The following is a 56,040-nucleotide window of genomic DNA, read 5'->3' on the forward strand; positions in this document are numbered from 1 at the left end:
GCCGGCCGCTTCCAGCGCGCGCATGGCGGCGTGATAGGCCAGATCGCTCGTGGTCTCGCCTTCCGCGGCGATGTGGCGCTCGCGGATGCCGGTACGGGCCGCGATCCACTCGTCGCTGGTGTCGACGATCTTCGCCAGGTCGTCGTTGGTCAGCACCTTCTCGGGAAGGTAGCTGCCGGTTCCCGCGATGCGGGAATAAATCTGTTGCGTCATCGCCACTCCGCTGCACAGCCGTGATGGCCCTGTCGGGCACTTGCCGGGGACCGTCGGCGGAGCCGACGGAAGCGTACCGCCGCTACCCTAATGCATCGGGGTCGCTGCCACGGGCCACCGCTGCCTCGCGGGGCCTTGCGGCGGCGGACAGCCGGCCCGGCGGCATCCGCGCACGTGGATCACGGGCGCGGAGCGGCGGTGGGCGAAGAGATTACTCTTCGTCGACGACCTTGGACTTGGTGTCGATCACCTTCTTGCCGCGGTAGTAGCCGTCCGCGGTGACGTGGTGACGCAGGTGGGTCTCGCCCGTGGTCGGGTCGGTGGCCAGCTGCTTGGCGGACAGCGCATCGTGCGAACGACGCATGCCACGCTTGGACGGGGAAACGCGGGACTTCTGGACAGCCATGGTCTTGCTCCAAAAAAAACTAGTTCGAATGTTTCTTCAATGCCGACAACGCAGCGAATGGGTTCGCGCGTTCCGGCTCCGGACCTTCTTCGGGTGCGGGCCAGTCGCCTTCCACCGCCTCCGTGCCGGGCATGATCGGCACGACCGGAACGGCGAGGATGAGTTCGTCCTCGACCAGTTCGACGGTCCGCAGCTGGCCGTTTTCGGGCACCAGCAGCGGCTCGTATCCGGGCGGCAGCGCGGCTTCGTCCGCTTCGTCGCGGATGAGGCCGAGCCGCTGCACGATGTTCACCGGCAACAGGAACCGCTGCAGGCTGCGCTGACAGGTCAGCGGCAGCTCGGCATCGATACGCAGTTCGACATAAGGCACCTTCAGCGAATCGCGATCGAAATCGAGCGCGAACCGCACCTCGCCCTGGGTGTCGACCAGGCTGTCCCGCAGCCGCGTCAGCGCCGACAACGGCAGGCGGCCTTCTACGCCGCGCCGTGCCGCCACCATGCGCCAAGCATCAAGAATCTCGGGCAGGTCCGCTGACATAAGCTGCGGAATGTTAGGGATCGCGCGCCATTCTGTCAAACCTGAACATGCCTTTCCGGAGCGGTGCAGTTCACGGTTTCGCCGCGCCGGATTTGCCGGTCGCCGGGCGGGGCTTCAGACTGGAAGCCTTCCATTCACGCCTCCCGCGCCGACGATCGTGACCATCGCCCTGCTCCTGCTGCTGTCCGCCCTGGCGGTCGCGGCGCTGGCCTACTCCCGCTCCCGCCCGAGCCGGCGCGAGCGCGCCATGCGCGACGTCCTGGACGCCGCCGACGCGCTGGAGGCCCAGCTCCGCGTGGCCCGCGCCGAAATCGAGGCGGTCACCGGCGGCGACGGCGACGATCCGGTCGGCGAGGCCATGCGCGAGATGCTGCGCCAGCGACTGTGGCTGCGCGACCATGGCCCGGACGCCAGCCTGGCCCAGCTGGACGAGGTGCGAAGCTCGATCGATGCCGCACGTGGCCGCATCGACCAGCAATTGTCGCGGATCGCCCAGGCCCGCGCCCCCCTCGCATGAACGCGCCGACGCGGCTGATCCTGGCCTCCACTTCGATGTACCGGCGCGAACTCCTCGGCCGGCTGCGCCTGCCGTTCGACACCGAACGTCCGGGCACCGACGAAACCCCGCTGCCCGGCGAAGCGCCGGAAGCGCTGGCCCGTCGGCTCGCGCGGTCAAAGGCCGCCGACGTGGCGGCCCGGCACCCGGGCGCGTGGGTGATCGGCTCCGACCAGGTCGCCGAATGCGGCGGCCGGGCGCTCGGCAAGCCCGGCGGGCACGAGGCCGCCGCGGTGCAGCTGGCCTCGATGTCCGGCCAGGCCGTGCGCTTCCACACGGGCTTGTGCCTGGCGCGCGACGGCGAGCCGCCGCTGGAAGCGATGGACTGCACCGTCGTGCGGTTCCGCGCACTCGGGCCGGACGAGATCGAACGCTACCTGCGCGCCGAGCAGCCCTACGATTGCGCCGGCAGCTTCAAATCCGAAGGGCTCGGGATCGGCCTGTTCGAGGCCATCGAGAACCGCGATCCGACCGCGCTCATCGGTTTGCCGCTGATCGCCACCGCCCGCCTGCTGCGCCAGGCCGGCTTCCGCCTGCCCTGACGCGTCTCAGCGCGTCACTTCAACCGGCTGCTCCGCCCAGGTCTCGACGCTGCCGTCGTGGCCGTGCAGGCGCAGGCCGAGCCAGTGCGTGCCGGGCGCGATGTCGCGATCGCTCAGGTCGACCGTCGCATCGAAACCCACCTTCGGATGCTGCGGATCGTTCGACACCTTCCACACGCGCTGCAGGCCGGGGAACGCTCGCCCGTATCGCGCCCGCGCGACGACCTCGCCGTCGAGGGTGACGTCCATCGCGGACAGCCCCACGCCGTCCTTGAACGCCCAGCCCTGCACGTCGAAGCGCCGGCCCACGCGCGCGTCGGCGGCGGGCGCGTCGATCCATGCCATCGACGGCGTGACGCACGGGCCCGCGGCGGGTTTGCCGGTCAGCGCGAACAGCATGAAACGCTGGCGCCCGTGATCGATGTTGAGCACCTCCGGCGGCGGCAGCGGGCCGACCATCCGGCACAGCGCGTGGTAGCGATCGGGGAGATCGCGGTACTTCACTTCGGTGGCGCCGACCACCAGCAGCACGGGCGCGGCGCCCCATTCGGCACGTCCCGGCGTATGCAGGCCCCACAGGCGCAACTGCGGCGCGCGGCCATGCTTGAGGTTGATCGGATGATCGAGCACCGGGATGCGCGGATCGCCCATCGCGAAGCCGAGCTCGGCGCCGATCTTGAAGTTGTCGGCGACCACGCGCGTGCCCTCGGGCATGGCGCGCAACTTCCCGCGCACGGCGTCGGCCAGCGTTTCCCAGCCGGCGAAGTTCGAGGGATACCACTTCTCCGCCGCGCTCGCCTCGCGCGAGTGCGCGCTCGATACGGCGACGTAGTAGCCCAGGTTCGCCATCAGACCGATGCCCGCCAGCGCCATCGTCGCCAGGCGCCACGCGCGCGGCCAGGAGGCCAGCACCGCCGGCACCAGCGGCAGCAGCGCGAGGTAGCCCGGCAGGGGCCAGTGGAAGCTGACGCGCTCGGTGTCGGCGAAGAATCCCAGCGCGAAGAAACCGGCCACCACGCCCGTGCCCAGCAGCGCGAAGTAGCGCGACACCGTGGACCCGCAGACCAGCCCGCGCCGCGCCGCCACCGCCATCGCCGCGAACAGCAGTGGCGTGACCAGCAGCGCCTGGATGCCGATGAACGCGATGCCGTCCGCGTGGAACGCCCACGGGTGGCGATCGACGAGCTGGAAGCGCAGGCCGGCATCGGCGTTGTCGAGATTCCAGGCCACCAGCGGCGCCCACGCCGATGCGCCGAAGGCGATGGCGACCATCACGCGCACGTCGCGCAGCGCGCGGCGGCCATCGGCCAGCATCAGCAACGCGACGAAGCCGACCACGATCACCGCGATGAACCGGTAATGGCACAGCGCGCCGAGCGCGAGTCCGGCCGCCAGTTCGAGCGCCGCCTGCGGCGTGACCTGGCGCAGCAGGCGCGCGCCGGCGTCCATGCACAACAGCGTCGCCAGCGCCATCGCGGCATCGGGCAGCGCCATCAGGCCGAGCGCGCCCGCCAGCGGCAGCAACAGCGTCAGCGTGCCCGCCTCCCAGCCGGCCTTCGCGCCGAACTCGCGCGATGTCACGTGCACCATCAGCAGCGGCACGCACGCGCCAATCAGCACAAACGGCAAACGCAGCGCGAAGGTGCCCTCGCCGAAGGCCATGCCCAGGCGGGTCAACCACGCCGTCAGGCCCGGCAGGTCCGAGTACGCGGCGGCCAGGTGCTGGCCTTCCTGCCAGTAGAAGGCTTCGTCGACGAACAGCGGCAGACGCGCGGCGATGAGCAGCTTCACCGCCAGAACCGAGACCCACAGCACCCAAAAGGCACGTCGCGCCTGCACTGCATCCCGCATCCGTTCGTGACCTCGCTACACTCGGGGGAGATCGGTGGGCCGGCAGGATTCGATGGCCGGCCGCCACGCGGAGGGGAGTCCGCCGGCGATCCGCCGGCCCGCGCGGCGCACCACTGAAACATTCCAGGAGACACGCACGATGGCGGTATCCCTTTCGACGGCGGCCATGCTAACCGATGGCCTCCGCGCATCCCTCGACCGCGCGCAGACACAGGTCAACGAGCTCGTGCTGGGCAAACCGCACGAAGTACGCCTGGCGTTCGTCGCGCTGCTCGCCGGCGGGCACGTGCTGATCGAGGACCTGCCCGGCCTGGGCAAGACCACGCTGGCGCACGCGCTCGCCGCGACGCTGGGGCTGGAATTCCAGCGCGTGCAGTTCACCTCCGACCTGCTGCCGGCGGATGTGGTCGGCGTGTCGGTGTTCGATCCGCAATCGCGCCAGTTCCAGTTCCACCCCGGCCCGGTGTTCGCCCAGGTGCTGCTGGCGGATGAGATCAACCGCGCGCCGCCGCGCACGCAGAGCGCGCTGCTGGAAGCGATGGCCGAGTACCAGGTCACCGTCGACGGCACGACGCACGCGCTGCCCGAGCCGTTCTTCGTGATCGCCACGCAGAATCCGGTGGATCTGTCGGGCACGTATCCGCTGCCGGACTCGCAGCTCGACCGCTTCCTGCTGCGCCTGAGCCTGGGTTACCCGGGCGAAGCCGCCGAACGCGACCTGCTCGCCGGCACCGACCGTCGCGACCTCATCGCGCGTGCGGCGCCGCAACTGCGCGCGGAAGACGTGCTCGCCGCGCGTCGCGCCGTGCAGGACGTGCACGCCAGCGATGCGCTCATCCATTACGTGCAGGCGCTGCTCGCGCGCAGCCGGCGCCATCCGGGCGTGCGCGTGGGGCTTTCGCCGCGCGCGGGACTCGCGCTGCTGCGTGCGGCGCGCGCGTATGCGTTGCTGCTCGGCCGCGCGCACGTGCTGCCGGAAGACGTGCAGGCGCTGTTCCCGGCGGTGGCGGCGCATCGCCTGGTGGCCGAGGTCGATGCCGGCAAGGACGCGGCGCTGGCGAAGGCGATCCTGCACGCGGTGCCGGTGGACTGATCCGTGCCCATCGCCGCTGCACGGCGCCTGTACCTGCGCGCCCACGCGATCGCGATGGTGTTCACGCGACCGCGCGATCCCGAAGCCCTGCCCGCGCGCCTGCACCGGCGTCGCATCTACGTGCTGCCCACGTCGTTCGGCCTGTTCTACGGGGTCGCGCTGATGACGATGCTGCTGGGCGCGCTCAACTACAACAACAACCCGGCGCTGCTGCTCGGCCTGCTGCTGGGCGGCGCGGGCCTGGCGAGCCTGGTCGGCGCGCAGATGCAACTGTCGGACCTGCAACTCGTCGCCGCCGATGCCGAACCGGTCGCCGCCGGCTCGCCGCTGGAATTGCGCCTGCATGCGCGTGCCGATCCCGGCCGCACGCGACGCGGCCTGCGCGTGGACGACGACGGCCTGTTCGACGCGGAGCCGGCCGTGCTCAACCTCGACAAGGGCGCGGGCGAAGCGCAACTGCTGCTGCCGACCGAGCGCCGCGGCTGGTTCGACGTGCCCAAGCTGCGGTTGTCCACCACGCGTCCGCTGGGTCTTGCGCGCGCATGGGCCTATGTGTGGCCGGAAACGCCGCTGCTGGTCTATCCCACGCCAGAACCGCACGGCCCGCCGCTGCCCGGCGGTCGCGGCGAAAGCGCGCAGGCGCGGCTGCATCCCGCCGGCGACGACGTGCATCACCTGCGCGCCTATCGCGCGGGCGACGCGCCGCGCGCGATCGCATGGAAGTCCTCCGCACGCCGCGATGCGCTGATGGTGCGCGAGTTCGAACAACCGCTCGGCGCCGAAATCGTGCTCGACTGGCAGGCGACGACCGGCATCGCGTACGAGGCGCGCATCTCGCGGCTGGCACGCTGGATCGACGAGGCCGAACGCGAAGGTCGTCGTTACCGGCTGCGCCTGCCGGGCCAGTCGCCACTCGGCCCGGATCGCGGGCCGCTCCACCGCCACGCCTGCCTGCGCGCGCTCGCGCTGATGCCGCATGCCTAGACACGCACCGCTCCCGCTGGACGACCGCACGCGGCGCTGGGCGCTGTGGACCACCGGTGTCTGCCTGCTGCCGCTGTTGCTGCAACTGCCGCCGCAGCTGGCCGGCGGCATCGCCGCAAGCGCGGTGGGCGTGGCCGCGCTGTCCTGGCGTCGACCACTCCCGGGATTGCTGCGGTTGCTGATAGCGCTCGCGCTGATCGCGCTGGTCATCACGCTCAGCCGTTTCTCGATCGGTCGCGACACCGGCTGCGCGCTGCTCGCGGCGATGCTCGCGATCAAGCCGGCGGAAACCTTCACCCTGCGCGATGGCCGCAGCCTCATGGGCTTCGCGCTGTTCGCGCCGTTCGCGACCTTCCTGCTCGACCAGGGGCCGTTGTCGCTGACATTCGGTCTCGTCGCCGCGCTGCTGGTGCTGGCGACGCTGCAACGCATGGCGGAACTGGAATCCGGCGATCTCGCGCCCGTGGGTCCCCGCCGGCGTCTCGCGGGCATCGGGCGACTGGTCGGCCTCGGCCTGCCGATCGCGCTGGCGGCGTTCTGGCTGTTCCCGCGCGTGTCGTCTCCGATGTGGGGCATCCCCGAGCGCGCCATGGCGCGCACCGGTTTGTCGGACCGGATGAGCCCGGGCGAGTGGATCGATCTGATGACCGACGACACGCCCGCGCTGCGCGTGCGTTTCTTCGGCTCGACGCCGCCGACCTCGCAGATGTACTGGCGCGGGCCGGTGCTGTGGGAATTCGACGGACGCACCTGGACGCAGCCGCGTTGGCGCCCCGGCCAGCCGCAAACGCTCGCCGAGCCGGGCCGCGAGCGCTGGGACTACGAGATGGAAGTCGAGCCCACCGACAACCGGCAGCTCGTCGCGCTCGACCTGCCGCTGGATGCGCCGTCGGGCTCCTACCTCAATCCCGACCACGCGCTGCAGACCTTCCGGCCACTCGGCGCGATCAGCCGCTGGCGCGTGCAGTCGGCGCCGCCCGCGCGGTACGAGGCCGACCTCTCGCCCGCCGTGCGCCAGTTCGCGCTGGGCCTGCCGGCGGGCTTCAACCCGCGCACGCTCGCCCTCGCCCGCCAATGGCGCACCGAGGCGGGCGGCGGCAATGACGCGGCGATCGTCGAACGCGCGCTGTTGTGGATCCGTCGCGACTTCGCCTACACGCTGGAAACGCCGCTGCTCGGCCGGCATTCGGTGGACGAATTCCTGTTCGACCAGAAGGCCGGTTTCTGCGAGCACTTCAGTTCGTCCTTCGTCGTGCTGATGCGCGCGGCGGGAATTCCGGCGCGCGTGGTCACCGGCTATACCGGCGGATATCGGAATCCGCTCGGCGACTACTGGCTCGTGCGTCGCTCCGACGCGCACGCCTGGGCCGAGGTGTGGCTGCGCGGTCGCGGCTGGGTGCGGGTGGATCCGACCGCGGCGGTCGCGCCGGAACGCATCTACGACACCCTGGATTCGCGCGCGCTCGGCGGCACCGGATTGCAGGGCGTGCGTTCGCTGTTCGACGTGAGCGACTGGGTGCGGCGCGGCTGGAACGACTTCGTCGTCTCCTTCGACGCACAGCGCCAGCAACGCCTGCTCAGCCCGCTCGGCGTGGATCGGCTGGACTGGGGAACGCTCACCGCCCTGCTGGTCGGCACGATGGTGCTGGGCGTGTTGTGGATGGTGTGGTTCAGCCGGCGCAGCGAGCGCGAACGCGACCCGGTGTTGCGCGCGTGGCATCGACTGGGCCGCCGCTATCGCCGCTTCGGGCTGGAGCGCGAGCCGAGCGAGCCGGCGTCGGCGTGGGTGTCCCGCGTGGCCGGCGCGCGTCCGGACCTTGCCGCGGAACTGGGCATGCTCAGCCAACGTTTCAGCGATTGGCGGTACGCTGATGCCGAACCGGGGGGACGTTCGGCCCGCGCCTTGGCCAAGGCGTTGCGCGCGCATCGACCGCCCGCGAATTCTCCAGGAGAACGCCGATGAACGTCCGTCTCGCCCTACTCGCCCTTGGCGCCACGCTGCTGACCGCGTGCGTGTCGGCGCCGCAGCCGCTGCAAGGCGCCTATAACCCGATCACCCCGCGCGAAGCGGCGGCGACCGACAGCACCGGCGCGACGGTGCGCTGGGGCGGGCGCATCGTCAGCGTCGAGCCGCAGCCGAACCGCACCTGCTTCGAGATGATCTCCACGCTCCTCAACGACTCGGCGCGTCCGTACTGGGGCAGCGACGACACCGGCGGCCGCTTCCTCGCCTGCCGCACCGGGTTCTACGATCCGGCGGTGTTCGAGAAGAACCGCGAAGTGACCTTCGTCGGCCGCATCGCCGGCTACGAGAACCGCCGCATCGGCGAATACGACTACCGCTTCCCGCGCGTGGAAGCCGACGTGGTCTACCTGTGGCCTGTGCGCGAGACCGTGGACGTGGTGCAGTACCCGGCGCCGTGGCCGTGGTGGGGTTGGTGGTGAGTTGATTCGGGAGTCGAGAAAAAGCGTGATCCCGGTGAGGCCGCCATCCGCGGCGCATCGAACTACACCGCCGTCATTCCAGCGAAAGCTGGAACCCGGTTGCATACACAGGAAGGCCCGCCAAAGCGGGCCTTCTCTGTGCTCGTTACAACCCGGATTTGCGGCGAGTTGGGTTGAGGTCGGAACGTGCGGCCACGTCGACGCTTGCAATGCGTGATTTCGCCACACGAACCCCGCAGTTCTTGTAGCCCGGGTAAGCGAAGCGCACCCGGGAGCTGTCACGCTCGAATCAGGCGAGAGCAACGCGCCACTTCACCCTCCCCCGCGGCCATCGGGGCTAGCCCGATAGCGTTCGTCGGGATGCGCGCCGGTGTCTCGCAAACATCCCTCCCCACCCCTGCATTCGCAGCGTAGGGAGTCTCGGGCGCGACCCCGACCGCTTACCGCGACGTCCCGAACCGCCCCAAAGGCGCGCCTGCCAGCAGATGCAGGTGGATCTGGAACACCGTCTGCCCGCCATGCCCATTGCAGTTCATGACGATGCGGTACCCGTCTTCGGCAAAGCCTTCGCGCTTCGCGTATTCCGCCGCAGCGTGCGCGAGGCGGCCAACGACCGCGGCCTGGTCTTCCTTCAGGTCGTTGAGCGTGGCGATGTCGGTCTTCGGCACGAACAGCACGTGCACCGGCGCCTGCGGCGCGATGTCGCGGAACGCGATGAGGTGGTCGTCTTCGAAGACGACGTCGGCCGGAATCTCGCGGCGGATGATCTTGTGGAAGATGGTCTCGGACATGGGCGTTCGCAATGAATGTTCGGGGTTCGATGCGCAGCATACGCCCGACGCACCGCCTGCTCGAACCCCGGCCCCGAACGCCCTACTCCATCTCGCTGCGGCTGCCGAACGCATGCGACAACGTGCCGCGATCGACATACTCCAGCTCCCCGCCCAGCGGCACGCCGTGCGCGAGGCGACTCGGCCGCACGTCGTGCTTGCGCGCGAGCTGCGCGAGGTAATGCGCGGTCGCCTCGCCTTCGACCGTCGGATTGGTGGCGATGATCAGTTCCTGCACCTCGCCTTCGGCCAGTCGCGCGGCGAGCGTGTCCAGGCCGAGTTCGCGCGGGCCGATGCCATCCAGCGGCGACAACCGCCCCTGCAGCACGAAATACAGGCCGCGATAGCCCGTGGCCTGCTCGATCGCCAGCCGGTCCGCCGGCGATTCCACCGCGCACAGCTGGTGCGCGTCGCGCGCGGCGCTGGCGCAGGTGGCGCACACCGGCGTTTCGCTGAAGTCGCGGCAGCGCGCGCAATGGCCGATCTTCTCCACCGCGTCGGCGAGCGCGGCGGCCAAGCGCTGGCCGCCGGCGCGTTCGCGTTCGAGCAGGTGGTAGGCCATGCGCTGCGCGGATTTCTGGCCGACGCCGGGCAGCACGCGCAGCGCGTCGATCAGTTGTTCGAGCAGGGAGGACGTCATGCGGTGCGCACGCGGCCGTTCGCGCCGGCGCGGGCCGGCGCGGCGGCGGTCGCGATCATCAGAACGGCATCTTCATGCCGGGCGGGATCGGCATGCCGGCGGTGGCGGCCGACATCTTCGCCTGCGATTCCTGGTTGACCTTGTTGACCGCGTCGTTGAACGCGGCGGCGATGAGGTCCTCGACCATTTCCTGGTCGCCCAGCACGCTGGGATCGATGCGCACCTTGCGGCACTCCATGCGCCCGGAGATGGTCACGCTGACCATGCCGCCGCCGGCGTTGCCGGTGACTTCCAGCTTGGCGAGTTCTTCCTGCGCGCGCTGCACGTTTTCCTGCATCCGCTGCGCCTGCTGCATCAGTTGGGCGATGTTTCCACGCATGTTCGTTCTCGTGTTCCTGTGGGGGCGTTATGGCCGCGGCCCGCGCGAGCGGGCGCGGCGGGTCAGTTCTCGTCGTAGGGACGGATCGAGTCCGGCACGACCTTCGCGCCGTGCTGTGAAATCAACCGCTGCACGTCGGGATCGTTCATGAAGGCGGTTTCGGCATTGGCCTGGCGCTCATCGCGCGCGCGCTCGTTGCGCTCGCGCAGCGACTCGGCCGGGCGCGCGGCCTCGACGAAACGGATCTGCGGCGTGACGCCCAGCGCCGGCGCGAGCGCCTCGGCGACCAGATTCACGGTCATCTGGTTGCTGCGCAGCAGGTCGTCGTCGGCCGACAGCGACAGGCTCAGCACACCGTCCGCGTAACCGACGAAGCCGGCGTGTTCGGCGAGCACGCGCGCCGGGCCGCGCAAGGTGGAGTTGGCCACCAGCGAATGCCACGCATCCGCGTCGGCGATGCCCGCGTCGTGGACGAAGCCGGGGCGCGACGGTGGTGGCGCGCTGACCGCGGTGGGCGCGGCCGGCGCCAGTGCGGCGACGGGAGCGGGAGTGCGGACGGGTTCGCGGACCGGCTCGCGCGGGATGTCGCGCGGTGCGGATTCGCGCGGGACCTCCCACGGCGGTGAGTCGTCCGCCGGCTGCGGCTGCAGCGCGGGACGCGGCGCTTCGCGCTGCGGCGGCGCGGTGCGCGCAGGCGGAGCCGCATCGGCGAAGGGATTCGGCGGCGGCATGCGCGGCGTGGGCGACGAGGCCGGCGGCGCGGCCGACGCCGCACTGCGCACCGGCTCGCGGGCGGCGCCCGAGGACGGCGCGGCCGCACGGGCACCCTCGCCGTCGGTCGGACGGAACGCCAGCATGCGCAGCAGGCTCATCTCGAAGCCGGCACGCGGGCTCGGCGCCAGCGGCAGGTCGCGCCGGCCGTTGAGGGCCATCTGGTACCACAGTTGCACGACCTCCGGGCGCAGTCGGCCCGCCAGCGCATCGAGATCGACACCGTCGGCCTCGACCTGCGCTTCCGGCACCAGCTGGCGCACCTGCACGCGGTGCAGCGCGTCGCTGAACGCATCCAGCACGCTGCCCCAGTCGGGCGAGAATTCGGCGAGCGTCGCGACTTCGGCCAGCAGGCGCTCGCCGTCGCCTTCGGCCAGCGCCGAGAGCAGCGCGCCGACACGGGTGCGGTCGACCGTGCCCAGCATCGCCGCCACGCCGGCGTCGGCGAGCACGCCGCCGTCGGCGCCCGCGCTCGCGCCCGTGTAGGCGATGGCTTGATCCAGCAGCGACAGGCCGTCACGCAGGCTGCCGTCGGCGGCCTTGGCGAGCTGGCGGATCGCGCCCGGCTCGGCGGGAATGCCCTCGGCTTCGAGGATCCGCGTCATCTGGCCGTTGATCTGCTGCTCATCGAGCCGTTTCAGGTTGAACTGCAGGCAGCGCGACAGCACGGTAACCGGCAGCTTCTGCGGGTCGGTCGTGGCCAGCAGGAACTTCACGTGCCCCGGCGGCTCCTCCAGCGTCTTCAGCAGCGCGTTGAACGCCGACTTGGACAGCATGTGGACTTCGTCGATCAGGTAGACCTTCACCCGGCCGCGGCTGGGCATGTACTGCGCGTTGTCGATGACCTCGCGCACGTCGTCCACGCCGGTGTTGCTGGCCGCGTCGATTTCGAGCAGGTCGATGAACCGGCCGGCGTCGATGTCGCGGCAGGCCGCGCATTCGCCGCAGGGTTCGGCCGAGGTGCCGCGTTCGCAGTTGAGCGACTTGGCGAAGATGCGGGCGATGGTGGTCTTGCCGACGCCGCGCGTTCCGGTGAACAGGAACGCGTGGTGGACGCGGCCCGTGTCGAGCGCGTTGCTGAGCGCGCGGACCACGTGCTCCTGCCCGACCAGCTCGGCGAAGCGCTTCGGACGCCACTTACGGGCGAGGACAAGATAGGACATGCCCTCATTCTGCCACGCCGCATCGCATCGACTGCGACCGTGAAGGCGTCGCTTGTCCATGCCGGGCCTGGCAGCTAGAATTCACGGCCCTGGAGTGCACCCCTGACCTGGCCCCGCGCCGCGTTCAGGCCTCTCCCGGAAAAACGGAGAGGTGTCCGAGTGGTTGAAGGAGCACGCCTGGAAAGTGTGTAAGCGTCTAAACCGCGCTTCGGGGGTTCGAATCCCCCTCTCTCCGCCAGATTCCCGAAAGCCCCGCCGATCGCGGGGCTTTTGAATGAAACGTCTCTATGGTGGCCCCGTCGGCCCCTCGCGACGCTAGGTCGAAAACCCCGCCAGGGCCGGAAGGCAGCAACGGTATCGACTGACGCGGGCGCCGAGGTCAGCCGGCGGGGTCATCGCCCGTCTGGATGCTGCGCATCTGCGACCCCAGGATTTTGCCTTCGCAAAATCCTGGGCCCCGGCTATGTGCTTCCGATCCCCGCGCTGCCGCGCGCCCCCTTACCAAGGGGGCTGGTGCTCCAGTGGGCTGCACGGCGACTCCATGGAGCCGTCATCCCGGCGAAGGCCGGGATCCAGGCTGACCACGCCTCGGTAAAACGCCGTCCGGAAAGCAGCCGTCATTCCAGCGAAAGCTGGAACCCATTTTGATGTTCGCGACGGTGGACGTAATTGCGAGCGCGCGAACGCCCTTATTCGACGATCCCCAACGCGTCCGGCTCACGCCCGGTCTTCCAGTGGTCGACCACCTTCCACTGCTTCGTATCGATCACCGCGATCTCGTCGCCGCCACTGATCGCCGCATAGACACGCGGTTGCTTCGGGTCGGCGATGACGCCGATCGGCAACGCGGCGCTACCCAGCATGGTTTCGCGATACTCGACGCCAGGGCGCGACAGGGCGACGGTGTGCACGACTTCGTACTTGTCCGTATCGATCACCGACAGCGTCGCCGCGCGTGCATTCGTCACCAGCGCGTGACGGCCATCGGCCGTGAAGACGACGCGGATCGGGAAACCCTCGCTCTTGATCGTGCGCTGGATCGCAAGCGTCTTCGGATCATGCACGGTCACCGTGCCGGCTTCGCGATTGCTCACCCACACCTCGCCGGTCGACGGATGCACGGCCACGCCTTCCGCGCCCGCGCCGGCGGGGACTTCGTGCGTCTTCGCGCGCGTGGACAGATCGACGCGGCTCACGGTGCCAGTGTCGATCTTGGTGACGAATGCAGTCGCGCCATCGCGCGACAGCGCGACCATGTGGCCGCGGCCGTCGCCCAGGTCGATCGCGTGTTCGACACGCCCGTTCGCCACGTCGACCAGCAGCAACTTGCGCGAGCCTTCGGTCGTCACGACCGCGCGCTTGCCGTCGGGCAGCAGGCGCATGCCGTGCGGCTTGGCGTTTCCGCCCAGATCGATCGTGCGCGTGCCGCCGGGGGTTCCGAGCTCGAGCACGGTGATGCTGTGGCCCGGCGTCGCGCCGCCGTAATTGCTGACGAGCGCGAAGCGGTTGTCGCCGCTGACGACGATCTCGTGCGGGCCCTGGCCCGTCGCGAACTCGGCCACGCGCTCGCCGTTCTTCGTCGACAGGCGCCAGACGTTGTCAGCGGATTTGTTGCCCACCAGCAGATCGGTGGCGGATGCGGGCGCCATGACGAACGTGGCGGCAATGGCAAGCGGGAGCACGAGATCGCGGATCACGGTGGTCTCCAGAATGGGATCAGGGTTTCGTGTCGGGATGCAGCCAGCCGGCGTCGCCTTCGGCGTAGCGCTCGTGTTTCCAGATCGGCACGCGCGCCTTCACTTCATCGATGACGTAGCGGCAGGCGGCGAAGGCGGCATCGCGATGGGCGGCGCTCACGCCCACCCAGACGGCCATCTCGCCGATGACGAGGTCGCCGACGCGATGCACGCAGCGCACGTCGAGGATGTCGAACTTCGCGCAGGCCTCGTCGAGCACCTTCTCGCCTTCCGCCTGCGCGAGCGATGCATAGGCTTCGTAGCGAAGGCCGAGCACGTCGCGCCCTTCGTTGTGGTTGCGCACCCAGCCTTCGAAGCTGGCGTAACCGCCGACGCGATCGTCGAGCAGTTCGGCACGCAGCGTCGCGGTGTCGATGGGGGTTTGCGCGAGTAAAAAACGGGTCATGTCGGGAGTGTGGCACTTGGAGTGTGCAGGCGCTGCACGTTGCAGCGGGACGGATGCGAACGTGCGCTCACCCGCCGCTTACCGGGGGAATGAAGGCGACTTCGCTGCCGTCGCGCGCCTCATCGCTCCAGCGCGCGAACGCGCCGTCCACCGCGACGCGCAGGCGTTCGACCGGCAGCGCGAAGCCGTGGCGTTCGCGCAGTTCGCCATAGAGCGCGCGCAGGTCGCCCTCGCAATCGACGACTTCCGACGACATGCCCGCCGCATCGCGCAGGCTGGCGAAATACAGCACGGTCACCTTCGCCATCACATCGCTCCGAAATCGTGTTTGCCGCCGCGCTTTCCGAGCAGTTTCGCCGGGCCCAGCACGATGCGGTGCGACAGCGCCTTGCACATGTCGTAGACGGTGAGCGCGGCGACGGTGGCGCCGGTCAGCGCTTCCATTTCCACGCCGGTGCGATGCGTCGTCTTCACCGCGCATTCGATGCGCAGTGATGCGTCGCCGTCCCAGTCGATGGCGATGCGACAGCCGTCGATGGGCAGCGGATGGCAGAACGGAATCAGTTCATGCGTGCGCTTCACCGCCATCGTGCCGGCGACGATCGCGGTCTCGACGATGCCGCCCTTCGCGCTCTTCAGGCCGCTCGCGCGCAGCTGCCGCGCGACGTCGGCCGGAAAGCGGACGCGGCATTCGGCCCGCGCCTCGCGTTCGGTGACCGCTTTGGCCGAGACGTCGACCATCGCGGGGCGCCCCCTGGGGTCGATGTGCGTAAGGGTTTTCGCCGACTTCTTCATGCGGGCATTGTGGCGGCCGGAGCGGCGGGATGCACGCCGGTGCCGTCACTGACGACCTCGCATGGCGGGCAGAGGCCATCCAGGGCGACACCTCCCCGCTCCGGATCGCCCTGCCCGACCCTCCGTGGCCGCGCGTTCGCGACCGCGCGGACCGATGGTCCGCAAGCGCGTTCGATCACCCGCCGATGAGGAACATCTCGACATGCCTGCGCGACGCCCCCGCACCGCCCCGCATCTCGCTGTACCGGTCGCCGCGGCGCGTCCATACGTTCGCGACACGGTCGCGCAACGCATCCACGCCCTGCGACAGCGCGGGCCGCAGATCCTGCCCGTCGCCCGCGAACAGGCACGTGTACAGGCGCCCGTCGGCGGACACGCGCGCGCGGTGGCAGTCGCCGCAGAACGGCTCGCTTACCGAGCTGACGAAGCCCACCTCGCCCTGCCCGTCCTCGAACGCGTAACGCGACGCGACTTCGCCCCGGTAATTCGCCTCCAGCGCGCGCAGCGGCCAGCGTGCGGCGATGCGATCGCGCAGTTCGGCCGACGGTACGACGCGCTCGCGCGACCAGTCGTTGCAGGTGCCCACGTCCATGAATTCGATGAAGCGCACGACGTGGCCCGTGCCGCGGAAATGCGAAACCAGCGGCAGCACCTGGTCGTCGTTGATGCCCCGCTCGACGACGCAGTTGATCTTGATCGATTCGAAGCCGGCCGCGCGAGCCGCTTCCAGCCCAGCCAGGACGTCGGCGAGTTCGCCGCGGCCGCCGGTCATGTCGCGGAACCGCGCCGGGTCCATCGCGTCCAGGCTCACCGTGATGCGTCCAAGCCCCGCCTCGCGAAGCGCGCGCGCCTGCGAGGCGAGCAGCGATCCATTCGTCGTCAATGCGATGTCGTCCAGCCCGGGAATGCGCGCCAGCCGTTCGATCAGCTGCGGCAATCCCTTGCGCAGCAGCGGTTCGCCGCCGGTGAGGCGCAACTTGTGCACGCCGAGTTGTGCAAACCCGCGCACCAGTGTCTCGATTTCATCGAACGACAGGCGCGTGGCGGAATCAAAGCCGTAATCGTCCGCCACGCGATCGGCCGGCATGCAGTACGGACAGCGGAAATTGCAGGCTTCGATCACCGACAGCCGCAGGTCGCGCAGGGGCCTGCCGCGTACGTCCAGCGGGTGCGCGGCGGGCTCGATGCGGCTTGGCGCGGCAGCGTTCATGCCGTTTCCGGGCGTACCGCCGAAGGTTCGCGCAGCGTGACCAGCTGGCCCGGATGGGCCACGCGATAACCGCGCGCGGCGAGGATCTCGCCTTCCTCGCGGTTGCCGTAGTGGTACAGCAGGCAGCGGTCGAGCAGCGCGGCGGCGTATTCGCGCTCCAGGTCGTCGATGCCGCTGTGCGACGGATTGCCGTGCAGCGCGCAGTCGTGCGCGATGAGCTCGCCGGCGTCGGCATAGCGCGCGAGCATTTCGGGGATCGGCCGCGTGTCGCCGGTCCATACCATGCTGCCGTGCAGGCGCAGGCCGAACGCGGTTTCGGGCCAGTGGTGCCGCGTGGGGAATACTTCCAGCCGCACGCCGTCGTGCCAGAACGAGCCGCCGACCGGGATCACCTGGAAGGCGTCCCAGAAATTCACCCCGCCTTCGGCCAGCGCGTTCGGGTAATCGCCCACGCGCTGGTGCAGCAGCGGCACCACGGGCGCCGGCACGTACAGACGCACGCGGCCACGGCGAGCATCGTCGAAATAGCTGGACACGAACAGACGCTCGAACCCCGCCACATGGTCCAGGTGCGTATGCGTGACGAACAGCGCGTGCGGCATGTCGCCGTAATACGCCTGGTACGCGGTGAGGCCTTCGCCGCCGCAGTCGATGGTCAGCCACGGCGCGCCGTCGCGCTCGATGGTCGCCATCGCCGAACCGAGCTCGACCGCCGACGCATTGCCGACGCCATGCAGACGCAGTTGCCACGTCATCTCAGTAGCCTCGTTCCCAGGCCCGATCGTACGCCGCGCGCAGGCGGGAGTAATCGCGCTCGACGTCCGCGGTGGCGCGCTTCCCGCGCAGCTTCAGCAGCGAGCGCTTGAGTCGCGCGAGATTGCGCTCGCGCCAGCCGGTGGCGGGGATGCGGACGCGACCGCGGTCGAGGTCGATGATCCAGCCTCGCCCGGTCGTGGTGAACAACAGGTTGTGGGCGTTGAGGTCGGCGTGATCCAGCCCCGCGCGATGGGCGCGGGCGATCAGCCGGCCGGCCTCTTCCCAGGGCGCGCCGTCGCCGGCCACGGCGGCGCGATCGGCGAGCGAGCGCACGTCGTCGAGGCGTTCGAGCAGGATCGCGCAGCGATAGAACAGGCCGTCGCGGCGGTAGCAGGCCGCGATGGGCCGGGGCACGGGCACGCCCTTGTCGGCCATGGCGCGGGTCAGGCGGAACTCGGCGAAGCTACGCGTGCTGGCCGCGCCGCGCCACCAGTAGCGGTCGCGGCTCACCTTCGCCACCAGCCCGCCGCGCAGGTAGCGGCGCAACAGGGCCGGGCCGAACGGGGCGTCGACGAACCATGCGCCGCCCCGGCCGCCGCTTTCCACCGGACGTGCGCGTTGCTGCCAGAACGACGGCATGAACCATTCCGGGCTCGCTTGCCGCACCCGGTTTCGGTCGAACAGAATGGCTCCGTACCCGCTGTCGTCGCGGAACGGCGTCAACTCTTCGGCAGCATCGAACCCCGTCATTCGCGCGAGTCTAGCAATTCACGTGTCCGCTGCCTCCTCCAATGCACCCCCGGCGCCCGCTTCGATCTGCCTGTTGCGCCTGTCCGCCCTGGGCGACGTGACCCACGTCGTGCCCCTCGTGCGCACGCTGCAGGCCGCGTGGCCGCAGGTGTCCCTGACCTGGGTGATCGGCAAGGGCGAGCACCGCCTGCTCGCCGGCCTGCCCGGCGTGGAGTTCGTCGAGTACGACAAGAAGACCGGCCTGGCCGGCATGCGCGCGCTGCGCGGCGAATTGCGCGAACGCCTGGGCGCGGCACGCCGCTTCGACGTGCTGCTGCAGATGCAGGTCGCCGCGCGCGCGAACCTGCTGTCGGCCTTCATCCCGGCGCGCCGGCGCGTGGGCTACGACCGCTCACGTTCGAAGGATCTGCACGGGGTGTTCGTCAACGAGCGCATTCCCGATCGTCCGGGCATCCACGTGCTCGATGCCATCGGCAGCTTCTGCGAGCCGCTGGGCCTGCGTCAGGACAATGTGCGATGGGATCTTCCGGTGCCCGACGACGCCCGCGAATGGGCACGTGCCCAGTGGCCGCAGGCCGCTGTGCCGACTTTGCTCATTTCCCCGTGTTCGAGCCATGAGCTGCGCAACTGGCCGGCCGAGCGGCTCGCGGTGCTTGCCGATCACGCCGCCGGGCGCGGCTGGCGCGTCGTGTTGTGCGGCGGTCGCAGCGAACTCGAACGCGCCACCGGCGATGCGATCCTCGCTTCGATGACGCATCCGGCGCTGGACCTCATCGGCAAGGACACGCTCAAGCAACTGCCCGCGCTGCTCGAACGCGGACAACTGCTGATGACGCCCGACTCCGGCCCGATGCACATCGCCAATGCGATGGGCACCAAGGTGCTGGGGCTGCACGCGGCGAGCAATCCCGCGCGCAGCGGTCCGTACAGCGATCGCCGCTACTGCGTGGACCGCTACGACGATGCCGCGCGCAAATACCTGGGGAAACCCGCATCCGAATTGCGCTGGGGCACGAAGATCGAGCATGCCGGCGTGATGGACCTGATCACCGTCGACGACGCCATCGCCGCGTTCGAGCGTTACTGCGCCGATCACCCGACACCGTCATCGCAGGAGAACGTTTGATGGCCGCCTGGTTCACCGTCGTCGCGCCGCTGCTGCCGGAACTCATCCGCGCCGCGCGCCCCATGTTCACCCGCAGTCGCGAGCCGTCGCAGATCCCGCAGCAGATCCGCGAACTGCAGGACGCGGTCGATCACAACGACCAGGCGATCAAGACGCTCGCCGGCGAGATGGAGCAGACGCTGTCGGCGCTGAAGCAGGCGTCCGCGCAGCTGGAGTCCACGCTGGTCGAGCTGCGACGGCAGCAGGCCGAACACGAGCGACACCTGCACGTGATGCAGTGGGTGGCGGGCGTGGCGGCGACGGCGGCGGTGCTGGGATTCGGGGTGGCGGTTTACGCGTTGACGAGATAAGCGAGACGCAGGTTCGAACCGCGTCCGCGCGACCCACTTCGGCAAGTTTGAGCGGCGCTGCCGCCTCGTGTCCGTCATCCCGGCGAACGCCGGGAGACCGATCGGAAATGCGACGACGCCGTCTTACGGCGTATTGCCCGTCCTGTAATCCTGGTACGACTTCTCCTCGACATACGCCGAGCCCAGCGCCAGGTTGATTTCCTTCTTGATGCGCGCGCGCTCGTCGTTCTCGAAGTACACGCTGCGCGCCAGTCGGACGAATTCCTCGTCGAAGGCCTGCGCCTTCTCCTTGATGCGGATGTCGTCCTCGATCACCCACAGACGCTCGTTGACGGCCTTCAGGTCGGCGCGCAGGCGGGCGATGTCGTTGCCGGCGGCCGGATGCGCCATCCACGTCTTCTCCAGCGCGGACAACTCGTTGCGGACGTTCTCCAGCTTGGCCGGATCGGTCATCCGCTCGGACTTGATCTGCAGGATCGCGATCTTGTCGAGCAGTTCGCCAAAGGAGACCGGGACGAGGATTTCGGACATGACGAGGCCGTTCATTCAGGGGCCTACAGTGTAGCCGGCCTGTCCATGCGACTCGCCGCCTTCGCGACGCACAAAAGAAAACGCCCCCTTGCGGGGGCGTCGTCTTCGTATCTGGCGGAGAGGGAGGGATTCGAACCCTCGGTACGCTATAAACGTACGCCTGATTTCGAGTCAGGTACATTCAACCACTCTGCCACCTCTCCGGGTGCAGTGAGCCGGTCATTCTACGGGGGCGAGGTGCGGCCGGCAAGCGGTCCCACCGCACGAAGAAAATCCGCCGGCGCTTCCGGCTTTGCCTGTTCCCGCCACAACGAGAACCTTAACCTCGCGCCTTGCCACCCGGCCGCCGCGCCCCGATCATTCCGTTACCGCCTGAAAGACCCCCGACGACCGAATCCACGGACGCATGATCGAATTCGGACACCTCACGCACGTCGGCCTGCGCCGCGAGCTGAACGAAGACACCTACTACGGTGACGGCGAGCTCGGCCTATGGCTGGTGGCCGATGGCATGGGGGGGCACGAATACGGCGAGGTCGCCAGTGCGCTGGCCCGCGAAACCATCGTCCGCGAGATCCGCGACGGCACGCCGCTCGCGCAGGCGATCCGCATCGCCGACGAGGAAATCATCCGCACGTCCAAGCGCCGCAACGACGCGCTGCCGATGGGCACGACCGTGGTCGCCGCGCGAATCACCGGCAACCGGTTCGAAGTGGCCTGGGTGGGCGACAGCCGCGTCTATCTGTGGCGCGACGGCCATCTGGCGCAACTGTCGCAGGATCACAGCTACGTGCAGGAGCTGATCGCCAACGGCGCGATCACGCAGGAACAGGCGCGCAGCCATCCCCATCGCAATGTCGTCACCCAGGCGCTGGGCGTGACCGATCCGCGCAACCTCAACGTCGAAACCATGACCGGCGAACTCAAGCCGGGCATGCAGCTGCTGCTGTGCAGCGATGGGCTGACCGAGGAAGTCGACGATCGCGGCATCGCGCGCGTGCTCGGCCAGTCCGACTGCAGCGCGCAGGAATGCGTCGACACGCTGGTCGCCGCCGCGCTGGATGGTGGCGGGTCGGACAACGTCACGGTGATCCTGGTTCGGAATCACTGAGGCCGTTGAGCCCTGCTTCGACCCGCCCTCCCTACGGAAGAGGGTTGGGGTGAGGGTCGGGGCGTGCGATGCGGCCGGCGTTCGCGATGCACTCGCGCGCTGCGGATCGATGGCGATACCAGAGTCAAAACGGGTTCCAGCTTTCGCTGGAATGACGGGGCTTGCTACGCCGTCGCCAGCTCCTGCTCCGCCACCGCTTCGACCACGTTGAACTGATCCCACACCGCCTTGCCGGCCTTCTTGCGCAGCTTCTCCAGCCGCGCCTCGTGGGCGGCAAGTTCCTCCGCGCCGACCTGCACGCGCGGGCGCGCGGCGGCCGGATCGGTGCGGAAATGCACGGTCTGCACCGCGCTCGCCGACGCCTCGACCGCGAAGCCGATTTCCTCCTGACCCGAGGTCAGCGCCAGGTACACGTCGCCCAGGATCTGCGCGTCGAGCAGTGCGCCGTGCAGCTGGCGGTGCGAGTTGTCCACGCCCAGGCGCTTGCACAGCGCGTCGAGCGAATTGCGCTGGCCGGGGAACCGCTGGCGCGCGAGCAGCAGCGTGTCCTCGACGCGACAGCGGTCGGTGATGCGGCCGTACTGCTCGCCCAGCAGGCGCAGTTCGTTGTCGAGGAAGCCCAGGTCGAACGCCGCGTTGTGGATGATCAGCTCGGCGCCGCCGATGAAGGCGAGGAATTCCTCGGCGACCTGCGCGAACTCCGGCTTGTCGGCGAGGAATTCCAGCGTCAGCCCCGTCACTTCCTGCGCGCCCTGCTCGAAATCGCAGTCGGGCTTGAGGTAGACGTGGAAGGTGCGACCGCTGGGACGGCGTTCGATGTATTCGACGCAGCCGATTTCGACCACGCGGTTGCCGCGTTCCCAACTCAGGCCGGTGGTTTCGGTGTCGAGGATGATCTGCCGCATCGGCTGCATTCTCACATGTTCGTCCGTGGAGGTCAGCGTACGGCCGCCGCCGCGCGCAGCAGTTGCGCCTGGGCGCGAGCGAGGACGTCGACGCGTTCGTTGTCGGGATCGCCGGAATGGCCCTTCACCCACTTCCACTCGATGCTATGGCGGAGCGTCGCCTTGTGCAGGCGCTCCCACAGGTCGCGGTTCTTCACCGGGTCGCCGCCGGCGGTCTTCCAGCCGCGGCGCACCCAGTTGTTGATCCACTCGGTGATGCCCTGGCGCACGTACTGCGAGTCGGTGTGCAGCACGACGGTGCACGGCTCGCTCAGCGCTTCCAGCGCCATGATCGCGGCCATCAGCTCCATGCGGTTGTTGGTGGTGTCGGCCTCGCCGCCGGCGAGTTCGCGCTCGTGGCCGCGATAGCGCAGCAGCGCGGCCCAGCCGCCCGGACCGGGATTGCCCAGGCAGGCGCCGTCGGTGTGGGCTTCGATCTGTTTGCGGGAAGGTTCGGAAGACGTCGGATCGGCGCGATTCATACATCCATTATCGCCGGCTGCCGTCGCACGAGGTGGGATCGCGTGCTGCCCGCCTGCCAACGCAACCCGCGCAGCGGCTTGGGCGGGATCAACGCATGCACGCGCTTGTTGACCGTGAGCGCCACGCCGGCGCGCAACCGATCGGACGCACCGACGCCGACTTCGCCATGCGCCACGCGCCAGTGCGGGCCGAGCCATTGCAGGCTCACCGTGTCGGCCGCGAATCCCACGCGCCGCAGCGCCGACTGCCACACGCCCGGATCGCGCGCGCGCAGGCCGGTGCGCGCCCAGCGCAGGCGGTACGGACTCCACGGGTTGAGCACCGCCAGCCACAACGTTCCGCCCGGCGCGAGGACGCGCGCGCATTCGTCGAGCAGCGGGTCGATCGGCACCTCGTCGTCCAGCGCATGCTGGAGCAGCACCGCGCCCAGCGCCTCGCTCGCCACCGGCAGCGGCAGGCGGCAACGCACCGCACCGTGGAACCCGAGGCCGAACCGCCGCAACAAAAGGCCGCGTCCGCCGACTTCCGGCGCGGGCGCGCCGTCCACGCCGAGCCAGGCCCAGGGCGCCGCCGGGCAGCCGGCGAGGACGCGCAGCATCGCCGCTTCCTCCACGGCGAGCAGTCCCTGCCCTGCCTCGCTGCTGAACCAGCCGAGCGCAGATCCGGACATCTCTGATTGACGCGGGGGGTGGGCGGCGGGCATGGTCGGGCCGGTTTCCTGGGCGCCCCCGAGGGCGCCGACACCCCGATTGTGCGACAGCGCTTCGCCATTCGGGTGCATCCCCGGACAGACCATGCAACTCACCCCACTGCCCGCGCTGAGCGACAACTACATCTGGACCCTCGCCGCGGACGACGGCTCGCGAGCGCTGATCGTCGATCCGAGCGAGGCCGGCCCGGTCCTGGCGGCGGCCGACGCCGGCCTGCAGCCGGCCGGCATCCTGCTCACCCATCACCACGGCGACCACATCGGCGGCGTGCCCGACCTGTTGGCGCGCTGGCCGGGGCTGCCGGTGTTCGCGCCGGACGACGAGCGCATTCCTTCCGGCTATCGGCGCGTGGCCGATGGCGAAGTGGTCGAACTGGCCGGCTGGCGCTTCGACGTCCTCGCCGTGCCGGGCCACACCCGCAGCCACGTCGCCTACCACGGGCACGACCTGCTGTTCTGCGGCGACACCCTGTTCAGCCTGGGCTGCGGACGGATGTTCGAAGGCACGCCGGAGCAGATGCACGCCTCCTTGTCCCGATTGGCCGGCCTGCCCCCCGGGACCCGGGTATGTTGCGGACATGAGTACACGCTCGCAAACGCCGCCTTCGCCCGCGTGGTAGAACCCGGCAACCCGGCGCTGCGGCGCCGCTTTGAGGAGGCCCAGGCCATGCGCGCGACCGGACGCCCGACCTTGCCCAGTACCCTGGCCGAGGAAACCGCCGCCAATCCGTTCCTGCGGGTCGCCAGCCCGGAGGTGCGCGCCTCGCTGGCGCGCGAGACCGGCCGCGACCCGGCCGACGACGTGGACGCATTCGCCGCATTGCGGCGCTGGAAGGACGGATTCGTCGCGTGACGGCCGCCCATCGATGGCGCCGCCGGCTGGGCCTGTGCTGCCTGGCCCTGATGACCGCCCTGCCCGCTTCCGGGCAGGAAACCTCCGCTGGCCCGAAGGCGCCCGAACCGCAGGACGCCCCGGCCGATCCGACGGTCCGCAACGGCCTGGAGATCTACCGCAGCTTCCGCGATGGCCTGGCCGAACCCGAATGCGACGCCGATGCGACCTCGCCGCGCTGGCGCCAGCACTTCGCCCACGTGCCGCGGAGGCTCGCCTCCCGCGACGATGACGTGCTCCCGCTGTTCGGCTACGTGGTCGATGCGCTGCGCGAGAGCCACATCCCGACCGAGTTCGCGCTGATCCCGTTCGTGGAAAGCGGCTATCGCCCGGACGCGCGCAGCCCCGCCGGTCCGGCCGGCCTGTGGCAGATGATCGCGATCACCGCGCGCAACCACGGCGTGCCCATCCGCAAGGGCTACGACGGGCGCTTGTCGCCCGTCGATTCCACGCAAGCCGCCGTTCGCTACCTGAAAACGCTGCACGGCATGTTCGCCGGCGACTGGCGACTGGCGGTGATGGCCTACAACGCGGGCGAATACCGCGTGCTGGGCGCGCTCAAGCGCAGCGGGCAGACCGCCCGCAACGCCCGGCCGGAGAAACTCGTCGGCCTGTCCGACATCACCACCGCCTACGTGCGCAAGCTGCATGCGCTGTCGTGCCTGATCGAGCAGGCCGACGATCGCGAGGAATGGATGCGCGCGATCGACCGCCCCGTGCCGCGCCTGCAGGCGGTGACGTTGCCGAAGGACGTGCAGCGTCTGGATCAGTGGGCGGCGCGCACCGGCGTGAGCGCCGAGCAGATCCGCCGCTGGAATCCGGTGTACGCGGACGGCCGCATCGGCGCGGCTGCCGGACGTCCGGCGCGCCTGCTCGCGGTGGCCGACGTGGGCGACGCGCGCGTGGCCGAGGTCGATTCGCCCGCTTCGCAGTCATCCGCGATGGAGCGCGACGACGCCGAGTCCGTCGCTGCAGCCGAATCCACGCAGACCGAATCCGCGCCCGCAGCCAAGCCATCGCCGCGCCGCCACACCGTGGCCAAGGGCGAGAGCGCGTGGACGATCGCGCGTCGTTACCGCATCACCGTCGCCGACCTGATGCAGCGCAACGGCCTGGGGCTCAAGTCGGTACTGCGCCCGGGCCAGTCGCTGATCGTCGACGCGCTGGACGGCACGTCCGCCGCGCTTCCAGCCGCGGCCGGCTCGCCCTGACATACGCCGCCGCATCGCGGCAACGCGGCGCCGGCTGCGGCTAAACTGCGTCTTTGCGCGACCGCACACCGGTCGTCCCCACCGTATCGGCATCACAGAAGGAATCGGCTCATGGGTTTTCTGCAAGGCAAGCGTGCACTGATCACCGGCATCGCCAGCGAGCGCTCGATCGCCAGCGGCATCGCCGAGGCCATGCACCGCGAGGGCGCGGAACTGGCGTTCACCTACCAGAACGAGAAGCTGAAATCGCGCGTGCAGTCGGCGGCGGCCGAGTACGGCAGCGACATCGTGATCCCGCTGGACGTGAGCGACGACGCGCAGATCGCCGCCTGCTTCGAACAGCTCGGCCAGCGCTGGAACGACGGTTTCGACATCCTCGTGCACGCCATCGCCTTCGCGCCGCGGGAAGCGATCGCCGGTGAATTCCTCGACGGCATGACGCGCGAGAACTTCGCCATCGCGCACGACGTGTCGGCGTATTCGCTGTCGGCGCTCGCCAAGGCCGCGCGCCCGATGATGAAGGGCCGCAACGGTTCGATCGTCACGCTGAGCTACCTCGGCGCCGAGCGCGCGCTCGCCAACTACAACCTCATGGGCGTGGCGAAGGCGAGCCTGGAAGCGTCGGTGCGCTACCTCGCGCTGAACCTCGGCCCGGAAGGCACGCGCGTCAACGCGATCTCCGCCGGCCCGATCAAGACGTTGGCTGCGGCCGGCATCGCGGGCTTCCGCAAGATCCTCGGCCACGTCGAAGAGAACGCCCCGCTGCGCCGCACGGTCACGATCGAGGACGTGGGCAACGTCGCGGCGTTCCTGTGCTCGGATCTGGCTGCGGGCGTGACGGGTGAAGTGACGTATGTCGATGCGGGCTACAACATTCTCGGCATGACGGGGATTCACGGCGAGTGATGTGTTCGCGCCGTTGAGACTGAGAAAGCCCGGCACGCGCCGGGCTTTTCCTTTTGGCAGGCACGCTGCTGAGCCGTGTCATTGTCGCGTTCAGCCCCTCTCCCGCCGGGAGAGGGTTGTTGAAGGTCCGGGCGTGCGATTACGCTCGCGCATGCGATGCATGCTGTGAACGCCTTCCGCTGGTCGAACGGATTATTGCCGTCCCTGAGCACATCCTGCTGATCGCAGGTCCCAACGGTTGTAGTCCGGGTAAGCGAGGCGCACCCGGGAGCCCGTCGCGTTCCCGGGTGCGCTTCGCTTACCCGGGCTACAGATGCTCGCTCCATCCCCGCCGTGTTCCGCGGCTACCTGCAGCCCCGTTCCGCGCACGAATCGCTTATCCACACGCGCGATCAGCTTCGATTGCTGGCGCGGCTCGCAAGGGCACGAAGCGAATCGCCCGAGCACGTCTACGTCCACCCCGGTGCGTTGTCCGGGCTGTTCGAACGCACGGCCGCTTATGTGGACGATGCATTGGCGACGGTGGTTGTTGATCCGAAAGCGGCCTGAGGCACGGCGAAGGACTCGCACGTTTCGAACGTCAAACACCACCGTTGTTGTAGCCCGGGTAAGCGAAGCGCACCCGGGGACGCGGTCACCTCTCCAACCCGGGTGCGCTTCGCTTACCCGGGCTACAAAGGCGGATGACGTTGTGGTAGACGACGCCTCAACGGCAACGAAAAAGCCCGGCAATCGCCGGGCTTTTTCGTTGGAGGAACAACCAGCGCTTCACACCGTTACTCGTTCCTCACTCCTCTCGCTCGTTCCCGAGCTTCAAAGATTCTGTTCCACCACATTGATCCGCACGCGCTTGCGCAGCGCGTCGACCAGCGCGCGCACGTCGTCGCCGCCGCCGATCTGCGCGACCTGCTGCTGCAGCATCGTGCGCTGTTCGGCCGGCAGGCTGGCGATGTCGCCCGGCGTGACCTTGCTGACCGCGAACAACGCGATGCCGCCGTTCGACAGCGTGGCCTGGCCGGCCGACAGCTTGCCCTCGCCCGGCGCCGGCACGGCGAAGATCGCGTCGGACACCGCAGCTTCCGGTACCGGCGCGCCGCGCGGCACACCCGGCAGGACCTGCGGCGGCGGCAGCTGCTTCGACGCGGCGATCGCTTCCAGCGTCTCGCCCTTGTTCACGCGGGCGACCAGCGCTTCGGCTTCCTTGCGGGCGGCCTTGGCGGCACGATCGGCGCGCACGGCGGCGATGACCTGATCGCGCACCTGCGCCAGCGGCTGGGCGCGTTCCGGCGCATGCGCGGTGACGCGGATCAGCACGGTGTGGCCGGGCTCGAGTTCGATCGGATCGCTGATGGCGCCGCTCTGGATCGCTTCTTCCGAGAACGCCACGCGCTGCACGGCCGGGTTGGCGCCGATGCCCTGCGCGTTGGTGCGCGCGAACGGGCCGAGCTTCTGCAGCGGCAGGTTCATCTCGCGCGCGGCCGGCGCAAGCGAGGACGGATTCTTCAGGGTCAGGTCGACCAGGCGGCTGGTGAAATCGCTCACCGTGCGCTCGCGATCGACTTCGGCCTGCTCTGCGGCGAGCGCATCGCGCACCTGCTCGAAGGTCTGTTGCGCACCCGACTGCACTTCGCGCAGCTGGATCACGTGCCAGCCGAACTCGCTCTTCACCGGGCCGCTGACGTCACCGGCCTTCATCGCGAACAGCGCGTCCTCGAACGGCGCGACCATCATGCCCTTCGCCACCCAGCCCAGGTCGCCGCCGGTGGCCTGCGAACCGGTGTCGTCACTGTTGGCGCGGGCCAGCGCGGCGAAATCGGCGCCCGGTGCCTTGGCCTGTTCGGCCAGACGCTTGGCCTTGTCTTCGGCGGCCTTCTGCGTGGCGGCGTCGGCGTTCTCGGCCACGCGCACCAGGATGTGCGAAGCCAGGCGCTGCTCGGCTTCGACGAAGCGGTTCTTTTCCTGCTCGTAGCGCTGGCGAAGCGTGGCGTCGTCGGCCGGTGCGGCGGCGGGGAGCTTGCTCGCGTCGACTTCGACGTATTCGATCTCGACCGTCTCCGGCGCGCGGAACTGCGCGGCGTGTTCGTCGTACCACTTCTGGATTTCGGCGGCGCTCACCTCGGCGGTGTCCGGCGCTGGCGGCGGGAGCAGCACCAGCGACACGTCGCGGCGTTCGCCCATCAGGCGCAGCAGGCGATCCATCTCGGCGCTGGTGACGAAGTTGCTGCTGCCCACGCCCACCGCGAGCATCGAACGCTGCAGGTCGTCGCGCACGGTCGCTTCGAACTGGCGCTCGCTCTGCGGCGGCGTCAGCGAGGCGAGCGCGAGCTTGTAGCGGTCGTAGTTGAACTTGCCGTCCACCTGGAAGCCGGGCACTTCCATGAGCGCCTTCTGCACCATCGCATCGCTCACCGCGAGGCCGTGGCGCTGCGCGGCGATCTGCTGCACGCGCGCGTCGATCAGCGTTTCCAGCACGGCGCGCTTGTTGTCCACGCTCTCGAAGGCGCGCGCGTCGAAGGCTTCGCCCTGCTGCGCGCGGCGCTGCATGCGTTCCTGTTCGAAACGGGCGCGGAACTCGTCGGAGGTGATCTTCTCGTGCGTCCAGAACACCGACACCGGCCACCACGCCGGCGCGGACGGCCACCAGGTCGGCGGTGCGTCGATGCGCGCGACCGAGTTGTCGGTGCGCTGGCCGAGGTACTGCTCGATGCCGACGAAGGCGAAGGGAATGATCAACAGGCCCAGGATCACGGTGGCGATCCAGCCCGAGGTCTTTTCGCGAAGTTTCTGCAGCATGTCCGGGACGCGTTCAGTCGTAAGCCGGACAGTTTAGCGCGGCCCGGGGGCTTCTCGGGGCGGGGGCGCGGAAATTCGATGGCTACCGGAAGCGGCGGCCCTCCAGCCTCCCTGCCCGAAGGGGAGGAGCAAACGCGGAGGCGGAGAAAAAACAAAAGGCGCCGTTTCCGGCGCCTTTCGACTCAAAACTGGCGGAGTGGACGGGACTCGAACCCGCGACCTCCGGCGTGACAGGCCAGCATTCTAACCGACTGAACTACCACTCCGCTTCTTGAACCTTCGGGCTTTCGCCCCCGGATCCTGACGCGGCGAGCCGCGTTTTCGATCCTCTCACTATTATAAAACAAAGGCGCCGTTTCCGGCGCCCTTGTGAAGACTGGCGGAGTGGACGGGACTCGAACCCGCGACCTCCGGCGTGACAGGCCAGCATTCTAACCGACTGAACTACCACTCCGCATGCTTCAAAACTCGTTACAACCACCGCTGGATGCTTGATGGTGGGTGCTGAGGGTTTCGAACCCCCGACCCTCTCCGTGTAAAGGAGACGCTCTACCGCTGAGCTAAGCACCCGTTTGCACTGCTGCCTGAGGGCCGAAACCCCGGCGGTGCTAACCGATTCGTTCAGACATCGGCGGCGAGTTGATTAGTTTACGGCATCCTTCAGCGCCTTGCCAGCCTTGAACGAAGGATTCTTCGACGCCTTGATCTTGATGGTCTCGCCGGTCTTCGGATTGCGGCCCTGGCGGGCGGCGCGCTTGCGGACCTGGAAGGTGCCGAAGCCGACCAGCGTCACCGTGTCGCCCTTCTTCAGCGCCTTGGTGACCACGTTGATCATGGCGTCGACGGCGTTCGCGGCGTCGGTCTTGGACAGCTCGGCAGCTTCGGCGACGGCGCCGACAAACTCAGCCTTGTTCATTCGGATTGACTCCCTCTGCGGATGAATGCCGCATGTTGTAAGAGCAGCATGTAATCGAAGGCGATTCCCCCGATCGTCTTTCGCCGCACCGCCATTGCATCGCAATGGCGTGCGCGGTCCGCAGCCGTTATACCAGCGGCATTTTGGGGTCGCAAGCGTGAAAGCCAAGCGTGGCGCGGCTTCCAGCGGTTTTACGCATCGTCCGATGAGCGGTGCGGATCAGTGCTTGACGTCGGTCTGCGCGATCGTTTTCGAACCATCGCGCACCGCCACTTCGCCTTCGCTCGGCGCCGATGCGGGCGCCGGCGTCGGTGCGCGTTCGAGCGCGAGGCCGAGCACTTCGTCGATCCACTTCACCGGGATGATCTTCAATCCCTGCGTCACGGTCTTCGGAAGGTCGGCGAGATCCTTGCGGTTCTCCTCCGGGATGATCACGGTGCGGATGCCGCCACGCAGCGCCGCCAGCAGCTTTTCCTTCAGGCCGCCGATCGGCAGGACGCGGCCACGCAGGGTGATCTCGCCCGTCATCGCCACGTCGGCCTTCACCGGGTTGCGCGTGAGCATCGACACCAGCGCGGTCGCCATCGCGATGCCGGCGCTCGGGCCATCCTTCGGCGTGGCGCCTTCGGGCACGTGCACGTGCACGTCGTGCTTCTGCAGGAAGTCGAGGTCGATGCCGAGCTGCTCCGTGCGCGCACGCACGACCGACAGCGCGGCCGATGCCGATTCCTTCATCACGTCGCCCAGCTGGCCGGTGAGCAGCAGCTGGCCCTTGCCCGGCACCAGCGTGGATTCGATCTGCAGCAGGTCGCCGCCGACCTCCGTCCACGCCAGGCCCGTGACGAGGCCGACTTCGTTCTGCTCTTCCGCACGACCGAAATCGTAGCGACGCACCCCCAGGTACTTGTCGAGGTTCTTGGAGGTGACGTTGACGACGTTCTTCTTCGCGCCCTTCTTCGACGGGCCAGCCAGCGCGATTTCCTTCACCACCTTGCGGCAGATCTTGGCGATCTCGCGCTCGAGCGAACGCACGCCCGACTCGCGCGTGTAATAGCGAACGATGTCGCGCACGGCGCTCTCGGCGACCTTCAGCTCTTCCGGCTTCAGGCCGTTGCCCTTGATCTGCTTGGGCAGCAGGTAACGCATCGCGATGTTGAGCTTCTCCTCCTCGGTGTAACCCGGGATGCGGATCACTTCCATGCGGTCCAGCAGCGGGCCGGGGATGTTGAGCGAGTTGGAGGTCGCGACGAACATCACTTCGGACAGGTCGAGGTCGACCTCCAGGTAATGGTCGTTGAAGGCGTTGTTCTGCTCGGGGTCGAGCACTTCCAGCAGCGCCGAGGACGGATCGCCGCGGAAGTCCATCGACATCTTGTCGATCTCGTCGAGCACGAACAGCGGGTTCTTGCTGCCGACCTTGTTGAGGTTCTGCACGATGCGACCCGGCATCGAACCGACGTAGGTGCGGCGATGGCCACGGATCTCGGCCTCGTCGCGCACGCCGCCCAGCGACATGCGAACGAACTTGCGATTCGTCGCCTTGGCGATCGACTGGCCCAGCGAGGTCTTGCCCACGCCCGGCGGTCCGACCAGGCACAGGATCGGGCCCTTCATCTGCTTCACGCGCGACTGAACGGCGAGGTATTCGAGGATGCGGTCCTTGACCTTCTCCAGGCCGAAGTGGTCGGCATCGAGCACGTCCTGCGCGGCCTTGAGGTCCTTGCGCACCTTGGTGCGCTTCTTCCACGGCACGCCCAGCAGCCAGTCGAGATAATTTCGCACGACCGCCGCTTCGGCCGACATCGGCGACATCTGCTTGAGCTTGTTGAGCTCGGCCTTGGCCTTGGCTTCGACCGGCTTGGGCATGCCGGCCTCGGCGATCTTGCGGGTCAGCTCGTCGATGTCGTTGGGCGCATCGTCGATCTCGCCGAGCTCCTTCTGGATCGCCTTCATCTGCTCGTTGAGGTAGTACTCGCGCTGGCTCTTCTCCATCTGCGACTTCACGCGTCCGCGGATGCGCTTTTCCAGCTGCTGCACGTCGATTTCGCCGTCGACCAGGCCGACGAGCAGTTCCAGGCGCGAACCGACGCCGTGCGTCTCCAGCAGCTTCTGCTTGTCGCCGATGCGCACGCCCAGGTGCGCGGCGATGGTGTCGGCGAGGCGACCGGGCTCGTCGATGCCGGACAGCGTCTGCATCAGTTCCGGCGGAAGCTTCCGGTTGGTCTTCACGTACTGCTCGAACAGGCCCATCAGCGAGCGCGCGATTGCCTCGATCTCGCGCTCCTCGCGATCGCTCTCGGGCTCGACGACTTCTGCCTGGCCGCTCAGTGCGCCGCCGCGCTCGGTCACGTCATGGACGTTCACGCGCGACACGCCCTCGACCAGCACCTTGATGGTGCCGTCGGGGAGCTTCAGCAGTTGCAGGACCTGGGCGAGCGTACCGACCTGGTAGAGGTCCTCGGCGCCCGGATCGTCGGTCTCGGCGGACTTCTGGGCGACCAGCAGGATGCGCTTGTCGCTCTCCATGGCGAGGTCGAGCGCGTGGATCGACTTGTCCCGGCCGACGAACAGCGGGATCACCATGTGCGGGAACACGACGACGTCGCGCAGCGGCAGGACCGGGAGGGTGAGCGTCTCGTGCTCGGTTGATACGGCCATGGAGGGACTCCGGAATACGGGTGCGGGCGAGAGCCGCCCGGGGACTTCGTGGGCGCGCTTCGCCCATGGCGACGGTTATGGGGTCCGGCGCGAACGGATGCAAGCGGCCCGCAGGCTATGCTGCGGGCCGGAGGCATTTATCCGTTGTGAATCAGCCGTTTAGAGACGCCTCCGACATGCCGGAGGCGCGACGGCGGTCACGTCGCCGTCAGTCGGCGGAGGCCACCTTGGGGGCGGCCGGTGGGGTCTGGTAGATCAGGTACGGCTCGGTCTTGTGATCGATCACCGACTCGTCCACGACCACCTTGGAGACGTTCTCCAGCGACGGCAGCTCGTACATCGTGTCCAGCAGGACCGACTCGACGATGGTGCGCAGGCCGCGCGCACCGGTCTTGCGCTTGAGCGCCTTGCGGGCGATCGCCGAGAGTGCGTCCGGGCGGAACTCCAGCTCGACGCTCTCCATCTCGAACAGCTTCTTGAACTGCTTGGTGATGGCGTTCTTCGGCTCGGTGAGGATCTTCACCAGCGCTGGCTCGTCCAGCTCCTCGAGCGTGGCAACCACCGGCAGGCGGCCGACGAACTCGGGGATCAGGCCGAACTTGATCAGGTCTTCCGGCTCGACGTCGGCCAGGAGCTTGCCGATGTCGTTCTTGCGCTCGCTGCTCTTCACCTTGGCGCCGAAGCCGATGCCGCCGGCCTCGGTGCTGCGCTGCTGGATGATCTTGTCGAGCCCGGCGAACGCACCGCCGACGACGAACAGGATGTTGCGCGTGTCGACCTGCAGGAATTCCTGCTGCGGGTGCTTGCGACCGCCCTGCGGCGGGACGCTGGCGACGGTGCCTTCGATGAGCTTCAGCAGCGCCTGCTGCACGCCCTCGCCCGACACGTCGCGGGTGATCGACGGGTTGTCGCTCTTGCGCGAGATCTTGTCGATTTCGTCGATGTAGACGATGCCCTGCTGCGCCTTCTCGACGTCGTAGTCGCACTTCTGCAGCAGCTTCTGGATGATGTTTTCCACGTCCTCGCCGACGTAGCCGGCTTCGGTCAGCGTGGTCGCATCGGCGATGGTGAACGGCACGTTGAGCAGGCGCGCCAGCGTTTCGGCCAGCAGCGTCTTGCCCGAGCCGGTCGGTCCGACCAGCAGGATGTTCGACTTCGCCAGTTCGACGTCGTCGTTCTTCTGGCGGCTCTCGATGCGCTTGTAATGGTTGTACACGGCCACCGCGAGCGTGCGCTTGGCGCGCTGCTGGCCGATCACGTACTGGTCCAGTACCTCGAGGATCTCGCGCGGCTTGGGCAGGTGGCTGCGGGCCGACTGGGCCTTTTCCTCGAGCTCCTCGCGGATGATGTCGTTGCACAGCTCGACGCATTCGTCGCAGATGAACACGCTCGGGCCCGCGATGAGCTTGCGGACCTCGTGCTGGCTTTTCCCGCAGAACGAGCAGTAAAGGATCTTGTTGCTGTCGCCGGTGCTGCGGCCCTGTCGGTCGTCGCTCATGCCTGTGCCCAAATGGTGCTGGTGTCTCGAACGCGCCGGCCGAAAGCTCGCCGTGGCATGACGCGTTCAGGTGCTGCGGCCCGAGGATAACACAGCGCTCCGGCCCGCCTCGCGGGCCGGATCACGGGCCGGAAAAAAGGTTGGATCAATGCCGTGACGGCGGTCAGCCTGCCTGGATCGACTCTTCCGGGCGGCGCTCCAGGACCTGGTCGACCAGGCCGTACTCGCGGGCCGCCTCGGCGCTCTTGAAGTTGTCGCGCTCGGTGTCGCGGGCGATGGTCTCCAGCGCCTGGCCCGTGTGCTTGGCCAGGATTTCGTTCAGGCGCTGGCGCAACGTCAGGATCTCGCGGGCGTGGATGTCGATGTCCGTCGCCTGCCCCTGGAACCCGCCCAGCGGCTGGTGGATCATCACGCGCGAGTTCGGCAGCGCGTAACGCTTGCCCTTCGCACCGGCCGCCAGCAGCAGCGCGCCCATCGAGGCCGCCTGGCCGACGCAGATCGTGCTCACGTCCGGCTTGATGTACTGCATGGTGTCGTAGATCGCCAGGCCCGCCGTGACCACGCCACCGGGCGAGTTGATGTACAGGCTGATGTCCTTCTCGGGGTTCTCGGCCTCGAGGAAGAGCATCTGGGCGACGATCACGTTCGCCACGTGGTCGTCCACGCCGCCGACCAGGAAGATCACGCGCTCCTTGAGCAGGCGCGAATAGATGTCGTAGGCGCGCTCGCCCCGGCTGGTCTGTTCGACCACCATCGGCACGAGATTCAGGGCTTTGGTCAGGTTGTCCATGTTCGACGGCACCTTGGATCGGATATGGGGCGCTTGCGGAAGCGCGGTCCGGTCAACTTGGGGCCAACCGGACCAGAGCGCAAGGGGCGCGTCCTTTCTACGGAACCGGCCGCGGCACGACGCCGCGACCGTCACGCATGCTTACTGGCGGATCGCCTCGTTGAACGAGAGCGCCTGCTCGGTGTGCTGCGCGCGTTCGGCGATCCAGTCGATCACCTGCTCTTCCATCACGCGGGCCTGCAGGCCGTTCATGAGCTGCGCGTCGTTGCGGTACAGCTCGACGACCTGCTGCGGCTCCTCGTAGGTCGAGGCGATCAGGTTCAACGTCTCGGTCACGCGCTTGGGCTCCAGGCGCAGCTCGTTGCGACGGGCGATCTCGCCCACCAGCAGGCCGACCAGCACGCGCTTGCGCGCAGCGTCCATGAAGCCCACGTGCGCGTCGGCCGGGATCTCGCCGATGGCGCGACCCTGGCGGCGCGCGGCCTCGATGGTCTGGCGGGCCATGTCGCGGGCCTCCGCCTCGACCAGCTTCGGCGGCATCTCGACGTGCGAGTACGACGCGATCAGCTGCTCGCCGACTTCGCGACGCAGGCGGGTCATCAGCGCACCCTTGAGCTCGCGCTCCAGGTTGCTGCGGATGTCCATGCGGAACTGCTCGGCATCGCCGCTGCGCACGCCGAAGCTCTTGATGAAGGGGGCATCGACGTCCGGCAGCACCGGCTCGGACACCTTGGTCGCCTTCAGGTGGACCTTGACGGTCTTGCCGGCGAAGGCCGGCACGCGCCAGTCGGCCGGGAAGTCGACGTCGACATCCTTCTCGTCGCCGGCCTTCATGCCGACAAGTGCCGATTCGATAGCCGGGAACATGGCGGCCGAACCGATGATGGTCGCGCCGCGCTCGACGCCCTCGGCGGGCAGGCGCTCATCGCCCACCTGCGAGTACGTTTCGATCTCGACCGCGTCGCCGGCGGCGGCTTCGCGCTCCACCGGGTTCCAGGTGCGGCGCTGCAGGCGCAGGTTCTCGATCATCGCGTCGATGTCGGCGTCGGTCACTTCAGCGGTGTGGCGCACGACGTTGAGCTTGGCCACGTCGATGTCGCCGAAATCCGGCACGACTTCGAACGTCGCCACGTACGAGAGCTGGTCCTCGGCACCGGCCGGCACGATCTGCGGGCTGCCGGCGATCTGCAGCGACTGCTCGCGCACCGCGTTGCTGAAGCCCTCGCGCAGGAGGTCGTTGAGGACGTCGGCGCGGACCTGCGCGCCGAAGCGCTGCTCGATCACCTTGGCGGGCACCTTGCCGGGGCGGAAACCCTTGATCTTGGCGCCGCGCGAGATCTCGCGCAGGCGACCGCCGACCTGGGCTTCCAGCCGGTCCGCCGGAAGGCTGAAAGTCATGCGGCGTTCGAGGCTGCCGAGCGATTCGACCGAAACTTGCATATCCACTCCTGCTACCGCGGCGATCTGCCGCGGCACGATGTTGATGGTCCTGATCCTGCCCGCGGCCCGGGCGGAATGCTTCGCGGCCGGCGGAACGCGGTAGTTTGGCCGATTGCGGGCCGTCGTGCCAGCGCTGGACGGGGCTGCGGGGCCATGATGGCGTTGTTTCCGAGCCTTGGCGCGGATGGGGCGCCCGGGGGGCTCTGCCCGGGCGTCGGGAGCAGCGCTCGCTCGGGCAGGGGGCCCGTGCGGAAGCACAGTCCGGCCGCCGAATGCATCACTCGCGAACGCTCGCTCGGGCTTGCCGGCCGCCGCATACCGAGGAAGTTGGTGCGAAAGGCGGGACTCGAACCCGCACGCCTTGCGGCACTGGAACCTAAATCCAGGGCGTCTACCAATTCCGCCACTTTCGCTTGCCGGCCGGCGGATGCCGACGCGGCGGCATTCTAGGCCGCGGCTCCGGCGAGGGGAAATGTTCTTCGGGATTTCCCGGGTCGGAAGAGAAAAAGACACCGGGGGAAAGCCGCGGGCGTTCTGGATGGACGGGCCTTCAGGGAGTCGAGCCTTGAGCTCGCCGCCCCAGGAACTGGAATTTGCCATCCAATCAGTTACTTGAGCTGCGCAGCCCTGCGGGTATCCCGCCCTGCCATGCCTGATCGATCGGCGGCGGCGTCCGTCCCGAAGCGGCCACAGCCGGACATTCACGCCGGCCTCACAGCCGCGCTGTCAAAGACCCGATCCGGTGAAACGGAGGTGAGCCATGCGCACTGCGTTAGCGCTTCTGACGTCCGTCGCGCTGGCTGCCCTGGCCGGCTGCAACCGTCCCTCGACGCAGGCGCCCGACACGGAACCGGGGTCCGCCCCCGCATCCCAGGCCAGCAGCCGGCCCTACACCGATCAGGACATCAGCGACGCGTACATCTACCTGCTCGCGCGGCTGCTGGTGCTGCGGCAGCAGCAACTCGACTTCGAGGAAGGCTTCAAGTGGAACGAGCTTGTGCACCGCAAGCCCGGCGCCGTGGACTGGCCCAATCCGAACCTCGATGTCGCCTACTCCGAGGCGTGGGTGGCCACCGACGAGAACAGTTGCACCCAGGTAACCGTGCCCAGGGTCACCGGTCGCTACTACACCGTGCAGTTCCTCAACGGTTGGGGCGAGACGCTGGCCAACATCAACGAGCGCACGCATCCGGACCAGCCGTCGGGCGAGTTCGCCGTGTGCCTGAAAGGCGCGAACGTGGAGCTTCCCGCCGGCGTCACGCGCATCGACCTGCCGGTGAAGTACACCCGCGTGCTCACGCGCGTCGAACTCGGCGACAACTGGGACGACGCCGTCGCGCTGCAACGCAGGTTCGCGCTGAAGGCCACGGGGAATCCGGCGCTTCCGCAGCTGCCCGCCATTCCCGCGTTCGACATGGATTCGCTGCCGGACGCGAAAGCGTTCGAGGTCGCGCCGGCCGTGCTGGACAGCGAAGCCGACATCAATCCCGGGATGGAGGCCGTTGCGGCCAAGGTGCGCGCGATCGCCGAAGGAATACGCGATCCGGCCGAACGCGCACGCGTGGACCAGGTGATCCGCGAGAAGGCGCTGACCGATTTCGCCAAGGCGTCGCCCACCATCGGCCACGGCACCCTGAAGCAGGGTTGGGCGCGTCCGGCGGTCTCCGGCGCCTATCGCGACGACTGGCTGGGACGCACGCTGGTGAACTTCGCCGGCATCTGGGCGAACACGATGGACGAGGTCGTCTACTACAAGGGCAACCTGGACAGCACCGGAACGCAGGTCAACGGCACGCACACGTACACGGTGACGTTCCCGAAGGACGACCTTCCTTCGAAGTACGCCAAGTACTTCTGGTCGGTGATCGCGGTGGACACGCGCCACATGCGCGTGCTCCCCAATGCGCAGAACCGGTTCCTGCTCAACCGCGAGTCCAACCTCCAGTACAACCCGGATGGTTCGCTGACCCTGTTCTTCGGCCCGGAGAAGCCGGCCGATGCGCCCGCGAACAACTGGCTGCCGACTCCGGCCGGCCAGGACTATCGGTTGACCTTCCGCTTCTACGGCCCGTCAGGCGGCGTGGCCGACGGCAGCTACTTCCCGCCGCCGCTGATCAAGCGCCCCTGATTAGTGCGTCATGAACCACGAGATGCGCGAAGGTGCGCCCTGCATTGATCGGACCCAGGTTCATCGCGACTTCTGCCCGGGCGCGTCGCATGGAATCGCAGCGGGCGGATGCCCACGCGAACGCCCTGAAGCCGCTCCGGGGCAAAGAAAAAGGGACCTGGCGTCGCCGCCAAGTCCCGTTTTTGGTGGGCCGTCAAGGATTCGAACCTTGGACCTATTGATTAAGAGTCAACTGCTCTACCAACTGAGCTAACGGCCCGGAAAAACCAGAAGCGAAACTATAACAACAAAAACCGGTTTCGCCAACAACCTGTCACACGATCTGGGGTGGCTGAGGGGACTCGAACCCCCGACAACTGGAATCACAATCCAGTACTCTAACCAACTGAGCTACAGCCACCATAAAGCTTGTTTTCGCGGCATTCACCGCATTGCGTGGCGCGCCCGGCGGGACTCGAACCCACAACCACCGGCTTAGAAGGCCGGTGCTCTATCCGGTTGAGCTACGGGCGCCAGCCTTGCATCTTAACTGACACTGCAACCGCAACCGCCGGTCGAACTTCCCACTCGGTCCTGGATGGTCGGGGCAGAGGGATTCGAACCCACGACATCCAGCTCCCAAAGCTGGCGCTCTACCAGGCTGAGCTATACCCCGAGGCCGGGACTTCCGTTGCGCGCCAACGCCGCGAAAGGCCGGATAGTCTGGCTGGCGCGACTGCCGCTGTCAACGGATCCCGGGCCACGCGGGCGGGCGTTGTATGCTCCCGCTCATCCATTCACCACGGAACAGGGGCACCCCATGATCGGACGCAGCGGCAATCCCGCATTGAAGGAAGGCACCTTCCTCGATCTTTCCAGCGGCGCGGTGGTCCAGCGCGACAGCGACGCGATGACGCTCAACGGCACAGTCCACAAGACCGGCATGCTGCTGCTGTTTTGCGTGATCACCGCGGCCTTCGCATGGAGCCAGGTCACGTTCACCGAAGCCGGCCCGGTCGGCGCGATGCCCTACGTCATCGGCGGCGCGATCGGCGGCCTGGTGTTCGCCATCGCCACCATCTTCAAGAAGGAGTGGGCGCCGGTCACCGCGCCGATGTACGCGCTGACCGAGGGCTTCTTCCTCGGCGCGATCTCCGCGATCTTCGAGCACCGCTTCCCCGGCATCGTGATGCAGGCGGTGATGCTGACCTTCGGCACGCTGTTCGCGCTGCTGTTCGCGTACCGCTCGGGGCTGATCCGCGCGACGGAGAACTTCAAGCTCGGCGTGGTCGCCGCGACCGGCGGCATCGCGCTGGTGTACCTCGCCTCGTTCGTGCTGTCGTTCTTCGACGTGCGCGTTCCGTTCATCCACGAATCCGGCCTGATCGGCATCGGCTTCAGCCTGTTCGTGGTGGTGATCGCGGCGCTGAACCTGGTGCTGGATTTCGACTTCATCGAAAGCGGCGTCGAGCAGAACGCGCCGAAGTACATGGAGTGGTACGGCGCGTTCGGCCTGATGGTCACGCTGGTGTGGCTGTACGTGGAATTCCTGCGCCTGCTGTCGAAGCTGCAGTCGCGCGACTGACGCGACGGTTCCCACGAGCCCGAAACGCGAAGGGCGCGGAGCGATCCGCGCCCTTCCCTTTTGTGGTGGTTCGCTCAGGCCGGCTGCGGCGCGGTCCTGCGTACCGGCCACAGCATCGCGCCGATGGTGATGGCGCCCAGCAGCCAGCTGTAATGCACGTTGCCCGCGAGCGCCAGCGGCGACACCGCGCCGAGCGAAGCGGCCAGCAGGATCTGCGCGCCGTAAGGCAGCACGCCCTGCGTCACGCACGCGAAGATGTCGAGCACGCTCGCCGCGCGCGCCGGCGGCACGCCGTGTTCCTGCGCGATGTCGCGCGCGAGCCCGCCGCTGATCAGGATCGCGACGGTGTTGTTCGCGGTGAACACGTCGGTCGCGGCGGACAGCGTGGCGATGCTCACCTCGCCCGCGCGACGGCTGCGATGCCCGCGCGCAAAGCGGCCGATCGCCTGCGCCAGCCACGCCAGTCCGCCGGTCGCCTTCATCAGCGCGCCCAGGCCGCCCACGAGCAGCGACAGCAGGGTGATTTCCACCATGCTTTCGAAGCCTTCCCATATGTGCGTGGCGTAGGCGGCGACGCCGAATTCGTCGGCGAAGAACGCGCCGAACAGGCCGGCGATCACCAGGCCGAGGCTCAGCACGATGATCACGTCCACGCCCGCCATCGCCAGGCCGAGCACGATCACGTAGGGCACGATCAGCCACGGCGAGACCGGTTCCAGCGTTTGCGTCGGCGCGGTATCGCCGATAAAGCCCAGCAGCACCACGGTGAGCAGCGCGGCGGGTAGCGCGAGCTTGAGGTTCGCGCGGAATTTCTCGCGCATCGTGCAGCCCTGCGTGCGGCTGGCGACGATCGCGGTGTCGGAGATCACCGACAGGTTGTCGCCGAAGGTCGCGCCGCCGATCACCGCGCCGAGCACCAGCGCGCGATCCAGGCCGGATGCGTCCGACACGCCCAGCGCGATCGGCGCCACCGCTGCGATGGTCCCCATCGAGGTCCCCAGCGAGAGCGAGATGAAGCCCGCCACGACGAAGAGCCCCGGCAGCAGCAGCGCCGGGTGCAGGTGGCCGATGCCGAGCGCGACGATCGCATCGACCGCGCCGATGGCCTTGGACACCTCCACGAAGCCGCCGGCCAGCAGGAAGATCAGGCACATCAGCACGACGTTGTGGTCGCCCATGCCCGACAGCAGCGTCTCCAGCGGCTTCAGCCCGCGCCGCCACGCGATGAACGCCGCCAGCGCCAGCGCCGGCAGGATCGCCACCGGCGCGCGCAGCTGGTAGAAGCCCATGGCCTCGCCGTGGCTGGTGAAATACAGCCCGGCGCCGAAGAACAGCGCGAGGAACACCAGCAGCGGCGTGAGCGCAAGGGCGCTCGGCCGGACGGGCTCGTTCATCTCTTTATCCGAATGGAGCGAAAAGGCGGCGCATTCTGAGGCCGGCGGCGGGCGGTGTCGAGTGCACCGGCGGAACACTGCGCCAGCATGCGCGGAAGCGGGGCCCTTGTGTGCGACCTGCGCCGTCATCCCGGCTACAGAACGCAACGGGACGCCCGAAAGCGCGGATCCGTCGGACGTATGGAGCAGGATCAAGCCGTTGTAGCCCGGGTAAGCGAAGCGCACCCGGGCTGTGCGTCGCCGCGTCGATAACCTCCCCGGTGCGCTTCGCTTACCCCGGCTACAAACGCCCAGGAGGGCTCCCGCCGACGATCTGCCCAAACGCAACGAGGCGCCCGGAGGCGCCTCGTCGAAGGCCGGCAACCGCGCGGCCGATGTGTCCAACCGGATCAGATCCGGCTGGCGATCGCCTTCGCGAACGACATCGTGTTGCCGGTGCCGCCCAGGTCCGGGGTCAGCGAATCCTTGGCTTCCAGCGTGGCGATGATCGCCGCGCGGAGGCGCTCGGCCTTCTCGCACTCGCCCAGGTGGTCGAGCATCTGCGCGGCGCCCAGCAGCAGCGCGCACGGGTTGGCCTTGCCCTGCCCCGCGATGTCCGGCGCGGTGCCGTGCACGGCTTCGAAGATCGCGGCGTCCGTGCCGATGTTCGCGCCCGGCGCCAGGCCCAGGCCGCCGACGAGGCCGGCGCACAGGTCGGAGATGATGTCGCCGAACAGGTTGGTGGTCACGATGATGTCGAACTGCTCCGGACGCATCACCAGCTGCATGCAGGTGTTGTCCACGATCATCTCGTTGCACTCGATGTCCGGGTATTCCGCGGCGACCGCACGCGCGGTCTTGAGGAACAGGCCCGAGGTCGACTTCAGGATGTTGGCCTTGTGCACCACGGTGACCTTCTTGCGGCCGGTGCGACGGGCCAGTTCGAAGGCGTAGCGCACGATGCGCTCTGAGCCGCGGCGAGTGACCTTCTGCGTGAGCACGGCGGTCTCGCCGTCTTCCGACAGCGCCTGGCCTTCGCCGATGTACGCGCCTTCGGTGTTCTCGCGCACCGTGATCAGGTCCACGCCCGAAGCGAAGCGCGACTTGGTGTTCGGGAACGACTTCGCCGGACGCACGTTGGCGTACAGGTCGAAGCGCTTGCGCAGCTCGACGTTGATCGAGCTGAAACCCTCGCCGACCGGCGTGGTCAGCGGCGACTTGAGCGCGATGCGGTTCTTGCGGATGGAGTCCAGCGTCGCCTGCGGCAGCAGCTCGCCGTGCTTTTCCAGCGCGACCAGGCCGGCATCGGCGAATTCGTACTGCAACCCGAGGTTCATCGAGTCGAGCACGTGCAAGGTGGCGTCCATGATTTCCGGGCCGATGCCGTCGCCACGGATGACCGTAATAGTCTGCGTCATAGGGGATTTCTTCCGACTTATGGGCGCGCGACGGGGAAGTACGGCGCCGGATGGTGAGCCCCGGAATTATGCCGGAAGCGGCCCGCCCCTGCAGGCGGGACGAATTCGACCATGGTCCGGGACCGGCGGCCCGAAACGGCAAAAAGCCCGCCGGAGCGGGCTTTTGCGGTGCGTGGAGCCGAGGCGGCGGATGCCGCGGACCCGTTCAGCCGTGGTCGTGCCCGGCCGGCGCGGCGGCCTCGCCCTGCTCCAGGCGGTCGAGGAAGTCCACGGCGCGACGCAGGTGCGGAATCACGATGGAACCGCCGACGACCAGCCCGACCGAGAAGGTCTCGAACATCTCGTCCCGGCTCACGCCGGCTTCCTTGCACTGCGCGACGTGGTAGCTGATGCAGTCGTCGCAACGCAGCACGAGCGAGGCGACCAGTCCCAGCAGCTCCTTCGTCTTCACGTCCAGCGCGCCGGCCTGGTAGGTCTGCGTGTCCAGCGCGAAGAAGCGGCGCACGACCTGGTTCGGCTCGGCGAGGATGCGCTCGTTCATGCGCTTGCGGAACGCGGTGAATTCGGCGACGCGGTCCTGGGTGCTGCTGTCGTTGCTCATGTGGATCCCGGAATCGAAGGTTCGGACGGATGGATGAAGTCTGGAACGGGACGGCCACGCCCGCCAGGCAGGGCGCCAGGCGGTCGTGGCCGGACGTCGCGGTGCGGACCGGTTTACTGCGGGGAGAGCAGCGGCTCCAGGCCGCCGGCGCGATGCAGCGCGATCATGTCGTCGTACCCACCCACGTGGGTGTCGCCGATGAAGATCTGCGGCACGCTGGTGCGGCGCGCGCGGGCCAGCATGGTGTCGCGCTGCGCCGGGTCCAGGTCGATGCGGATCTCGGTCCACGACTGGCCGCGGCTCTTCAGGAAGTTCTTGGCCGCCACGCAGTACGGGCAGATCGCGGTGGTGTAGATGACGATTTCGGGGGCCTTGGCGGTGCCGGACGCAACGTTTGAAGCGGTCAAGACAATCTCCAGTGAACTCGCGGAGGGGGCTGTGGTCGAATATGGGCTTGGCCCGGAGGCATTTCCACCCCACGTACGGAACACTGACGCCCGGAGCATGCATCCGGACAGCCATGTGAAAGGATTAACTGGCGATTCATCCCGGTGTCGTGGCGCCGCCGCATCCTGCGGGCGACCGGTCCGGCGATCCTGAGTCGACGACCCCGAGCCCACGAACCGCCGGTCCAGAGGGAACCCCATTGCGCCGCATCGTCCTGCCCGTCGCCGCCCTGACCTTCGCCGTCGCCAGCCTGTGCGCGCCGGCGCAGGAATCGAACCTGCCCGACATCGGCTCGTCGGCGGGCGAACTGCTGAGCCCGCGCCAGCAGGAGGAATACGGCGCGATGATGCTGGCGCAGCTGCGCCATTACGACTACCTGCTCGAAGACCCGCTGATCGACAGCTGGCTCGACACCCTAGGTACGCGCCTGGCCGCCAACAGCGACCAGCCGAAGCAGCCTTTCACCTTTTTCATGCTGCGCGAGCGGCAGATCAACGCCTTCGCCACGCTGGGCGGCTACATCGGCGTCAATTCCGGCCTGATCCTCGCCGCCGACAAGGAAGACGAGGTCGCCGGCGTGCTCTCCCACGAAATCGCCCACGTCACCCAGCAGCACGTGCTGCGCGGCGCCGAGCGCGCGCAGCGCGACCAGTTGCCGATCCTGCTGGCGATGCTCGGCGCGATCGTCGCCGCGCAGGCGTCCAACGGCAATTCCTCCGACGACGCCGCGCAGGCCGCGATGGCCGGCGCGATGGGCCTGATGCAGCAGCGCCAGATCAACTACACGCGCGCCAACGAATCCGAAGCCGACCGCCTGGGCATCCAGACCCTCGCCCGCAGCGACTACGACCCCGAGGCCATGGCGGATTTCTTCGCGATCATGCAGGCGCGCTCGCGCAGCAACGGCGCCAATTACTGGGGCGAATCGCCGGACTGGCTGATGACCCACCCGGTCACCATCACCCGCATCACCGAGGCCAAGGATCGCGCCGCGCGCATCCGTCGCGAGCGCGGCACCAGCGAGGTGTGCGTGCGCGATCCCGACGGCCCGGCGCAGTGCGAGAAGGAAACCGCGCCGCGCCCGCAGTTCCCCAGCGATGGTGCGGTCAATCCGCTGTTGCCGCCGACGCTGCAGGCCAATCTCGGCACCGCGTTCGGCGCCGGCGGCACCGGCCGCTTCGATTACGCGCGCGAACGCCTGCGTGTGCTCAGCGCGAACACGCCGCGCGATGCGATCCGCGAATACGAGCAATTGGGCGACGCCGGCAAGCGCACCGACGCGCAGCGCTACGGTCTGGCGTTCGCGCAGCTGCGCGCCAACCAGCCCGCCGCGGCGGCCACGACGCTGGGCGCGCTGCTGCAGAAGAACCCGGGCGACGTCTGGATCACCCTCGCCCTGGCCGAAGCCGAATCGAAGACCGGCAAGACCGCGTCCGCCGACGCGCGCTTCGAAGCCCTGCTGCGCCAGACGCCGCGCAATCGCGCCGTCGTGCTGAGCTACGCCGACGTGCTCGCCGAGCGCGGCAACGCCGAGGCGGGCAAGCGGGCCCAGGAGATCCTGCGTCCGCTGCTGGGCAACTCGGCCAACGACGCGACCTTCCAGCGCGTGTTCGCGCGGGCCTGCGAGATGGCCGGCGATCCGGTCCGCGCCGGCGAAGCCTACGCGGAAGCGGCGTATCTGAACGGCCGGCCCGAACAGGCGCTGGTGCAGCTGAACACGCTCAAGCGCCGCTCCGACCTGGATTATTACGCGCGTGCGCGGATCGAAGCCCGCATCGCGGCGATCACGCCCACGGTGCTGGAATTGAAACGCCAGGGCATCCGCGACGAGGATCTGCGACGGCAGTAACCCTTTGCCGGAGCGGCCCGGATGACGGTGTCATGCGCCCGTCATAAAACGGTAGTGTACTGACGCGGCTTGCTTAAGCCCCCTACGCTCCCCCGGTGACCGCGTGCAGAAGCGCATCCTGATCGTCGAAGACGAACCCGCCATCCGCGACATGGTGTCCTTCGCCCTGCGCAAGGGCGAATACGAACCGGTCCACGCCGGCGACGCGCGCGAAGCGCAGGCCGCGATCGCCGACCGGGTGCCCGACCTGATCCTGCTGGACTGGATGCTGCCCGGCACCAGCGGCCTGGAACTCGCCCGCCGCTGGCGCAAGGACCAGCTGACGCGCGAGATCCCGATCATCATGCTCACCGCCCGCGGCGAGGAGAACGACCGCGTCGGCGGGCTCGAAGCCGGCGTCGACGACTACGTCGTCAAACCCTTCTCCGCGCGCGAACTGCTGGCCCGCATCCGTGCGGTGCTGCGGCGTTCCCGCGAGGACGACGAGGACGGCAGCGTGGCCGTCGGCCCGCTGCGCATCGACGGCGCCGCGCACCGCGTCTTCGCCCACGGCGGCGACGGCGACCAGCCGGTGCAGATCGGCCCGACCGAATACCGCCTGCTGCACTTCTTCATGACCCACCCCGAGCGCGTGTACACCCGAACGCAGCTGCTGGACCACGTCTGGGGCGGCAGCGTGTACGTGGAGGAACGCACGGTCGACGTGCACATCCGCCGCCTGCGCAAGACGCTGGAACCGCACCAGCTCGACGGCATGGTGCAGACGGTGCGCGGCGCGGGGTACCGGTTCTCGGCGTCGGTGGAAGCTTGAGGCGCAGGAGTGGGGAGGAAGGAGTGGGACGTGAGGAAAGGCCTGCCATCGTCGTTCCGTAACAAACGCCCGGCTCACTGCTCACTCCTCTAGACTCACTTCTCGACCATGCCTCCCCGATCCCACTCCGCCTGGCTACGCACCCTCGGCCAGCTCGCCCTGATCCTGGCGGGCGCGGCGGTGGCGGGATTGCTGATCGGACATCCCTGGCCGGTGATCACCATCGCCGCGCTCGGCGTGGTCGCCTGGCATTACTGGCGCCTCCGCGGCGTGCTGCTGCGCCTGACCGCCCGCCAGCGCCTGAAGCCGCCGACGGGCGATGGCATCTGGAACGAACTCGACCGCCTGCTGCACCGCAGCCAGTCCGAAATGCGCGCACGCAAGAAACGCCTGATCGAAATGCTGCGCGCCTATCGCGCCGCCGCCGCCGCGATGCCCGACGCCATCGTCGTGGTCGAACGCAACAGCCAGCGCATCCAGTGGTTCAACCATTCGGCCAACAGCCTGCTGCAGCTGCGCTATCCGCGCGACATCGGCGCGCCGCTCGCGAACCGCCTGCAACCGTTGCAGCTGTCGCACTGGCTGGCCTCGGGCCGCAACGCCGAGACGCTGGAAATCGCCTCGCCGTGGAATCCGGCCGTCACGCTCAGCCTGCGCCTGATCCCCTACTCCGACGACCTGTGGATGCTGGTCGCGCGCGACGTCAGCCGCCTGCTGCAACTGGAACAGATGCGCCGCGATTTCGTCGCCAACGTCTCGCACGAACTGCGCACGCCGCTCACCGTCGTGCACGGCTACCTCGACATGCTCGATCCGGACGAACATCCCGACTGGGCGCCGATGCTCGCCGAGATGCAGCGCCAGTCGCAGCGCATGACCCAGCTGGTCGAGGACCTGCTGATGCTCTCGCGCCTTGAATCGCAGGACAGCCTGCCGGGCGAGGAAACCGTGTCGATGGCGCCGATGCTGGCGACGTTGCGGCGCGAAGCCGCGGCGCTGAGCCAGGGCCGCCACGAGGTCATCGTCGAGGACAGCGCGGGCGTGGACCTGTGGGGTTCGAACAAGGAACTGCACAGCGCGTTCTCCAACCTGGTCAGCAATGCGGTGCGCTACACGCCGGCCGGCGGCGCGATCCGCATCCAGTTCCGCCGCGAGGACAAGGGCGCGGTGCTGGAGGTGATCGACAGCGGCTACGGCATTCCGGCCGCGCACCTGCCGCGCATCACCGAACGCTTCTACCGCGTCTCCACCAGCCGCTCGCGCGAAAGCGGCGGCACGGGGCTCGGGCTTTCCATCGTCAAGCACGTGCTGAACCTGCACCAGGCGCGGCTGGAAATCGCCAGCGAAGTCGGGCGCGGCAGCACGTTCTCCTGCCATTTCGGCGCCGAACGCGTGCGCCCGCGCGATGAATTCGCGCTGTCGGAGGTTGTGCCATGAACATTGCCGCGGTCGACACCAGCCCGCTCGACACCGATCCGCTGCGCGACAGCGAGCTGTACTTCAACCGCGAACTGTCCGCGCTGGACTTCAATTTCCGCGTGCTGGCGCAGGCGCAGGACCCGCAGGTCCCGCTGCTCGAACGGCTTCGCTACCTGTGCATTTCCTGCACCAACCTCGACGAATTCTTCGAGATCCGCGCCGGCACCCTGCGCCACGCGCAGGACCTGGGCGTGCCGCCGGGCCCGGACGGACTCTCGCCGGCGACCGTGCTCGCGCGCATCCACGATCGCGCCGCGGAACTGGTGCAGTCGCAGTACGAATGCTGGAACCACGTACTGCGCCCGGCGCTGGCCGAGGCCGGCGTGCGCGTGATGCATCGCGACGGCTGGAGCGAGCAGCAGACGCAGTGGCTGCGCGAGTACTTCCGCGACGAGATCATGCCGGTGCTGTCGCCGCTCGGCCTGGACCCGGCGCATCCGTTTCCGAAGATCCTCAACAAGTCGCTGAACATCGTCGTCGTGCTCAAGGGCAAGGACGCGTTCGGCCGCGAGGGTCACCTGGCCATCGTGCGCGCGCCGCGTTCGCTGCCGCGCATCATCCAGATTCCCGACGAAGTCTCCGGCGGCAAGCACGATTTCGTGTTCCTGTCCGCCGTGCTGTCGGCGTTCGTCGACGAACTCTTCCCCGGCATGCAGGTGAAGGGCGCGTACCAGTTCCGCGTCACGCGAAATTCCGAGCTCATCGTCGACGAGGACGAGGTCGAGAACCTCGCACTCGCGCTGCGCGACGAACTCGTCGGTCGCGGCTACCTGCGCGCGGTGCGGCTGGAGATCGCCGAGCAGTGCCCCGACGACATCGTGCGCACGCTGCTGGAGAACTTCGACCTCACCGAGAACGCCGTCTACCGGATCAACGGTCCGGTGAACCTCAACCGCGTGATCCAGGTGTACGACCTGGTGCAGCGTCCGGACCTGAAGTTCATGCCGTTCCAGCCGCGCCTGCTCGGTGGCGTGGAAGCGATGTTCGACAAGATCGCCGAAGGCGACGTGCTGCTGCACCATCCCTTCGATGCCTTCACGCCGGTGCTGGAACTGCTCAAGCAGGCGTCGGAAGATCCCAACGTGCTGGCGATCAAGCAGACGCTGTACCGCACGGGCAAGGATTCGCCGATCGTCGACAGCCTCGTGCAGGCCGCGCGCAACGGCAAGGACGTGACGGTGGTGGTCGAATTGCGCGCGCGTTTCGACGAAGAAGCCAACCTCGGCCTCGCCGACCGCCTGCAGGACGCGGGCGTGCAGGTCGTGTATGGCGTCGTCGGCTACAAGACGCACGCGAAGATGATGCTCATCGTGCGTCGCGAAGGCCGCAAGCTGCGCCGTTACGTGCACCTGGGCACCGGCAATTACCACAGCGGCACGGCGCGCGTTTACACCGACTTCGGCCTGTTCACCGCCGATCCGGACATCGGCAACGACGTGCACCTGATCTTCCAGCAGCTGTCGGGCCTGGCGCCGACGATCAAGCTCAAGCGCCTGCTGCAATCGCCCTTCACGCTGCACGCGGGCGTGCTCAAGCGGATCGATCGCGAAACCCGCCACGCGAAGGCCGGCAAGCCGGCGCGCATCATCGCCAAGATGAACGCCCTCAACGAGCCGCAGGTCGTGCGCGCGTTGTACATGGCCTCGCAGGCGGGCGTGCAGATCGACCTGATCGTGCGCGGCGCGTGCACGCTGCGGCCGGGTTTGCCCGGCATTTCGGAGAACATCCGCGTGCGTTCGATAATCGGGCGCTTCCTCGAACACCATCGCGTCTACTGGTTCGCCAACGACGGCGATCCGGACCTGTTCTGCTCAAGCGCCGACTGGCTCGAACGCAACCTGCTCCGCCGCATCGAGACCGGCTTCCCGGTCCTCGCGCCGGAACTGGCGCAGCGCGTGTACGAGGAAGCGCTGGCGAACTACCTCGCCGACAACTGCAGCGCGTGGACGCTGCAGTCCGACGGCAGCTACGTGCGCCTGTCGCCCGCACCGGGCGAGACGCCGCATTCGGCCCAGCTGTCGCTGCTCGGGAACGTGGGCGCCTGACGCACCGCGGCCATGGACCGGCGGCGCGCGCCAATGCGTGAACTTCGTCCCCATTTACGGCTGCGGGGCCGACCGGGGATCATGTGCGCATGAGCGACGCCTTCCCCACCAGCAAACTGCCGCTCGTCGATGGCGACCTCCTCGCCGCCGTCGACCTTGGATCCAACAGCTTCCACATGGTCGTCGCGCGTTACGTGCTCGGCCAGCTGCGCATCGTCGACCGCCTGCGCGAGACCGTCCGCCTGGCCGAAGGCCTCGATCGCAAAGGCGGCCTGTCGCCCGACGTGCGCCAGCGCGCGCTGGAATGCCTGGCCCGCTTCGGCCAGCGCATCCGCGACATCCCGCCGCAGCGCGTTCGTGCCATCGCCACCAACACCGTGCGTCGGCTCGCCATGCCGCAGGCGTTCCTGATGCCGGCCGAAACCGCGCTGGGCCACGCCATCGAAGTCGTCGCCGGCCGCGAGGAGGCGCGCCTGATCTACCTTGGCGTCGCCCACGCGCAGCCCGCGCGCCCGGGCGAGCTGCGCCTGGTGATCGACATCGGCGGCGGTTCGACCGAATGCATCATCGGCTCCGGCTTCGAGGCGATCGAACGCGAGAGCCTGCAGTTGGGCTGCATCGCCACCACCCGGCGTTTCTTCGAGAGCGGCAAGCTCTCGCGCAGGAAATGGAAGGACGCGCTGACCGAAGTCACCGCCGAGTTCCAGCAGTTCGCCGGCACCTATCGCGCGCTCGGCTGGAACGAGGCGCTGGGCGCGTCCGGCACCAACAAGGCCATCGGCGACATCTGCGCGGCGATGAAGCTGACCAAGGGCGCGGTGACCGCCGAAGCGCTGCCCGTGTTACGGGACAGGCTTTTGCAGGCCGATCGCATCGACGCCATCGACCTGCCCGGCCTGTCGTCCGATCGTCGCCCGGTGATCGCCGGCGGCGTGCTGATCCTGGAGGCCGCGTTCGACGCGCTCGGCCTCAAGCGCATGGCCGTGAGCAAGGCGGCGATGCGCGAAGGCGTGCTGTACGACATGCTCGGCCGCGGTGGCGCGGACGATCCGCGCGATGCATCGGTGGCCGCGCTGATGCAGCGTTACGGCGTCGACGACGGCCAGGCGAGGCGCGTGGTCGGCACCGCGCTGCGGCTGTTCGAACAGGTCGCGCAGGCGTGGTCGCTGGACGCGGACGACAGCCTGATGCTGCAACGCGCCGCGCGCCTGCACGAACTCGGCCTCGCCATCGCGCACAGCCAATACCACGTGCATGGCGCGTACATCGTCGAGCATTCCGATATCGCCGGTTTCTCGCGCCAGCAGCAGCAGTTCCTCGCCGCACTGGTGCGCACGCATCGGCGCAACATTCCGAAATCCGCCTTCGACGCCCTGCCAGACCGCCTGTTGATGTCGGCGCGACGCCTCGCCTGCCTGCTGCGCCTGGCCGTGTTGCTGCATCGCGCGCACGAGGCCGATCCGATCCCGCAACTGGATGCGAAGGCCGACGGCAACACGCTGACCCTGTGCGTCTCGCGCCGCTGGCTCGACGCGCGCCCGCTCGTGCGCGCGGACCTGGAAGGCGAGCCGGACGATATCGCGGGGCTGGGGATCATCTTGAAGCTCGAAGCGGTGTGATTCCGCCTCATCCGCTGTTGCTCTTGTAGCCCGGGTAAGCGCAGCGCACCCGGGAGCTGTCACGTTCACCCGGGTGCGCTGCGCTTACCCGGGCTACAAAAGCCTGGCCGTCATCGCGGCGAAGGCCGGGATCCAGGCTGCCACGCCATCCGCCTCATCTCGTCATTCCAGCGAAAGCTGGAACCCATTTCGCTTTTGCCGAAGGCGCCGCGCGCACCGCGATCGCGTGCGTTGACTCTCTACCGACCACCCCCCCCTCTTCCGACGGAAGAGGGGCCGACATCAACTACAGGTGCGGCTCGGGCGGCTCCACATGTTCGGCCACCTGCGCGCGCAGCTCGGCCGCGCGCACCAGCACCGTCGGCGGCGTGTGCTCTTCCGGGATCGAGAAGATCTTCATGCGCCGCAGGAACATGCCCGGTCCGCGCGACGAGGTGAACGCCACGATGGGAATCGACAGCAGCAAACCCAGGATCACCGGCGCCATCCACGCCGCCAGCGACGGCGAGACGAGGTACGCGCCCACGCCGGCGATCACGCCGAGCAACGTGACGCCGCCGTAGCTGCGCACCAGTCCGGACAGCGGCAGCGTGCCGTCGTCGCGACGCTGCGCGTCCCAGCCCGAGTCCTTGCCGGCCAGCACTTCGGCGACGCCGCGCGACTGCACGTACATCGTCACCGGCGCCATCAACGCAGCCAGCAGCGTTTCCAGCAGCATGCTCAGGAACGACCGCACGATCCCGCCGCAGCCGCGCCGCGTTTCGCGGTCGAAGAACAGCGTGAGCCAGCCCATGAACTTCGGCGCCAGCAGCACCGACATCGTCAGGATGAACACCCACAGGAACCGCTCCGGGTCCTGTTCGCGCCAGTAGGTCGAAGGCGAGAAGCCAGGCAGCGAGAACGCATCGCTTCCCAGCCCCGCGTTGACCAGCGGGATCGCCAGGCCGACCAGCATCAGCATCGCCCACATCGGCGAGGTGAAGTAATGGCCGATGCCCATCATCAGGTGCCAGCGGCTCACCCAGTGCAGTCCCTTCGCCGGCAGCACCGCGCCGTGCTGCAGGTTGCCCTGGCACCAGCGGCGGTCGCGCACCAGCATGTCGGTGAGCGACGGCGGGCCTTCCTCGTAGCTGCCACCGAGGTTGGGCACCATGTGCAGCGCCCAGCCGCCGCGACGCATCAGCGCCGCTTCGACGAAGTCGTGGCTCAGCACCGTGCCGCGGAACGGCTTGGGCCCGCGCAGCTCGGGCAGGCCGCCCTCTTCCGCGAACGCGCGCGTGCGGATGATCGCGTTGTGGCCCCAGTAATTGCTTTCCGCGCCGTGCCACCACGCGATGCCGTGCGCGATCACCGGCCCGTACACGCGCCCGGCGAACTGCTGCATGCGCGCGAACAGCGTGTTGCCGTTGACGATCATCGGCAGCGTCTGCACCAGCGCGACGTCGGGGTTGCGCTCCATCGCGCCGACGAGGCGCACGATGGTGTCGCCGGTCATCAGGCTGTCGGCGTCCAGGATCAGCATCTGCGGGTATGCGCCGCCGAAACGCCGCACCCATTCGGCGACGTTGCCGGCCTTGCGTTCGCGATTGTCCTTGCGATGACGGTAGAACAGGTTCGCCTGCCCGCCGGTGCGCTCGCGCAGTTTGTGGAACGCGCGCTCCTCATGCGCCTGGATGGCGGGCCGGGTGGTGTCGCTGAGCACGAAGAAATCGAAACGCTCCATCTGCCCGGTGGCCTGCAGCGATTCGAAGATCGCCTGCAGGCCCGCGAGCAGGCGCTCGGGATCTTCGTTGTAGGTCGGCATCAGCAGGGCCGTGCGCGATTCCAGTTGCGGCAGCTCGGTCGCCGAATCCAGCCCGAGGCGCGCGCGATGCCGTCCGACGATCAGCACGAAGCCCGCGAGCGAGCCCACGAACGCCTGCGCGATCCACGCGAACAGCCCGACGAAGAGCACCAGCAGGACGCCTTCGAGCACGTCGATGCCGCCGCCGCGCAGCACCCACCAGATCTGGTAGGTGGCGATCAGCGTCAGCAGCGCGGCGCCGCCGATCACGGCCAGCCGCCGCATCGCCATGCCGCGCGGCGTGGTCGGGAGCCTTCCGTTGCGCAGCGCGCCTTCGCGCAGGGTCTGCACCGGCATCGCCAGCGGGGATTCGGGCGGAAGCAGCGGCGCGGCCTCGCCCATCGGAAGGTCCACCATCGTCGGCACGCGCACTTCGGTCACAGCGTCCACCGGTAGAGCCAGGTTTCGGTGAGCGGCCCGCGCTCGTCGCCGAGCACCGCGCGCAGTTCGATGCTGCGTTCGTTGCCGGGCACGAGTTCGAAGCCCAGGCGCCAGCCGCCCGCGCCGGGATTCGGATGCGCGGTGACGTTGGCGATGCGTCCCTTCGATGCGGACACGTCGGCCTTGACCTTCGCGTTGTCGCCCAGCCCCTCCAGGCGCCCGCCGTCGAAATCGACCACCACCAGCCGCGCCTTGCCCGCGTTCTCGCCGAAGGTCAGCCCGCCGATGCGCGTGCGCGCGACGATCGCAAGCTCCGGCTTCCAGCTGTGCCGGTCGCACCAGTGCATGCGGTAGTCGAAGCGGTGCTCGCGGCCGGCGGCCAGCGGCTGCTTCGGTCGCCAGAAGGCGACGATGTTGTCGTGGAATTCATCGGCCGTCGGCAGTTCGAACAGGTGCACCGCGCCCTCGCCCCACTCGCCCTGCGGTTCGATCCACAGGCTCGGGCGCTTCTCGTAATGCGCCTCGCTGTCGGCGTAGTCGGCGAACGCGCGCTTGCGCTGCATCAGGCCGAAGCCGCGCGGGTTGGTGTCCTCGAAGCCGCTTTCCTGGATCGTCGAAGGATTCGAAAGCGGACGCCAGATCTGCTCGCCGCGGCCGTTGACCATGCCCAGGCCGTCGGAATCGTGCACGGCGGGGCGATAGTCGTCGATGCCGACGCGATCGTTGGAATCGAACTGGAACATGCTCGTCAGCGGCGCGATGCCGACCTGGTCGAGCGCCACGCGCGGGAACAGCCGTGCCGACGCATCGAACACGGTCTCCACGCCCGGCGTGATCGTGAAGCGATACGCGCCCGCCACGCTGGGGCTGTCGAGCAGCGCATGCACGGTGATCTGCTTCGCGCCCTTGGCCGGACGCTCCAGCCAGAACGCGCGGAACACCGGGAATTCCTCCTGCGGGCCGCCGGTCTTCAGCGCCAGCCCGCGCGCGGACAACCCGTACGCCTGGCCCTTCGCGACGGCGCGGAAGTAGCTGGCGCCGAGGAACGCGGCGACCTCGTCGAAGTACTCGGGCGTGTTGATCGGCGCGTGCAGGCGGAAGCCGGCATAGCCCAGGTCGGTTTCGGTGGGCGCCTTCACGCCCTGGAAGGTGAACTGCGACGGCTTGTAGACGACCGGCGTCGCCTTGCCCTCGCTCACCTGGTAGATGTCTACGCGATCGCGGAAGAAAAAGCCGCGGTGGAAGAACTGCGCCTGGAACGGCAGCCCTTCGGCGCGCCACAAGGCCTGCGCCGGATTGAAGCGGATGCTGCGGTACTCGTCGTAGCCGATGCGTTCCAGCGAGGCCGGCAGTTGTTTGTTCTGCGGCATGAACGGCCTGGCGGCCAGCGCCTGGGCCATCTTCGCCACGGATTCCGCATCGAATGCCACGGGAGCGCCAGCCGGCGCCCATGCGCGCGCGGGCGCGCTCCCCAACAATTCCCAGACGGGCCAGGACAGGCCGGCCAGCAACACTTCGCGTCGGTGCACGCGCTCTCCTCGGGGATGTCAAAGCGGTTAATTCTAGGCAGGGATTTGTTAATCGGATCGACATGCGTGGTAGGCGACACGAACCTTTCACGTGCATCGCAACGGGTAACCGTTTTCAGTCGCGGTTTTTCGAACCTCGCGTCATCCACGCGTCATGCCGCTGCCATCGCCGGTTCACCGCCGCCGACCACGATTGCGCAACGGGCTTGCCCAGGCCGGGGACCGGCGCATGCGCTACGCGATCGTCAGCGAAACCTACCCGCCGGAAATCAACGGCGTCGCCCTGACCGTGCAGGGACTGGAGCAGGGCCTGCGCTCGCGTGGGCACGAGGTCCAGCTGGTCCGTCCCCGGCAGTCCGCGCAGGACACGGCCGCCCCGCACGAAATGCTGGTCCGTGGCGCGCCGTTGCCACGCTATCCCGGACTGCGACTGGGCCTGCCGGCCACCTCGCGCCTGATCGACGCCTGGAAGCAGGCGCGGCCGGACGCCGTCTACGTCGCCACCGAAGGCCCGCTCGGCTGGTCGGCGCT

The 56,040-nt window shown here is 68.5% G+C and carries 52 protein-coding genes, 10 tRNA genes and 1 other RNA gene (2 of these 63 cut by a window edge); 23 read left to right on the forward strand and 40 right to left on the reverse strand.

What is annotated here, in order from left to right:
• The 3 genes from I4U41_RS10530 to I4U41_RS10540 form a co-directional block, all read right to left on the reverse strand.
• A protein-coding gene (locus I4U41_RS10530; RefSeq protein ID WP_206861082.1) for a beta-ketoacyl-ACP synthase III crosses the window boundary here: on the reverse strand, positions 1-213 show its start. It extends 768 nt beyond the left edge of the window; 213 of the gene's 981 nt are visible here — the first part of the coding sequence; it begins with the start codon at positions 211-213; its stop codon lies beyond the left edge, outside the window.
• Positions 214-424: 211 nt separating this feature from the next.
• Positions 425-619: a 50S ribosomal protein L32 gene (rpmF, locus tag I4U41_RS10535; RefSeq protein ID WP_206861083.1), complete on the reverse strand. Its 195-nt coding sequence runs from the start codon at positions 617-619 to the stop codon at positions 425-427.
• Between the two features lie 19 nt (positions 620-638).
• Positions 639-1,157 carry a YceD family protein gene (locus I4U41_RS10540; RefSeq protein ID WP_206861620.1) on the reverse strand — a complete coding sequence of 173 codons (519 nt, stop codon included), beginning with the start codon at positions 1,155-1,157 and terminating at the stop codon, positions 639-641.
• A gap of 157 nt (positions 1,158-1,314) precedes the next feature.
• Between I4U41_RS10540 and I4U41_RS10545 the strand changes: the two genes are divergently transcribed.
• On the forward strand, positions 1,315-1,674 hold the full coding sequence (locus I4U41_RS10545) for a hypothetical protein (protein ID WP_206861084.1): 360 nt from the start codon (positions 1,315-1,317) through the stop codon (positions 1,672-1,674).
• Positions 1,671-2,255, forward strand: coding sequence for a Maf family protein (locus tag I4U41_RS10550; RefSeq protein ID WP_206861085.1), 585 nt, complete (start codon positions 1,671-1,673; stop codon positions 2,253-2,255). The genes I4U41_RS10545 and I4U41_RS10550 overlap by 4 nt, the downstream gene beginning before the upstream one ends.
• Before the next feature lie 6 nt (positions 2,256-2,261).
• On the opposite strand, the gene I4U41_RS10555 is transcribed toward I4U41_RS10550, so the two are convergent.
• Positions 2,262-4,106, reverse strand: coding sequence for an ArnT family glycosyltransferase (locus tag I4U41_RS10555; protein WP_206861086.1), 1,845 nt, complete (start codon positions 4,104-4,106; stop codon positions 2,262-2,264).
• 139 nt (positions 4,107-4,245) lie between these two features.
• Between I4U41_RS10555 and I4U41_RS10560 the strand changes: the two genes are divergently transcribed.
• Genes I4U41_RS10560 through I4U41_RS10575 form a run of 4 tightly spaced genes read left to right on the forward strand, consistent with a single transcriptional unit; the run spans position 4,246 to position 8,628 of the window.
• A complete protein-coding gene (locus I4U41_RS10560) occupies positions 4,246-5,199 on the forward strand; it encodes an AAA family ATPase (RefSeq protein WP_320415175.1) in 954 nt (317 codons plus the stop codon).
• A 33-nt stretch (positions 5,200-5,232) separates the two neighbouring features.
• A complete protein-coding gene (locus I4U41_RS10565; RefSeq protein WP_425492574.1) occupies positions 5,233-6,183 on the forward strand; it encodes a DUF58 domain-containing protein in 951 nt (316 codons plus the stop codon).
• The gene (locus tag I4U41_RS10570) at positions 6,176-8,146 is read left to right on the forward strand and encodes a transglutaminase TgpA family protein (protein ID WP_206861087.1); all 1,971 of its coding nucleotides are present in this window, start codon (positions 6,176-6,178) and stop codon (positions 8,144-8,146) included. Before I4U41_RS10565 ends, I4U41_RS10570 begins: the two co-directional genes overlap by 8 nt.
• On the forward strand, positions 8,143-8,628 hold the full coding sequence (locus I4U41_RS10575; protein ID WP_206861088.1) for a Slp family lipoprotein: 486 nt from the start codon (positions 8,143-8,145) through the stop codon (positions 8,626-8,628). Before I4U41_RS10570 ends, I4U41_RS10575 begins: the two co-directional genes overlap by 4 nt.
• 440 nt (positions 8,629-9,068) lie before the next feature.
• On the opposite strand, the gene I4U41_RS10580 is transcribed toward I4U41_RS10575, so the two are convergent.
• The 4 genes from I4U41_RS10580 to dnaX form a co-directional block, all read right to left on the reverse strand.
• Positions 9,069-9,419, reverse strand: a complete 351-nt coding sequence (locus I4U41_RS10580; RefSeq protein ID WP_206861089.1) for a histidine triad nucleotide-binding protein — start codon at positions 9,417-9,419, stop codon at positions 9,069-9,071.
• 82 nt (positions 9,420-9,501) lie between these two features.
• Complete coding sequence (gene recR / locus I4U41_RS10585) at positions 9,502-10,098, reverse strand: recombination mediator RecR (protein WP_206861090.1); 597 nt, start codon at positions 10,096-10,098, stop codon at positions 9,502-9,504.
• Between the two features lie 58 nt (positions 10,099-10,156).
• Complete coding sequence (locus I4U41_RS10590; protein ID WP_206861091.1) at positions 10,157-10,477, reverse strand: YbaB/EbfC family nucleoid-associated protein; 321 nt, start codon at positions 10,475-10,477, stop codon at positions 10,157-10,159.
• Positions 10,478-10,539: 62 nt separating this feature from the next.
• A complete protein-coding gene (gene dnaX / locus I4U41_RS10595; protein WP_206861092.1) occupies positions 10,540-12,411 on the reverse strand; it encodes a DNA polymerase III subunit gamma/tau in 1,872 nt (623 codons plus the stop codon).
• Positions 12,412-12,556: 145 nt separating this feature from the next.
• Here dnaX and I4U41_RS10600 point away from each other — a divergent pair.
• Positions 12,557-12,649 (forward strand) — tRNA-Ser (locus I4U41_RS10600).
• 58 nt (positions 12,650-12,707) lie between these two features.
• Positions 12,708-12,804, forward strand: an RNA gene (gene ffs / locus I4U41_RS10605) — signal recognition particle sRNA small type.
• A gap of 296 nt (positions 12,805-13,100) precedes the next feature.
• Here ffs and I4U41_RS10610 read toward each other — a convergent pair.
• From I4U41_RS10610 to I4U41_RS10640, 7 genes are all read right to left on the reverse strand, one after another.
• Positions 13,101-14,108: a YVTN family beta-propeller repeat protein gene (locus I4U41_RS10610; protein ID WP_320415176.1), complete on the reverse strand. Its 1,008-nt coding sequence runs from the start codon at positions 14,106-14,108 to the stop codon at positions 13,101-13,103.
• 19 nt (positions 14,109-14,127) lie between these two features.
• A complete protein-coding gene (locus I4U41_RS10615; protein WP_206861093.1) occupies positions 14,128-14,553 on the reverse strand; it encodes a molybdenum cofactor biosynthesis protein MoaE in 426 nt (141 codons plus the stop codon).
• Between the two features lie 67 nt (positions 14,554-14,620).
• Entirely contained in the window at positions 14,621-14,863 is a 243-nt protein-coding gene (locus I4U41_RS10620) for a MoaD/ThiS family protein (RefSeq protein ID WP_206861094.1), read from the reverse strand.
• Positions 14,860-15,348 carry a cyclic pyranopterin monophosphate synthase MoaC gene (gene moaC, locus I4U41_RS10625; protein ID WP_206861095.1) on the reverse strand — a complete coding sequence of 163 codons (489 nt, stop codon included), beginning with the start codon at positions 15,346-15,348 and terminating at the stop codon, positions 14,860-14,862. Before moaC ends, I4U41_RS10620 begins: the two co-directional genes overlap by 4 nt.
• Before the next feature lie 175 nt (positions 15,349-15,523).
• On the reverse strand, positions 15,524-16,558 hold the full coding sequence (gene moaA / locus I4U41_RS10630) for a GTP 3',8-cyclase MoaA (protein ID WP_206861096.1): 1,035 nt from the start codon (positions 16,556-16,558) through the stop codon (positions 15,524-15,526).
• Complete coding sequence (locus tag I4U41_RS10635) at positions 16,555-17,313, reverse strand: MBL fold metallo-hydrolase (protein ID WP_206861097.1); 759 nt, start codon at positions 17,311-17,313, stop codon at positions 16,555-16,557. The genes moaA and I4U41_RS10635 overlap by 4 nt, the downstream gene beginning before the upstream one ends.
• A 1-nt stretch (position 17,314) precedes the next feature.
• On the reverse strand, positions 17,315-18,064 hold the full coding sequence (locus I4U41_RS10640) for a 3-deoxy-D-manno-octulosonic acid kinase (protein WP_206861098.1): 750 nt from the start codon (positions 18,062-18,064) through the stop codon (positions 17,315-17,317).
• 22 nt (positions 18,065-18,086) lie between these two features.
• Here I4U41_RS10640 and I4U41_RS10645 point away from each other — a divergent pair, with 22 nt between their 5' ends.
• Both I4U41_RS10645 and I4U41_RS10650 read left to right on the forward strand, forming a co-directional pair.
• Positions 18,087-19,190 carry a glycosyltransferase family 9 protein gene (locus I4U41_RS10645; protein ID WP_320415177.1) on the forward strand — a complete coding sequence of 368 codons (1,104 nt, stop codon included), beginning with the start codon at positions 18,087-18,089 and terminating at the stop codon, positions 19,188-19,190.
• The gene (locus tag I4U41_RS10650; protein ID WP_206861100.1) at positions 19,190-19,540 is read left to right on the forward strand and encodes a hypothetical protein; all 351 of its coding nucleotides are present in this window, start codon (positions 19,190-19,192) and stop codon (positions 19,538-19,540) included. The genes I4U41_RS10645 and I4U41_RS10650 overlap by 1 nt, the downstream gene beginning before the upstream one ends.
• A gap of 123 nt (positions 19,541-19,663) precedes the next feature.
• On the opposite strand, the gene I4U41_RS10655 is transcribed toward I4U41_RS10650, so the two are convergent.
• Positions 19,664-20,071: a DUF6165 family protein gene (locus I4U41_RS10655; protein WP_206861101.1), complete on the reverse strand. Its 408-nt coding sequence runs from the start codon at positions 20,069-20,071 to the stop codon at positions 19,664-19,666.
• 112 nt (positions 20,072-20,183) lie between these two features.
• Positions 20,184-20,274: transfer RNA gene (locus I4U41_RS10660), tRNA-Ser, on the reverse strand.
• 203 nt (positions 20,275-20,477) lie between these two features.
• Between I4U41_RS10660 and I4U41_RS10665 the strand changes: the two genes are divergently transcribed.
• Positions 20,478-21,182, forward strand: coding sequence for a PP2C family protein-serine/threonine phosphatase (locus I4U41_RS10665; protein WP_206861102.1), 705 nt, complete (start codon positions 20,478-20,480; stop codon positions 21,180-21,182).
• Between the two features lie 164 nt (positions 21,183-21,346).
• On the opposite strand, the gene dnaQ is transcribed toward I4U41_RS10665, so the two are convergent.
• The 3 genes from dnaQ to I4U41_RS10680 are packed head-to-tail and all read right to left on the reverse strand — an operon-like array spanning position 21,347 to position 23,279.
• Positions 21,347-22,087 (reverse strand): DNA polymerase III subunit epsilon, encoded by a 741-nt coding sequence (gene dnaQ, locus I4U41_RS10670; protein WP_206861103.1) that lies wholly within the window; start codon positions 22,085-22,087, stop codon positions 21,347-21,349.
• 32 nt (positions 22,088-22,119) lie between these two features.
• On the reverse strand, positions 22,120-22,608 hold the full coding sequence (gene rnhA, locus I4U41_RS10675; protein ID WP_206861104.1) for a ribonuclease HI: 489 nt from the start codon (positions 22,606-22,608) through the stop codon (positions 22,120-22,122).
• Entirely contained in the window at positions 22,605-23,279 is a 675-nt protein-coding gene (locus I4U41_RS10680) for a class I SAM-dependent methyltransferase (RefSeq protein WP_206861105.1), read from the reverse strand. The genes rnhA and I4U41_RS10680 overlap by 4 nt, the downstream gene beginning before the upstream one ends.
• Positions 23,280-23,403: 124 nt before the next feature.
• Here I4U41_RS10680 and gloB point away from each other — a divergent pair, with 124 nt between their 5' ends.
• The 4 genes from gloB (at position 23,404) to I4U41_RS10700 (ending at position 26,876) form a co-directional block, all read left to right on the forward strand.
• The gene (gene gloB / locus I4U41_RS10685) at positions 23,404-24,171 is read left to right on the forward strand and encodes a hydroxyacylglutathione hydrolase (RefSeq protein WP_206861106.1); all 768 of its coding nucleotides are present in this window, start codon (positions 23,404-23,406) and stop codon (positions 24,169-24,171) included.
• Positions 24,172-24,221: 50 nt separating this feature from the next.
• Positions 24,222-25,421 carry a lytic transglycosylase domain-containing protein gene (locus tag I4U41_RS10690; protein ID WP_206861624.1) on the forward strand — a complete coding sequence of 400 codons (1,200 nt, stop codon included), beginning with the start codon at positions 24,222-24,224 and terminating at the stop codon, positions 25,419-25,421.
• A 111-nt stretch (positions 25,422-25,532) separates the two neighbouring features.
• Positions 25,533-26,327, forward strand: a complete 795-nt coding sequence (locus I4U41_RS10695; RefSeq protein ID WP_206861107.1) for an enoyl-ACP reductase FabI — start codon at positions 25,533-25,535, stop codon at positions 26,325-26,327.
• Positions 26,328-26,660: 333 nt separating this feature from the next.
• Positions 26,661-26,876, forward strand: a complete 216-nt coding sequence (locus tag I4U41_RS10700; protein ID WP_206861108.1) for an XAC0095 family protein — start codon at positions 26,661-26,663, stop codon at positions 26,874-26,876.
• A gap of 264 nt (positions 26,877-27,140) precedes the next feature.
• On the opposite strand, the gene I4U41_RS10705 is transcribed toward I4U41_RS10700, so the two are convergent.
• From I4U41_RS10705 to I4U41_RS10750, 10 genes are all read right to left on the reverse strand, one after another.
• Positions 27,141-29,120 (reverse strand): peptidyl-prolyl cis-trans isomerase, encoded by a 1,980-nt coding sequence (locus tag I4U41_RS10705; protein WP_206861109.1) that lies wholly within the window; start codon positions 29,118-29,120, stop codon positions 27,141-27,143.
• Positions 29,121-29,309: 189 nt separating this feature from the next.
• A tRNA-Asp gene (locus I4U41_RS10710) sits at positions 29,310-29,386 on the reverse strand.
• Positions 29,387-29,497: 111 nt separating this feature from the next.
• Positions 29,498-29,574, reverse strand: a tRNA-Asp gene (locus I4U41_RS10715).
• 41 nt (positions 29,575-29,615) lie between these two features.
• Positions 29,616-29,690, reverse strand: a tRNA-Val gene (locus tag I4U41_RS10720).
• A 73-nt stretch (positions 29,691-29,763) separates the two neighbouring features.
• Complete coding sequence (locus I4U41_RS10725) at positions 29,764-30,036, reverse strand: HU family DNA-binding protein (RefSeq protein ID WP_115842926.1); 273 nt, start codon at positions 30,034-30,036, stop codon at positions 29,764-29,766.
• Between the two features lie 219 nt (positions 30,037-30,255).
• Positions 30,256-32,694: an endopeptidase La gene (gene lon, locus I4U41_RS10730; RefSeq protein ID WP_206861110.1), complete on the reverse strand. Its 2,439-nt coding sequence runs from the start codon at positions 32,692-32,694 to the stop codon at positions 30,256-30,258.
• Positions 32,695-32,902: 208 nt separating this feature from the next.
• Positions 32,903-34,192 carry an ATP-dependent Clp protease ATP-binding subunit ClpX gene (clpX, locus tag I4U41_RS10735; protein ID WP_206861111.1) on the reverse strand — a complete coding sequence of 430 codons (1,290 nt, stop codon included), beginning with the start codon at positions 34,190-34,192 and terminating at the stop codon, positions 32,903-32,905.
• A 163-nt stretch (positions 34,193-34,355) separates the two neighbouring features.
• Entirely contained in the window at positions 34,356-34,982 is a 627-nt protein-coding gene (gene clpP, locus I4U41_RS10740; protein ID WP_206861112.1) for an ATP-dependent Clp endopeptidase proteolytic subunit ClpP, read from the reverse strand.
• 141 nt (positions 34,983-35,123) lie between these two features.
• The gene (gene tig, locus I4U41_RS10745; protein WP_206861113.1) at positions 35,124-36,422 is read right to left on the reverse strand and encodes a trigger factor; all 1,299 of its coding nucleotides are present in this window, start codon (positions 36,420-36,422) and stop codon (positions 35,124-35,126) included.
• A 328-nt stretch (positions 36,423-36,750) separates the two neighbouring features.
• Positions 36,751-36,835 (reverse strand) — tRNA-Leu (locus I4U41_RS10750).
• 347 nt (positions 36,836-37,182) lie between these two features.
• Here I4U41_RS10750 and I4U41_RS10755 point away from each other — a divergent pair.
• Positions 37,183-38,550: a DUF1214 domain-containing protein gene (locus I4U41_RS10755; RefSeq protein ID WP_206861114.1), complete on the forward strand. Its 1,368-nt coding sequence runs from the start codon at positions 37,183-37,185 to the stop codon at positions 38,548-38,550.
• Between the two features lie 183 nt (positions 38,551-38,733).
• Here I4U41_RS10755 and I4U41_RS10760 read toward each other — a convergent pair.
• The 4 genes from I4U41_RS10760 to I4U41_RS10775 form a co-directional block, all read right to left on the reverse strand.
• Positions 38,734-38,809 (reverse strand) — tRNA-Lys (locus I4U41_RS10760).
• Positions 38,810-38,873: 64 nt separating this feature from the next.
• Positions 38,874-38,950: transfer RNA gene (locus I4U41_RS10765), tRNA-His, on the reverse strand.
• 36 nt (positions 38,951-38,986) lie between these two features.
• Positions 38,987-39,063 (reverse strand) — tRNA-Arg (locus I4U41_RS10770).
• Positions 39,064-39,128: 65 nt separating this feature from the next.
• Positions 39,129-39,205, reverse strand: a tRNA-Pro gene (locus I4U41_RS10775).
• 144 nt (positions 39,206-39,349) lie between these two features.
• Here I4U41_RS10775 and I4U41_RS10780 point away from each other — a divergent pair.
• The gene (locus I4U41_RS10780; RefSeq protein WP_206861115.1) at positions 39,350-40,114 is read left to right on the forward strand and encodes a Bax inhibitor-1/YccA family protein; all 765 of its coding nucleotides are present in this window, start codon (positions 39,350-39,352) and stop codon (positions 40,112-40,114) included.
• 74 nt (positions 40,115-40,188) lie between these two features.
• Here the strand turns inward: I4U41_RS10780 and I4U41_RS10785 are convergent, their stop codons facing one another.
• The 4 genes from I4U41_RS10785 to grxC form a co-directional block, all read right to left on the reverse strand.
• Positions 40,189-41,508, reverse strand: a complete 1,320-nt coding sequence (locus tag I4U41_RS10785) for a Na+/H+ antiporter NhaC family protein (protein WP_206861116.1) — start codon at positions 41,506-41,508, stop codon at positions 40,189-40,191.
• Between the two features lie 389 nt (positions 41,509-41,897).
• Complete coding sequence (locus I4U41_RS10790; RefSeq protein ID WP_206861117.1) at positions 41,898-42,905, reverse strand: isocitrate dehydrogenase; 1,008 nt, start codon at positions 42,903-42,905, stop codon at positions 41,898-41,900.
• Between the two features lie 205 nt (positions 42,906-43,110).
• Positions 43,111-43,506 carry a carboxymuconolactone decarboxylase family protein gene (locus I4U41_RS10795; RefSeq protein ID WP_206861118.1) on the reverse strand — a complete coding sequence of 132 codons (396 nt, stop codon included), beginning with the start codon at positions 43,504-43,506 and terminating at the stop codon, positions 43,111-43,113.
• A 113-nt stretch (positions 43,507-43,619) separates the two neighbouring features.
• Positions 43,620-43,913 (reverse strand): glutaredoxin 3, encoded by a 294-nt coding sequence (gene grxC / locus I4U41_RS10800; RefSeq protein ID WP_242525121.1) that lies wholly within the window; start codon positions 43,911-43,913, stop codon positions 43,620-43,622.
• Positions 43,914-44,152: 239 nt separating this feature from the next.
• Between grxC and I4U41_RS10805 the strand changes: the two genes are divergently transcribed.
• The 5 genes from I4U41_RS10805 (at position 44,153) to ppx (ending at position 51,756) form a co-directional block, all read left to right on the forward strand.
• The gene (locus I4U41_RS10805; protein WP_206861120.1) at positions 44,153-45,802 is read left to right on the forward strand and encodes a M48 family metalloprotease; all 1,650 of its coding nucleotides are present in this window, start codon (positions 44,153-44,155) and stop codon (positions 45,800-45,802) included.
• A 103-nt stretch (positions 45,803-45,905) separates the two neighbouring features.
• The gene (gene phoB / locus I4U41_RS10810) at positions 45,906-46,613 is read left to right on the forward strand and encodes a phosphate regulon transcriptional regulator PhoB (RefSeq protein WP_206861121.1); all 708 of its coding nucleotides are present in this window, start codon (positions 45,906-45,908) and stop codon (positions 46,611-46,613) included.
• A 108-nt stretch (positions 46,614-46,721) separates the two neighbouring features.
• Positions 46,722-48,050 carry a phosphate regulon sensor histidine kinase PhoR gene (phoR, locus tag I4U41_RS10815; protein WP_206861122.1) on the forward strand — a complete coding sequence of 443 codons (1,329 nt, stop codon included), beginning with the start codon at positions 46,722-46,724 and terminating at the stop codon, positions 48,048-48,050.
• Positions 48,047-50,137, forward strand: coding sequence for a polyphosphate kinase 1 (gene ppk1, locus I4U41_RS10820; protein ID WP_206861123.1), 2,091 nt, complete (start codon positions 48,047-48,049; stop codon positions 50,135-50,137). Before phoR ends, ppk1 begins: the two co-directional genes overlap by 4 nt.
• A gap of 89 nt (positions 50,138-50,226) precedes the next feature.
• On the forward strand, positions 50,227-51,756 hold the full coding sequence (gene ppx / locus I4U41_RS10825; RefSeq protein WP_206861124.1) for an exopolyphosphatase: 1,530 nt from the start codon (positions 50,227-50,229) through the stop codon (positions 51,754-51,756).
• 286 nt (positions 51,757-52,042) lie between these two features.
• On the opposite strand, the gene mdoH is transcribed toward ppx, so the two are convergent.
• Together mdoH and I4U41_RS10835 are read right to left on the reverse strand one after the other, a co-directional pair.
• On the reverse strand, positions 52,043-53,965 hold the full coding sequence (gene mdoH / locus I4U41_RS10830; RefSeq protein ID WP_425492575.1) for a glucans biosynthesis glucosyltransferase MdoH: 1,923 nt from the start codon (positions 53,963-53,965) through the stop codon (positions 52,043-52,045).
• Positions 53,966-53,976: 11 nt separating this feature from the next.
• A complete protein-coding gene (locus I4U41_RS10835) occupies positions 53,977-55,410 on the reverse strand; it encodes a glucan biosynthesis protein (RefSeq protein ID WP_206861125.1) in 1,434 nt (477 codons plus the stop codon).
• 328 nt (positions 55,411-55,738) lie between these two features.
• On the opposite strand from I4U41_RS10835, the gene I4U41_RS10840 reads away from it, so the two are divergent.
• Positions 55,739-56,040: the beginning of a glycosyltransferase family 4 protein gene (locus I4U41_RS10840; RefSeq protein WP_206861126.1), read on the forward strand. Its footprint extends 871 nt past the window's final position; 302 of the gene's 1,173 nt are visible here — the first part of the coding sequence; the start codon lies at positions 55,739-55,741; its stop codon lies beyond the right edge, outside the window.

The organism is Lysobacter changpingensis (assembly GCF_017308985.1).
Classification (GTDB): domain Bacteria; phylum Pseudomonadota; class Gammaproteobacteria; order Xanthomonadales; family Xanthomonadaceae; genus Lysobacter_J; species Lysobacter_J changpingensis.

Coding starts and splice junctions, on each gene's coding strand:
- rpmF (WP_206861083.1), bottom strand. CDS start 619: ATGGCTGTCCAGAAGTCCCGCGTTTCCCCGTCCAAGCGTGGCATGCGT.
- I4U41_RS10540 (WP_206861620.1), bottom strand. CDS start 1,157: ATGTCAGCGGACCTGCCCGAGATTCTTGATGCTTGGCGCATGGTGGCG.
- I4U41_RS10550 (WP_206861085.1), top strand. CDS start 1,671: ATGAACGCGCCGACGCGGCTGATCCTGGCCTCCACTTCGATGTACCGG.
- I4U41_RS10555 (WP_206861086.1), bottom strand. CDS start 4,106: ATGCGGGATGCAGTGCAGGCGCGACGTGCCTTTTGGGTGCTGTGGGTC.
- I4U41_RS10560 (WP_320415175.1), top strand. CDS start 4,246: ATGGCGGTATCCCTTTCGACGGCGGCCATGCTAACCGATGGCCTCCGC.
- I4U41_RS10570 (WP_206861087.1), top strand. CDS start 6,176: ATGCCTAGACACGCACCGCTCCCGCTGGACGACCGCACGCGGCGCTGG.
- I4U41_RS10575 (WP_206861088.1), top strand. CDS start 8,143: ATGAACGTCCGTCTCGCCCTACTCGCCCTTGGCGCCACGCTGCTGACC.
- I4U41_RS10580 (WP_206861089.1), bottom strand. CDS start 9,419: ATGTCCGAGACCATCTTCCACAAGATCATCCGCCGCGAGATTCCGGCC.
- recR (WP_206861090.1), bottom strand. CDS start 10,098: ATGACGTCCTCCCTGCTCGAACAACTGATCGACGCGCTGCGCGTGCTG.
- I4U41_RS10590 (WP_206861091.1), bottom strand. CDS start 10,477: ATGCGTGGAAACATCGCCCAACTGATGCAGCAGGCGCAGCGGATGCAG.
- dnaX (WP_206861092.1), bottom strand. CDS start 12,411: ATGTCCTATCTTGTCCTCGCCCGTAAGTGGCGTCCGAAGCGCTTCGCC.
- I4U41_RS10615 (WP_206861093.1), bottom strand. CDS start 14,553: ATGACCCGTTTTTTACTCGCGCAAACCCCCATCGACACCGCGACGCTG.
- moaC (WP_206861095.1), bottom strand. CDS start 15,348: ATGAAGAAGTCGGCGAAAACCCTTACGCACATCGACCCCAGGGGGCGC.
- moaA (WP_206861096.1), bottom strand. CDS start 16,558: ATGAACGCTGCCGCGCCAAGCCGCATCGAGCCCGCCGCGCACCCGCTG.
- I4U41_RS10635 (WP_206861097.1), bottom strand. CDS start 17,313: ATGACGTGGCAACTGCGTCTGCATGGCGTCGGCAATGCGTCGGCGGTC.
- I4U41_RS10640 (WP_206861098.1), bottom strand. CDS start 18,064: ATGACGGGGTTCGATGCTGCCGAAGAGTTGACGCCGTTCCGCGACGAC.
- I4U41_RS10650 (WP_206861100.1), top strand. CDS start 19,190: ATGGCCGCCTGGTTCACCGTCGTCGCGCCGCTGCTGCCGGAACTCATC.
- I4U41_RS10655 (WP_206861101.1), bottom strand. CDS start 20,071: ATGTCCGAAATCCTCGTCCCGGTCTCCTTTGGCGAACTGCTCGACAAG.
- I4U41_RS10665 (WP_206861102.1), top strand. CDS start 20,478: ATGATCGAATTCGGACACCTCACGCACGTCGGCCTGCGCCGCGAGCTG.
- dnaQ (WP_206861103.1), bottom strand. CDS start 22,087: ATGCGGCAGATCATCCTCGACACCGAAACCACCGGCCTGAGTTGGGAA.
- rnhA (WP_206861104.1), bottom strand. CDS start 22,608: ATGAATCGCGCCGATCCGACGTCTTCCGAACCTTCCCGCAAACAGATC.
- I4U41_RS10680 (WP_206861105.1), bottom strand. CDS start 23,279: ATGTCCGGATCTGCGCTCGGCTGGTTCAGCAGCGAGGCAGGGCAGGGA.
- gloB (WP_206861106.1), top strand. CDS start 23,404: ATGCAACTCACCCCACTGCCCGCGCTGAGCGACAACTACATCTGGACC.
- I4U41_RS10690 (WP_206861624.1), top strand. CDS start 24,222: ATGACCGCCCTGCCCGCTTCCGGGCAGGAAACCTCCGCTGGCCCGAAG.
- I4U41_RS10695 (WP_206861107.1), top strand. CDS start 25,533: ATGGGTTTTCTGCAAGGCAAGCGTGCACTGATCACCGGCATCGCCAGC.
- I4U41_RS10705 (WP_206861109.1), bottom strand. CDS start 29,120: ATGCTGCAGAAACTTCGCGAAAAGACCTCGGGCTGGATCGCCACCGTG.
- I4U41_RS10725 (WP_115842926.1), bottom strand. CDS start 30,036: ATGAACAAGGCTGAGTTTGTCGGCGCCGTCGCCGAAGCTGCCGAGCTG.
- lon (WP_206861110.1), bottom strand. CDS start 32,694: ATGGCCGTATCAACCGAGCACGAGACGCTCACCCTCCCGGTCCTGCCG.
- clpX (WP_206861111.1), bottom strand. CDS start 34,192: ATGAGCGACGACCGACAGGGCCGCAGCACCGGCGACAGCAACAAGATC.
- clpP (WP_206861112.1), bottom strand. CDS start 34,982: ATGGACAACCTGACCAAAGCCCTGAATCTCGTGCCGATGGTGGTCGAA.
- tig (WP_206861113.1), bottom strand. CDS start 36,422: ATGCAAGTTTCGGTCGAATCGCTCGGCAGCCTCGAACGCCGCATGACT.
- I4U41_RS10755 (WP_206861114.1), top strand. CDS start 37,183: ATGCGCACTGCGTTAGCGCTTCTGACGTCCGTCGCGCTGGCTGCCCTG.
- I4U41_RS10780 (WP_206861115.1), top strand. CDS start 39,350: ATGATCGGACGCAGCGGCAATCCCGCATTGAAGGAAGGCACCTTCCTC.
- I4U41_RS10785 (WP_206861116.1), bottom strand. CDS start 41,508: ATGAACGAGCCCGTCCGGCCGAGCGCCCTTGCGCTCACGCCGCTGCTG.
- I4U41_RS10790 (WP_206861117.1), bottom strand. CDS start 42,905: ATGACGCAGACTATTACGGTCATCCGTGGCGACGGCATCGGCCCGGAA.
- I4U41_RS10795 (WP_206861118.1), bottom strand. CDS start 43,506: ATGAGCAACGACAGCAGCACCCAGGACCGCGTCGCCGAATTCACCGCG.
- phoR (WP_206861122.1), top strand. CDS start 46,722: ATGCCTCCCCGATCCCACTCCGCCTGGCTACGCACCCTCGGCCAGCTC.
- ppk1 (WP_206861123.1), top strand. CDS start 48,047: ATGAACATTGCCGCGGTCGACACCAGCCCGCTCGACACCGATCCGCTG.
- ppx (WP_206861124.1), top strand. CDS start 50,227: ATGAGCGACGCCTTCCCCACCAGCAAACTGCCGCTCGTCGATGGCGAC.